45 protein-coding genes (2 of these 45 cut by a window edge) are annotated in these 57,671 nt (G+C 69.1%); 24 read left to right on the top strand and 21 right to left on the bottom strand.

The window, feature by feature from the left end:
• The 3 genes from AB0B28_RS04225 to pknB form a co-directional block, all read left to right on the top strand.
• Positions 1–881 carry the 3' portion of a penicillin-binding transpeptidase domain-containing protein gene (locus AB0B28_RS04225; protein WP_360116231.1) on the top strand. It extends 586 nt beyond the left edge of the window, so 881 of the gene's 1,467 nt are visible here — the last part of the coding sequence; its start codon lies beyond the left edge, outside the window; the stop codon is at positions 879–881.
• A gap of 167 nt (positions 882–1,048) precedes the next feature.
• The gene (locus tag AB0B28_RS04220) at positions 1,049–2,329 is read left to right on the top strand and encodes a serine/threonine-protein kinase (RefSeq protein WP_360116228.1); all 1,281 of its coding nucleotides are present in this window, start codon (positions 1,049–1,051) and stop codon (positions 2,327–2,329) included.
• A 73-nt stretch (positions 2,330–2,402) separates the two neighbouring features.
• Positions 2,403–4,298: a Stk1 family PASTA domain-containing Ser/Thr kinase gene (pknB, locus tag AB0B28_RS04215; protein WP_360116225.1), complete on the top strand. Its 1,896-nt coding sequence runs from the start codon at positions 2,403–2,405 to the stop codon at positions 4,296–4,298.
• A 245-nt stretch (positions 4,299–4,543) separates the two neighbouring features.
• On the opposite strand, the gene AB0B28_RS04210 is transcribed toward pknB, so the two are convergent.
• From AB0B28_RS04210 to AB0B28_RS04185, 6 genes are read right to left on the bottom strand one after another with little or no spacing between them, the layout of a single operon-like run.
• Positions 4,544–6,331 carry an ABC transporter substrate-binding protein gene (locus tag AB0B28_RS04210; RefSeq protein WP_360116222.1) on the bottom strand — a complete coding sequence of 596 codons (1,788 nt, stop codon included), beginning with the start codon at positions 6,329–6,331 and terminating at the stop codon, positions 4,544–4,546.
• The gene (locus AB0B28_RS04205) at positions 6,328–6,516 is read right to left on the bottom strand and encodes a hypothetical protein (protein ID WP_360116219.1); all 189 of its coding nucleotides are present in this window, start codon (positions 6,514–6,516) and stop codon (positions 6,328–6,330) included. Before AB0B28_RS04205 ends, AB0B28_RS04210 begins: the two co-directional genes overlap by 4 nt.
• On the bottom strand, positions 6,504–7,658 hold the full coding sequence (locus AB0B28_RS04200) for an ABC transporter ATP-binding protein (protein WP_360116216.1): 1,155 nt from the start codon (positions 7,656–7,658) through the stop codon (positions 6,504–6,506). The genes AB0B28_RS04205 and AB0B28_RS04200 overlap by 13 nt, the downstream gene beginning before the upstream one ends.
• Positions 7,651–8,706 (bottom strand): ABC transporter ATP-binding protein, encoded by a 1,056-nt coding sequence (locus tag AB0B28_RS04195; RefSeq protein WP_360116213.1) that lies wholly within the window; start codon positions 8,704–8,706, stop codon positions 7,651–7,653. The genes AB0B28_RS04200 and AB0B28_RS04195 overlap by 8 nt, the downstream gene beginning before the upstream one ends.
• 4 nt (positions 8,707–8,710) lie before the next feature.
• Positions 8,711–9,697 (bottom strand): ABC transporter permease, encoded by a 987-nt coding sequence (locus AB0B28_RS04190; RefSeq protein ID WP_360116210.1) that lies wholly within the window; start codon positions 9,695–9,697, stop codon positions 8,711–8,713.
• Positions 9,697–10,815 (bottom strand): ABC transporter permease, encoded by a 1,119-nt coding sequence (locus AB0B28_RS04185; RefSeq protein WP_360116207.1) that lies wholly within the window; start codon positions 10,813–10,815, stop codon positions 9,697–9,699. Before AB0B28_RS04185 ends, AB0B28_RS04190 begins: the two co-directional genes overlap by 1 nt.
• Positions 10,816–11,338: 523 nt before the next feature.
• Between AB0B28_RS04185 and AB0B28_RS04180 the strand changes: the two genes are divergently transcribed.
• The 5 genes from AB0B28_RS04180 (at position 11,339) to AB0B28_RS04160 (ending at position 18,736) form a co-directional block, all read left to right on the top strand.
• Entirely contained in the window at positions 11,339–12,562 is a 1,224-nt protein-coding gene (locus AB0B28_RS04180) for an NADP-dependent isocitrate dehydrogenase (protein ID WP_360116204.1), read from the top strand.
• Positions 12,563–12,787: 225 nt separating this feature from the next.
• Entirely contained in the window at positions 12,788–13,516 is a 729-nt protein-coding gene (locus AB0B28_RS04175) for an NTP transferase domain-containing protein (RefSeq protein WP_360116201.1), read from the top strand.
• The gene (locus tag AB0B28_RS04170) at positions 13,517–14,572 is read left to right on the top strand and encodes an iron-containing alcohol dehydrogenase family protein (protein ID WP_360116198.1); all 1,056 of its coding nucleotides are present in this window, start codon (positions 13,517–13,519) and stop codon (positions 14,570–14,572) included.
• Complete coding sequence (locus tag AB0B28_RS04165; RefSeq protein ID WP_360116195.1) at positions 14,559–16,241, top strand: ABC transporter permease; 1,683 nt, start codon at positions 14,559–14,561, stop codon at positions 16,239–16,241. The genes AB0B28_RS04170 and AB0B28_RS04165 overlap by 14 nt, the downstream gene beginning before the upstream one ends.
• Before the next feature lie 188 nt (positions 16,242–16,429).
• Positions 16,430–18,736, top strand: coding sequence for an acyltransferase family protein (locus tag AB0B28_RS04160; protein ID WP_360116192.1), 2,307 nt, complete (start codon positions 16,430–16,432; stop codon positions 18,734–18,736).
• 28 nt (positions 18,737–18,764) lie between these two features.
• Here the strand turns inward: AB0B28_RS04160 and AB0B28_RS04155 are convergent, their stop codons facing one another.
• The 3 genes from AB0B28_RS04155 to AB0B28_RS04145 all read right to left on the bottom strand — a co-directional run bounded on the left by AB0B28_RS04155 (position 18,765) and on the right by AB0B28_RS04145 (position 24,698).
• Positions 18,765–19,367, bottom strand: a complete 603-nt coding sequence (locus AB0B28_RS04155; protein ID WP_360116189.1) for a hypothetical protein — start codon at positions 19,365–19,367, stop codon at positions 18,765–18,767.
• 104 nt (positions 19,368–19,471) lie between these two features.
• Entirely contained in the window at positions 19,472–21,163 is a 1,692-nt protein-coding gene (locus tag AB0B28_RS04150) for a glycosyltransferase (protein WP_360116186.1), read from the bottom strand.
• Between the two features lie 40 nt (positions 21,164–21,203).
• Positions 21,204–24,698 (bottom strand): CDP-glycerol glycerophosphotransferase family protein, encoded by a 3,495-nt coding sequence (locus AB0B28_RS04145; protein ID WP_360116183.1) that lies wholly within the window; start codon positions 24,696–24,698, stop codon positions 21,204–21,206.
• A gap of 353 nt (positions 24,699–25,051) precedes the next feature.
• Between AB0B28_RS04145 and AB0B28_RS04140 the strand changes: the two genes are divergently transcribed.
• From AB0B28_RS04140 to AB0B28_RS04130, 3 genes are read left to right on the top strand one after another with little or no spacing between them, the layout of a single operon-like run.
• Positions 25,052–27,481 (top strand): glycosyltransferase, encoded by a 2,430-nt coding sequence (locus tag AB0B28_RS04140; protein ID WP_360116180.1) that lies wholly within the window; start codon positions 25,052–25,054, stop codon positions 27,479–27,481.
• 43 nt (positions 27,482–27,524) lie between these two features.
• Positions 27,525–27,920 carry a hypothetical protein gene (locus AB0B28_RS04135; protein WP_360116177.1) on the top strand — a complete coding sequence of 132 codons (396 nt, stop codon included), beginning with the start codon at positions 27,525–27,527 and terminating at the stop codon, positions 27,918–27,920.
• A 28-nt stretch (positions 27,921–27,948) separates the two neighbouring features.
• Positions 27,949–29,877: a glycosyltransferase gene (locus AB0B28_RS04130; RefSeq protein ID WP_360116174.1), complete on the top strand. Its 1,929-nt coding sequence runs from the start codon at positions 27,949–27,951 to the stop codon at positions 29,875–29,877.
• 55 nt (positions 29,878–29,932) lie between these two features.
• Here AB0B28_RS04130 and glnII read toward each other — a convergent pair whose 3' ends face one another.
• Positions 29,933–30,946: a glutamine synthetase gene (gene glnII, locus AB0B28_RS04125; protein ID WP_360116171.1), complete on the bottom strand. Its 1,014-nt coding sequence runs from the start codon at positions 30,944–30,946 to the stop codon at positions 29,933–29,935.
• Positions 30,947–31,231: 285 nt separating this feature from the next.
• Between glnII and AB0B28_RS04120 the strand changes: the two genes are divergently transcribed.
• The 5 genes from AB0B28_RS04120 (at position 31,232) to AB0B28_RS04100 (ending at position 34,314) form a co-directional block, all read left to right on the top strand.
• Positions 31,232–32,245, top strand: a complete 1,014-nt coding sequence (locus tag AB0B28_RS04120; protein WP_360116168.1) for a hypothetical protein — start codon at positions 31,232–31,234, stop codon at positions 32,243–32,245.
• A 215-nt stretch (positions 32,246–32,460) separates the two neighbouring features.
• A complete protein-coding gene (locus AB0B28_RS04115; protein ID WP_360116165.1) occupies positions 32,461–32,832 on the top strand; it encodes a hypothetical protein in 372 nt (123 codons plus the stop codon).
• 79 nt (positions 32,833–32,911) lie between these two features.
• Positions 32,912–33,289: a hypothetical protein gene (locus tag AB0B28_RS04110; protein WP_360116162.1), complete on the top strand. Its 378-nt coding sequence runs from the start codon at positions 32,912–32,914 to the stop codon at positions 33,287–33,289.
• 69 nt (positions 33,290–33,358) lie between these two features.
• Entirely contained in the window at positions 33,359–33,769 is a 411-nt protein-coding gene (locus AB0B28_RS04105; RefSeq protein WP_360116159.1) for a hypothetical protein, read from the top strand.
• 41 nt (positions 33,770–33,810) lie between these two features.
• Positions 33,811–34,314, top strand: coding sequence for a hypothetical protein (locus tag AB0B28_RS04100; RefSeq protein WP_360116157.1), 504 nt, complete (start codon positions 33,811–33,813; stop codon positions 34,312–34,314).
• An 81-nt stretch (positions 34,315–34,395) separates the two neighbouring features.
• Here the strand turns inward: AB0B28_RS04100 and AB0B28_RS04095 are convergent, their stop codons facing one another.
• Positions 34,396–36,642 carry a glycoside hydrolase N-terminal domain-containing protein gene (locus tag AB0B28_RS04095; protein WP_360116154.1) on the bottom strand — a complete coding sequence of 749 codons (2,247 nt, stop codon included), beginning with the start codon at positions 36,640–36,642 and terminating at the stop codon, positions 34,396–34,398.
• Between the two features lie 221 nt (positions 36,643–36,863).
• On the opposite strand from AB0B28_RS04095, the gene AB0B28_RS04090 reads away from it, so the two are divergent.
• Entirely contained in the window at positions 36,864–37,736 is an 873-nt protein-coding gene (locus AB0B28_RS04090) for a hypothetical protein (RefSeq protein ID WP_360116151.1), read from the top strand.
• 407 nt (positions 37,737–38,143) lie between these two features.
• Positions 38,144–39,517: an NCS2 family permease gene (locus AB0B28_RS04085; protein ID WP_360116148.1), complete on the top strand. Its 1,374-nt coding sequence runs from the start codon at positions 38,144–38,146 to the stop codon at positions 39,515–39,517.
• A 103-nt stretch (positions 39,518–39,620) separates the two neighbouring features.
• Here the strand turns inward: AB0B28_RS04085 and AB0B28_RS04080 are convergent, their stop codons facing one another.
• The 3 genes from AB0B28_RS04080 to AB0B28_RS04070 all read right to left on the bottom strand — a co-directional run bounded on the left by AB0B28_RS04080 (position 39,621) and on the right by AB0B28_RS04070 (position 42,948).
• Positions 39,621–40,805 carry an ABC transporter permease gene (locus AB0B28_RS04080; protein ID WP_360116145.1) on the bottom strand — a complete coding sequence of 395 codons (1,185 nt, stop codon included), beginning with the start codon at positions 40,803–40,805 and terminating at the stop codon, positions 39,621–39,623.
• Entirely contained in the window at positions 40,802–41,671 is an 870-nt protein-coding gene (locus tag AB0B28_RS04075; protein WP_360116142.1) for an ATP-binding cassette domain-containing protein, read from the bottom strand. The genes AB0B28_RS04080 and AB0B28_RS04075 overlap by 4 nt, the downstream gene beginning before the upstream one ends.
• A gap of 80 nt (positions 41,672–41,751) precedes the next feature.
• Positions 41,752–42,948 (bottom strand): nitrate/nitrite transporter, encoded by a 1,197-nt coding sequence (locus AB0B28_RS04070; protein ID WP_360116139.1) that lies wholly within the window; start codon positions 42,946–42,948, stop codon positions 41,752–41,754.
• 116 nt (positions 42,949–43,064) lie between these two features.
• Between AB0B28_RS04070 and AB0B28_RS04065 the strand changes: the two genes are divergently transcribed.
• Genes AB0B28_RS04065 through narI form a run of 4 tightly spaced genes read left to right on the top strand, consistent with a single transcriptional unit; the run spans position 43,065 to position 49,904 of the window.
• Positions 43,065–46,775: a nitrate reductase subunit alpha gene (locus AB0B28_RS04065; protein WP_360116136.1), complete on the top strand. Its 3,711-nt coding sequence runs from the start codon at positions 43,065–43,067 to the stop codon at positions 46,773–46,775.
• Positions 46,775–48,526, top strand: coding sequence for a nitrate reductase subunit beta (gene narH, locus AB0B28_RS04060; protein WP_360116133.1), 1,752 nt, complete (start codon positions 46,775–46,777; stop codon positions 48,524–48,526). Before AB0B28_RS04065 ends, narH begins: the two co-directional genes overlap by 1 nt.
• Positions 48,523–49,164, top strand: a complete 642-nt coding sequence (narJ, locus tag AB0B28_RS04055; protein ID WP_360116130.1) for a nitrate reductase molybdenum cofactor assembly chaperone — start codon at positions 48,523–48,525, stop codon at positions 49,162–49,164. The genes narH and narJ overlap by 4 nt, the downstream gene beginning before the upstream one ends.
• A complete protein-coding gene (narI, locus tag AB0B28_RS04050; RefSeq protein WP_360116127.1) occupies positions 49,161–49,904 on the top strand; it encodes a respiratory nitrate reductase subunit gamma in 744 nt (247 codons plus the stop codon). Before narJ ends, narI begins: the two co-directional genes overlap by 4 nt.
• Here narI and AB0B28_RS04045 read toward each other — a convergent pair whose 3' ends face one another.
• On the bottom strand, positions 49,905–50,882 hold the full coding sequence (locus AB0B28_RS04045) for a hypothetical protein (protein ID WP_360116124.1): 978 nt from the start codon (positions 50,880–50,882) through the stop codon (positions 49,905–49,907).
• 316 nt (positions 50,883–51,198) lie between these two features.
• Here AB0B28_RS04045 and AB0B28_RS04040 point away from each other — a divergent pair, with 316 nt between their 5' ends.
• Both AB0B28_RS04040 and AB0B28_RS04035 read left to right on the top strand, forming a co-directional pair.
• Positions 51,199–51,609 carry a nucleotidyltransferase domain-containing protein gene (locus AB0B28_RS04040; protein ID WP_360116121.1) on the top strand — a complete coding sequence of 137 codons (411 nt, stop codon included), beginning with the start codon at positions 51,199–51,201 and terminating at the stop codon, positions 51,607–51,609.
• Positions 51,606–51,776 carry a hypothetical protein gene (locus AB0B28_RS04035; protein WP_360116118.1) on the top strand — a complete coding sequence of 57 codons (171 nt, stop codon included), beginning with the start codon at positions 51,606–51,608 and terminating at the stop codon, positions 51,774–51,776. The genes AB0B28_RS04040 and AB0B28_RS04035 overlap by 4 nt, the downstream gene beginning before the upstream one ends.
• A 36-nt stretch (positions 51,777–51,812) precedes the next feature.
• Here the strand turns inward: AB0B28_RS04035 and AB0B28_RS04030 are convergent, their stop codons facing one another.
• From AB0B28_RS04030 to AB0B28_RS04005, 6 genes are all read right to left on the bottom strand, one after another.
• Entirely contained in the window at positions 51,813–53,435 is a 1,623-nt protein-coding gene (locus AB0B28_RS04030; protein WP_360116115.1) for a PH domain-containing protein, read from the bottom strand.
• Positions 53,432–53,929: a PH domain-containing protein gene (locus AB0B28_RS04025; protein WP_360116112.1), complete on the bottom strand. Its 498-nt coding sequence runs from the start codon at positions 53,927–53,929 to the stop codon at positions 53,432–53,434. Before AB0B28_RS04025 ends, AB0B28_RS04030 begins: the two co-directional genes overlap by 4 nt.
• Before the next feature lie 281 nt (positions 53,930–54,210).
• On the bottom strand, positions 54,211–55,203 hold the full coding sequence (gene mgrA / locus AB0B28_RS04020) for an L-glyceraldehyde 3-phosphate reductase (RefSeq protein ID WP_360116109.1): 993 nt from the start codon (positions 55,201–55,203) through the stop codon (positions 54,211–54,213).
• A gap of 153 nt (positions 55,204–55,356) precedes the next feature.
• Positions 55,357–56,043 (bottom strand): response regulator transcription factor, encoded by a 687-nt coding sequence (locus AB0B28_RS04015; RefSeq protein ID WP_360116106.1) that lies wholly within the window; start codon positions 56,041–56,043, stop codon positions 55,357–55,359.
• A 29-nt stretch (positions 56,044–56,072) separates the two neighbouring features.
• Positions 56,073–57,293 (bottom strand): ATP-binding protein, encoded by a 1,221-nt coding sequence (locus AB0B28_RS04010; protein ID WP_360116103.1) that lies wholly within the window; start codon positions 57,291–57,293, stop codon positions 56,073–56,075.
• A gap of 89 nt (positions 57,294–57,382) precedes the next feature.
• A protein-coding gene (locus tag AB0B28_RS04005; protein WP_360116100.1) for a phosphoglyceromutase crosses the window boundary here: on the bottom strand, positions 57,383–57,671 show its 3' end. The gene runs 464 nt beyond the window's last position; the window shows 289 of its 753 coding nt (coding positions 465–753); its start codon lies beyond the right edge, outside the window; the stop codon is at positions 57,383–57,385.

The following is a 57,671-nucleotide window of genomic DNA, read 5'->3' as shown; positions in this document are numbered from 1 at the left end:
CCGCGGTCAACGAGGACGAGGACCGCCCCGCGGTCGACCGCACCCGCGTCGACGCCTACCCGCCCGGCTCCACGTTCAAGACCATCGTGGCCGCCGCGTACATCGAGGCCGGGCTTGGCGACGCCGACTCGATGGTCCCGGCCGGGAACTCCTACCAGGCGCCGAACACCGACCACACCATCACCAACTCCTCGAACCAATGCCCGAACGAGCGGTACACGCTCGAAGAGGCCTTCGAGATGTCCTGCAACACCACGTTCGCGAAGCTGTGCGTCGAGGAACTCAGCGCCGAGCAGATCCAGGACGCGGCCGAGGCCTTCGGGTTCGGCGAGGAGTTCTCCACCCCGCTGAACACCACCGCCTCGATCACCGGCGACCTCTCCGAGGACGCCTTCCGCGCCCAGGCGTGCATCGGCCAGCAGGACGTGCAGGAGACGGTGCTCCAGAACGCGATGATCGCCGCCGCGATCGCCAACGACGGCGAGGTCATGGCCCCGCAGCTGATCTCCGATCTCACCGACTCCGAGGGCAAGACCGTCCAGAAGGGCGGCGAGGACTCCCTGGGCGACGCGGTCTCCAAGGACACCGCCGAGGAGCTGCGCAAGATCATGGAGGCCGTGGTCGAGAACGGCACCGGCAAGAACGCGCAGATCAGCGGCTACACCGTGGGCGGCAAGACCGGGACGGCCGAGCACTCGGACTCGCGCGACAACGTCGAGCCCGACCACGGCTGGTTCCACGGCTGGGCCATGGACGACGACGGCGAACCGGCCGTCGCCGTCGCGGTGTTCCTCGACTCCTACGGCGACGGGGCCTCCTCGAAGGCCGCCGACATCTCAGGCGACCTCATGCGCACGGTCTTGGAGGGCTCGGGAGACTGACCCCACTAGGACACGATTTCCTCACGATCCTCTGAAACGGCAACCGAAACCCCCGCTCGGACGTGGATCTGCGGAGACGGATCGACAGCGTCGACGCCAGGCGGCCTGACAGTAGACTGAAGCGTCGACCCCGGAGCCGATCCGCCCCAAAGAAATGAGGAGACGCCGTGTTGAGCCCCGAAATGCTCCTCGGGCAACGCTATCGCCTGCGCGAACGCATTGCCGTGGGCGGCATGGGCGAGGTCTGGCGTGCCGAGGACACCGTCCTCGAACGCACCGTGGCCCTCAAGGCCATGCTCCCCTCGCTGTTGAGCGAGCCCGGCTTCGAGAAGCGCTTCGCCGCCGAGGCCAAGACCGTGGCCTCCCTCACCCACCCCCACATCGTCAACGTCCACGACTTCGGCAACGCCGACCTGCCCAGCGGCGACAGCACCGCCTACCTGGTGATGGAGTTCGTGCAGGGCAAGTCCCTGGCCGAGCTCATCACCGAACGCGGACGCATCGACGCCCGCGAGCTCATGCCGATCATCGCCGCCACCGCCGAGGCGCTCCAGCACGCCCACGACCGCGGCGTCATCCACCGCGACATCAAACCCGGGAACATCCTGGTGCGCGAGAGCGACGGCCAGGCCGTGCTCACCGACTTCGGGATCGCCCGCTCGGGCGCCTCGGGCGACCTCACCCAGACCGGCGCGGTCATGGGCACGGCCTCCTACATCGCCCCCGAGCAGGCCGAAGGCACCGGCGTGCTGCCCGCCTCCGACATGTACTCGCTCGGCGTGGTGGCCTTCCACGGCCTCACCGGGCAGCGGCCCTTCCAGGCCGAGAACCCCATCGAGCTGGCGCTCCACCACGTGAGGACCCCCGCGCCGCCGCTGCCGCAGGACATCCCGCCGGGCGTGCGGGCCTTCGTGGAGCGCTCGATGACCAAGGACCCGATGCGGCGCTTCGCCACCGGCGGCGAGATGGCCGGGGCGGCCCGCGTCGCGGTCGACGCGCCGCCCGCGACCTCCGTGATGCCACCGGCCGGGGCCCTGCCCCAGCGGGCGGGCATGGTGGCGATGGGCGGCCCGCCCGCGGGCGTGGCCGATCCCCTGACGGCTCCTCCCGGACCGCCGCAAGGTCCCGGCATCAACCTGGGAGCCCCTCCGGCTCCCGCGCCGTCCAATCCGCAAGGCACGAACAAGACCCTGCTCAAGGTCCTCGCGGGCGTCGGCGCTCTGGTGGTGGCCGGGGCTATGGTGTTGATACTCCTCAACATGTACAACGGCGGCGGCCAGCCGGGGAACGGCGGCCAGACCGACGACCCCGGCACGAGCGAGACCGCCACCGCCGACGAGAACGAAACGCCTGATCAGACCGGCGAATCCGAAGACCCCGACCGCACTGGCGGCGAGATGCCGAGCATGGGCAACCTGACCTGCAAGCTCCAAGACAACTGTGATTGATAGCGGGCTTTCGGGCCTGCCGCAGCGATTAGAATCAAGCCGCGATGAACGGAACACGAGGACGTAAAACGCGATGACGACAGAGCCCCGCCTGCTCGGCGGCAGATACGAGATCGGCGAGGTCGTCGGCTACGGCGGGATGGCGGAAGTCCACCGCGGTCGCGACCTCAGGCTCGGCCGCGACGTCGCGGTGAAGCTGCTGCGAGCCGACCTGTCTCGTGACGAGTCGTTCCTCATCCGCTTCCAGCGCGAGGCCCAGAACTCCGCCTCGCTCAACCACCCCAACATCGTGGCCGTGTTCGACACCGGCGAAGACGGCGGCATCCCGTACATGGTGATGGAGTACGTCAACGGCCGCACTTTGAAAGAGGTCCTGCTCGCCGAGGGCCGCTTCGACCCCTCGGTGGCCTGCGAAGTCGTGGCCGACATGTGCTCGGCCCTGGACTTCAGCCACAAGCACCACATCATCCACCGAGACGTCAAGCCCGGCAACGTGATGCTCTCGGACACCAACCAGGTCAAGGTCATGGACTTCGGGATCGCCCGGGCCCTGGCCTCCAACCAGGCCACCATGACCCAGACCAGCGCGGTCATCGGCACCGCGCAGTACCTCTCGCCCGAGCAGGCCCGCGGCGAGACCGTGGACGCCCGGTCCGATGTGTACGCGGTCGGCTGCGTGCTCTACGAACTGCTCGTGGGGCACCCGCCGTTCACCGGCGACAACCCGGTTTCCGTGGCGTATCAGCATGTGCGCGAGGAGGCCCGGCCGCCTTCGGAGCTCAACCCGGCCGTCCCGGCCTCTGTGGACGCCGTGATCATGAAGGCCCTCGCCAAGAACCCCGACAACCGCTACCCCTCGGCGGGCGCGATGCGGGAGGACCTCCTGCGCGCCGCGAGGGGCCAGTCGGTCTCGGCCCCCGCGGTCATGAGCGCCGAGGCGCGCACCCAGCTGATCAACGCCGACACGACCGCCCCGATCAAGCCGATCGCGACCCAGACGAGCAAGCGCAAGCCTTGGCTCATCGCGCTCGGGGTGGTCCTCGCGCTGGTCGCGGTCACGGCGGCCTCGTGGGGGATCATGCGGATGATCAACGCGCCCGACTTGGTCACGGTGCCGGAGGTGATCGGCAAGACCGAGGAGGAGGCCACGACGCTGTTGGAGGCCGAGAACCTCGAGGTGATCCCCGAATACGTCCAGACCGACGACCCGAACGACGAGACGATCGGCACGGTCACGGACCAGAACCCGCAGCAGGGCCAGGAGATCGAGCAGGGCACCGAGGTCACGATCACCGTGGTGACCGCACCCGACCAGGTCACGGTCGAAGACGTCGAAGGCGATCCCGTCGATGAGGCGAAAGCGACACTCGAAGATCAGAACCTCAATGTGAAGATCGTTGAGGAGTCCAGCACCGAAGCGGCCGGGATCGTTCTGAGGCAGGACCCCGAGGGCGGCGAAGTGGTCGATGCCAAGCATGAGGTCACGCTCTACGTCTCCGCCGGTGGTCAAGTGAGCGTCCCCAACGTGTTCGGCATGGCCACCGACACCGCGATCCAGACCCTCGAGAACTCCGGCTTCAACGTCGACGTGCAATACGGCGGCGGCGGCACTACGGTCGGCGTGGTCTACGAGCAGGACCCGGGCGGAACGTCGGTCGTCTCGGAAGGCAGCACGGTCAAGATCACGGTCAAGGGCATCGTGGTCCAGTGGGACGCCGAGACGACCCCGCAGGACCTCGCGAACACCCTCACCGCCGCGGGCCTCAACGTCACCTACGACGGCGAGCCCGACGCCGTGGCCATCCTCTCGGTCGCGGGCGACAACGGCGAACTCACCAGCGGCACCGCGGTGGCGCCCGGCTCGTCCATCACCATCACCCAGGCCGAAGACGACGGCGGAGGCGGCGGCGACGACACCACGCCGACCGACACCTGCCCGCCGCTCGACCCGAACTGCGAAGAAGGTTAACCAAACCCCCTGAGGGCCCCACCGCACCGCGGAGGGGCCCTCGGTCATACCCGGGTCGCACCCGGATGATCCGGGCACGCAGAAGGGCCCCGGTCGGGGTTTCCGGCCGGGGCCCTTCTTCTCTCGTAAGCCGCGCTGACCCGCCTCGGTCGTGCGCGGCAGCGGGGGAATCGGGATTCCTCCGCCGAGTTCTTGCGGCCCCCTGGAGCGAGCAGCGTCTCCAGGGGGCGCGATCACGGTTGGCCCTAGACGGGCTCGATGCCGCCTTCGAGGATGCGGACCATGATCGGGTTGTCGAAGAAGATGTCGTTGAGCTCGTAGGAGCCCGGGTCGACCGTCTTGACGCGCTTGCCCTCGATGCCGTAGCTGACACGCTGGTTCAGGAACAGCGGCAGACGCGGCAGGGTCTCGTTGAACACGATCCCCAGCGTCTTGTTCGCCGCGGCCTGCTCCTCCTCGGTGCCCTGCTGGGACGCGAGGTAGAGGTCGTCGATGTTCACGGTGCCCTGGGTCTCGGTCTCGACGGCGTCGATCGGCAGGCCCATGCCCATGTTGTCGGCGGTCAGCGAGTTGTCGGTGAACCAGGTCATCTGCCACGAGCCGTAGACGTAAGGCACGAACGGGTTGGCCCACTGGCGCACGGCGATGTCGAAGTCGCCCGAGCCCCAGATGCCCCACGGGTTGTCCTCGGGGACGTTCGCGTAGGACACGGCCAGGCCGAACTCCTTGAGCTGGTTCGCGGCCTGCTCGCCCGAGAGGGTGAAGTCGGTCCAGCCCTCGACGCCGATGATGGTGTACTCGGCGAGGTCCCCGTCCGGCTTGTGCCAGCCGTCGGACTCCTTCTCCCAGCCCGCCTCGGTCAGCAGCGCCTCGGCCTTGGCGTGGTCGGTGGAGTAGTACTCCAGCGTCACGTCGTCGAACAGGCCCTCGGCGTGCGGGTCCGGCAGACCGGTGTAGGTCGAGGGGATGTAGTAGCCGCCCGCGCCCTTCGCGATCTCGCCGATGGACTCGGTGTCGAAGATGTACTGGAACGCCTTGCGCACCCGCACGTCGGCGAACTCGGGGAACCGGGCCTGGTTCAGCATCAGGCCGATGCCGTCGTAACCGGGGGTCGACAGCTCCACGAGGCCCTCGACGCCGGCGATGCTCGACCGGTCGGTCGCGCCCAGCACCTGGGTCGAGTAGTCGACCTCGTTGGCCAGCAGGAACTGCACAGAAGCGGCGTTGTCGCCCTTCTGGACCTCGATGGTGCCGAACTTGACCTTGTCGGCGAACAGGCCGTCCTCGTGGATCGAGAACGTCACCACGGTCTCGCCGATCTTGTCGAACTTGTAGGCGCCGCAGGTGATGAACCCGCCCTCGGCGTCCAGGAAGTCCTCGGCCGCGATCTTCTCCGACAGCGCCGACTGCTCGGCGTCGCCCTGGACCACGCCGGCCAGCACCAGCTGCTCGGCCTCGTCCATCCACTCGCCGTAGCGGGCGTGCGGCATGACCTGGGCCTTGACGGCACCGTGCTCGACGCCGGGGAACACCGACGAGTAGGTGACGGTGACGGTGGTGTCGTCGTCGGCGGTCGCCGAGACGAGCTGGTCCCAGCCCACGGTGCCCTGAGCGGCGTTGAGCTTCTGGAGGTAGATGGTGCCGACGACGTCCTTCGCGGTGAGGTCGTTGCCGTCGGTCCACTTGATACCCGAACGCAGCTTGATCGTCAGCGTGGTCTCGGCCAGCTCGATCGACTCGGCCAGCTGCGGGATCCATTCCTGGGTCTCCCAGTTCAGGATGCCCGGACGCGGGATGAACAGCTCCGCGACAGGCGCCGAGGTCAGCAGCGCGGCGTTGTTGATGGCCGCGTTGTAGTGCTGCGTGGTGATGTCGAACGGGTACACGTAGATGAATTTGCCGCCTGCGGCTTCATCGTCCGAACCGCCGGCCTGGCAGGCGCCGAGCACACTGGTCGTGGCCACGGCGCCGGCTCCGATGCCGACCGCCTGCATGAGCTTGCGTCGGCTCAGCTCGAATTGCTGAGAGGTCATCGCCGCTTCCTTTCAATAAAAATGGCAGTGATCGAGATGAGGATCAGGAAACCGCCGAGCGCCGCCGTCCAGATGGTGATGGCGAACTCCGGGCTTCCCTTGGGTAGGGACAGCAGGAGGAGCGAGGCGGCCAGGGTCAGGAGGACCCCCGCCGCCAGCCCCGTTCGGGCGATCAGGCCGACCATGCAGCTCCCCGAGGGGTTGGTGGATCGTCCGTCGGCTGCGGCGATACGCGCCGCGAGCCGGGTACGGCGTCGAAGGTCAGTGTCTGGTCGAGAGCCCCAGGACCTCCGGCGACCGGTCGGCCCCGCCCCAGGTCGCGAGCGACCACGTGGCAGGACACGCGCCGGCCCTTGCGGACCGGAGTTCCGTTGGCCGAGACGTCGGCGGTTTGCAGCGTCGGCGCGGCCGAGTCGCACAGCCCGGGCTCGAAGGCCGGGCAGCGCGGGTGGAAGGCGCACCCGGTGGGCAGGTCCGTGAGGCTGGGGATCTCGGCCGACCGCAGCTGCTGGGCAGAACGGTTGGCCTTGGCCAGGTCCGGATCCGGCTCGCACACCGCGCCGATGAGGGCCTTGGTGTACGGGTGCTGCGGGTTCCCGATGACCTCGGGGGTGGGGCCGTGCTCGACGACCTTCCCCAGGTACATCACCGCGATCTCCCCGTCCCACGCGAAGTACTTCGCGACGGCGAGGTCGTGGGTGATGAACAGGAACCCGACGTTGAGGTCGTCGCGGAGGCGACCGAGGGTGTTGAGCAGGCTCACCCGGATCGACACGTCCAGCATGGAGGTCGACTCGTCGCAGATGAGCAGCTCGGGGTTGAGCGCCAGCGAGCGGGCCACGTTGACCCTCTGGCGCTGGCCGCCGGAGAGCTGGTGCGGGTAGGAGTCCAGGTAGGACTCCGGCGGGGTGAGCTCGACGAGCTGGAGCAGCTCGGCGGACTTCGCGCGCGCCTCCTCGCGGTTCTTGACGATCCCGGCCCGCTTGAGCCCGGCCGAGAGGGTCGAGAAGACCGTGCGGGTGGGGTTGAGGGCCGCGTACGGGTCCTGGTGGATGTACTGGACGGCCCTTCGGTAGGCCAGGCGGTCGGCGGAGTTCATCGCGTTGATGTCCTTGCCGCGGAACTCGACGCTGCCCGAGGTGGGGCGGGTCAGGCCGGCCGCGGCGCGCGCGGTGGTGGTCTTGCCGCAGCCGGACTCGCCGACCAGGCACAGGACCTTGCCGGGCTTGACTTCCAGGTCCACGCCGCCGACGGCGGGGACGGGGCCCCGTTTGGTGTCGAAGACCTGCTCCAGGCCCGAGAGCTTCAGCAGCGGGGCGTCAGACATTGCTGGTCTCCTTCTGCACGTTGCGCTTGAACTCGTTGCGGCACTGGTCGTGGTGGATGCAGGCGGCCGCGTGGGACATGCCCGTGGGGCGCTCGGTGAGGATTTCGAGCGGGATGCGGTCGCCGCGGCAGCCTTCGGTGGCCAGGACGCAGCGGGGGTGGAACGCGCACCCGGCGGGCATGGCCTTGAGGCTCGGCGGGAAGCCCGGGATGGACTCCAGCGCGGGGCGGTCGCCCTTGACGGGCATGACCGCGTTGATGAGCCCGGCGGTGTAGGGGTGCCTCGGGGAATAGAAGATGTCGCGCGAGGAACCGGTCTCGATGATGCGCCCGGCGTACATGGTGGCCACGCGGTCGGCGAGCTCGGCGGCGAGGCCGAGGTCGTGGGTGATGAACACCATCGTGAAGCCGAACTTCTTGCGCAGTTCATGGAGCTGCTGCACGATCGAGCGCTGCGTGAGCAGGTCGAGGGCCGTGGTCGGCTCGTCGAGGACCAGCACCTGCGGGTCCAGGGCGATCGCCAGGGCGATGAGCGCGCGCTGCTTCATGCCGCCCGACAGCTCGTGCGGGTAGGACTGGAGCACGCGGTCGGGGTCGAGCCGCACGGTCTCCAACAGCTCCCCGGCCCGCTTCTCGACGGCGGCCTTGGTCCAGCGCTTGTCGCCGGCGTGGTCGCGCAGGGTGTCGGCGAAGTGGTCGATGATGCGCACGACCGGGTTGAACGCGTTCATCGCGCCCTGGAAGACCATGGCGGCCTCGTTCCAGCGGAACCGGCGCAGCTGCTCCTTCTTCATCTTGAGCAGGTCGGCCCGGGAGCCGTCCTTGAGCCGGTAGGTCAGGGAACCGGAGGTGATCTCGCCGAGGTTCGGCAGCAGGCGGAGTAGGCCCAGACCGAGGGTGGTCTTGCCGCAGCCGGACTCGCCGACCAGGGCCAGCGACTGGCCCTCGTACAGGTCGAGGTCGATGCCGCTGACGGCGTTCACCGACTCCTTCCTGCCGGTGCGGTAGCTGATCGCGAGGTCGCGGACGCTGAGAATCGGATCGGTCATGTTCTCACCTTTCCCGGAGGCGCGGGTTGAGTGCCTGGTCGAGGCCGCGGCCCATCGTCACCAGGCCGACCGTGAAGAGCACGATCATGATCAGCGGGGTGAGCACGTACGGCATCGTGATGGGGTTGAGGTAGAAGTTCTGGCTCCACGAGTTGTGGATCATCAGACCCCAGTTCGGCGTGCCGGAGGGCATGAGGCCCAGGACGAAGAGGCCGACGATAGCGTAGATCGCCTGGTTCACCGAGATCACGAAGTTGACGAAGATGAACCCGGCCATGTTCGGCAGGATCTCGCGGAACACGATCCGCGGCGTCCCGAGGTTCTGGAGCCGCGCGGCCTCGACGAACTCGCGTTCCTTCAGCGACATGACCTGCGCTCGGATGGAGCGGAACAGGAAGGCCCACATGGTCGAGCCGACCACGATCGCCACGCCCCAGGGCGGGATGTTCTCGAAGAACGCGACCACCGCGAGCATGAGCAGGAACTGCGGGATGGTGACGGTGACGTCGGTGAGCTGGAGCAGGATCGAGTCGATCCGGCCGCGGAAGTAACCGGCGATCGAGCCGAGGGTCACGGCCACGGTGATGGCCATGAGCGCGGCCAGCGTGCCGACCCAGATCGGTTCGGCCCCCGAGTTCACCAGGATCGTGAAGGTGTCCTTGCCCTGGTACTCGGTGCCGAGCCAGTGCTCGGAAGAGGGCTCGGTCCAGATCTTGGAGGTGTCGACCGGGTTGTCCTGGTCGATCACGAGCGGGCCGATGAAGGAGAACCCGACGATCAGGAGCACCAGCAAGGTGCCGGCGAAGCCCGAGGGGGAGCGGGTCAGCCCGGTCCAGATCTGGCCCAGCACGGTCTCGCGGAACTGCTTGCGCTCCTTGCGGACCGCGGCCTCGACCTCGCGGCGCTCGGCCTCGGTGGCCTGCGCCTCGTGCTTCTCCAGGGCGGTGAGGCCCTCGGTCTCCAGCGGGGCGTTCTGCCCAGGTGCGTTCATCAGGCGTCCTGCCCTTCGGTCTTGATGCGGGGGTCGATCTTGACCAGGACCAGGTCCACGATGAGGCTGGCGATGACCACCGAGGTGGCGAGGATGATGACCGCGGCCTGCACGACGGGGTAGTCGCGGTCGGAGATCGCGCTGATGAGCATCTGGCCGACGCCGGGGTAGTCGAGGATCTGCTCGATCACGATCGAGCCGCCGACCAGGGTGCCCATCTGGAGGGCGACCTGGGGGATGACCGGGAGCATCGCGTTGCGGCCGACGTAGCTGCGGGAGATGCGGCCGGGCTTGAGGCCGCGGGCGCGGGCCACGGTCACGTAGTCCTCGGTGAGGACCTCGGTGGTGGCGGCCTTCATGTTGAGCAGGAAGGAACCGGTGGCCGTGAACGCGAAGGCGATGATCGGCAGGGTGGCGTGGAACAGCGTGTCCCCGAAGAACACGAAGTTGAATCCTGGCTCTACGCCTGCGGTGATGCGTCCTCGCATGTCCAGGAACGGCAGGATGCCCAGCACGGTGTAGCCGATGACGACCACGGCGGCGATGAGGATGTAGTTCGGGACGCCGGTGAGGAACGAGGCGACCGAGGTCGCGGCGTGGTCGAAGGCCGAGCCGCGACGGTAGGCGGCGGCCATGCCGACCGAGAGGCCGATGATCGTGGCCAGCACGATCCCGGCGCCGACGGCGAACAGCGTCCAGGGCAGGTAGGTCATGACGTGCTCGAACACGGACTTGCTGGGGTTGGTCAGCGAGTTGCCCATGTCGAGGGTGACCAGGCCCTTGAGGAAGTCGAGGTACTGGGACCCGATGTTCGCGTTCGGGTCGTAGTTGACGATGTTCGCGGCGGTCGCGAGCGCCTGCTGGTGCGACATGCCGGCGGAGTTGAGGCGACCGGCCATGATCTCGATGGGGTCGCCGGGCATGAAGTGCATGAGCAGGAACGTGATCGTGGAAACCAGCCAGATCACGAACACGGACTGGAGCACGCGGCGGAAGGCGTAGGAGGCCCAGATGCGCTGGGCGAGGCCGGGGGCGGGCTGCCGAGCCGGACTGGTCGCGGCGGGCGGCGTACCGTCCGCCGCATTCGGTCGCGGCGGGGGTGCGGTAGGTGCGGTCACCTCGGGGCACTCCTTCGTGCGTTGGTCTGAGGCACGGTTCGCGGTGTCGCCGTGCGCTTGCCGTCCACGGCCTGCAAGCCGTGCTGCGTTCCCGCGCGACCTGGGGTCGCGGCCGGGGGACGAGTCCGAAACAAATTGGAAAGATTGTTTCTAGTTAACGAACTTACCTGCCGTGACCCGAGGCACGCCAGCCTTGAGACGGAATCGTTACGTTGAACTTCAGGTGGTGTTTCCCCAGGTCTCATCCCGGTCACGTTGTTCGAAAGTAGCCGGTCGGCCACGCGGTGAAACCGCCATCGGGACCGGCCGGTCCGATACCGGGCCGCCACGAGCGGCGATAGGGCCGTTCGGTGGAGTCCTCGCTCCCCCTCCGAGTGTGGCCCTTTCGCGGCGTCTGTGACCATCGACTCCCCGGGCCGGTCGACGGACCCCGGTGCCAAGCCAGTACGCTCGTACTGTTAGGAGCGGTCCGCTCCCGAGACGCGAATGCGCGGCGAGCGCGCAAGGAGAGGTGTCGAAACCAATGGCCAAGATCAAGGTCGCGAACCCCGTCGTCGAGATCGACGGCGACGAGATGACCCGCATCATCTGGAGCAAGATCAAGGACGAGCTGATCCACCCCTACCTGGACGTGGACCTGCACTACTACGACCTCTCCATCGAGCACCGCGACGCCACCGACGACCAGGTCACCGTGGACGCCGCGAACGCGATCGCCGAGCACCACGTGGGCGTCAAGTGCGCCACCATCACCCCCGACGAGGCCCGCGTCGAGGAGTTCGGCCTCAAGAAGATGTGGCGCTCCCCGAACGGGACCATCCGCAACATCCTCGGCGGCGTGGTCTTCCGCGAGCCGATCATCATGAGCAACGTCCCGCGCCTGGTACCGGGCTGGACCAAGCCCATCGTCATCGGCCGCCACGCCTTCGGTGACCAGTACCGCGCCACCGACTTCAAGGTCGACCGCCCCGGCACCCTGACCGTGACGTTCACCCCCGAGGACGGCACCGAGCCGATCGAGTTCGAGGTCGTCAAGTACCCCGAGGCCGGCGGCGTCGCGCTCAGCATGTACAACTTCCGCAAGTCCATCGAGGACTTCGCGCGGGCCAGCTTCCGCTACGGCCTCCAGCGCAACTACCCGGTGTACATGTCCACCAAGAACACCATCCTCAAGGCCTACGACGGCATGTTCAAGGACGTGTTCCAGGAGATCTTCGACAACGAGTTCAAGGCCGAGTTCGAGGCCAAGGGCCTGACCTACGAGCACCGCCTCATCGACGACATGGTCGCCGCGGCGCTGAAGTGGGACGGCGGCTACGTCTGGGCCTGCAAGAACTACGACGGCGACGTCCAGTCCGACATCGTGGCCCAGGGCTTCGGCTCGCTCGGCCTCATGACCTCGGTCCTGATGACCCCCGACGGCCAGACCGTGGAGGCCGAGGCCGCGCACGGCACCGTGACCCGCCACTACCGCGCCCACCAGCGGGGCGAGAAGACCTCGACCAACCCGATCGCCTCGATCTTCGCCTGGACCCGGGGCCTGGCCCACCGCGGCAAGCTCGACGGCACCCCCGAGGTCACCGGCTTCGCGAACGAGCTGGAGAAGGTCGTCATCGACACCGTCGAAGGCGGCAAGATGACCAAGGACCTCGCCCTCCTGGTCGGCGGCGAGCAGGCCTGGCAGACCACCGACGAGTTCCTCGACACCCTGTCGGAGAACCTCGCCAAGTCGGTTGCCTCGAAGTAAGCCCACGAAAGTGACGATCCGGCCGTAACCGGACAGTCGGAGGCTCGTTTAAGGGAGTGCGGTCAGGTCTCGTGTACTGACCGTCCCTTCCCAGTTGGAGGCCCCAGTCGACGTGTGCAAGCGCACCCTCGGCAGGGGCCTCCCCCCTTTCGCGGCTTGTAAACTGGGCGGGCCCGCGGCGCACGCGTCCGGGCACCGCAGCCGCAGAGCGAAAGGCAGACACACGTGAGAGGCGTCATCCTCGCCGCCGGCCAAGGGCAGCGCCTGCGCCCCGACACCGACACCCTGCCCAAGACGCTCCTGCCCGTCACCGAGCGCGAGACGATCCTCGACACGATCGTCCGGGGCCTGGCCGAGGTCGGCGTCACCGACCTGGCCGTCACGGTCGGGCACGCCGCCGCTTCGATCCGGGAGCACGCCCCGGTCCTGGAGGAGCGCTACGGCGTCACCGTCGGACTCATCGACAACGACAAGCCGCACTGGAACAACGCCTACTCGCTGTGGACGGCCCGCGGGCACTGGTCCGAGGGCGCGGTCCTGGTCAACGGCGACACCGTGCACCCGGTCAGCGTCGAACGCTCGCTCCTGGCTCAGGCCGAGACCGACCCGCGGCTGCTCCTAGCCCTCGACGACCACAAGACGCTCACCGACGAGGCCATGAAGGTCCGCATCGGCCCCGGCGGCGTCGAGCGCATCCACAAGGCCCAGCGAATCGAGGACTGCGCCGGCGAGTACATCGGCGTGAGCCTCATCCCCGCCGGAATCGCCGAGGACCTCGTCAAGGCCCTCGAAGCGACCTTCGAGCGCGACCCGAACCTCTACTACGAGGACGCCTACCAGCTGCTCGCCGAGGCCGGCCGCGTCGCCACCGTCTCGACCGGGCCCGTCGCCTGGACCGAGGTCGACGACCACGCCGACTGGGCCGCGGCGCGCGAGATCGCCAAGGGCCTCTAGGTGCCCACCTTCGCGCGCACGGTCCTGGCCCCGATCACCGTCGAGGTGGCCGCCGGGGCCCTCGGGCGCCTCCCCGAACTGCTCGTCGACTCCCGGATCTCCTCGGGCGGCCGCGTGGCCGTGGCCCTGGGGCCGGGCCTGGGCGAGACCATCGCCGCCGAACTCGACCACCTCCCCGGCGCCACGGTGCACACCGTCAGGCCCGGCACGCTCGCCAGCGCCCGCGACCTCGCCTCGCGGCTTCGCGACGACCACCGCGTCGACGCTTTGGTCGGCATCGGCGGCGGGAAGCTGCTCGACACCGCGAAGTGGGCGGCCACCGACCTGGGGCTCCCGATGGTCGCGGTCGCCACGAGCCTGGCTCACGACGGCCTCGCGTCCCCTACGGCTTCCCTTGAGCGCGAAGGGGTCTCGGTCTCCTACGGGGTCCACCCGCCGCTCGCGGTGCTGGCCGACCTCGACTTCATCCGGGGGGCCCCGGCCGCGCAGCTGCGCTCGGGTGTGGGCGACGCTTTGACGAACCTCTCGGCGGTGGCCGACTGGCGGCTCTCGCACGAGGTCAACGGCGAACCGGTCGACGGCCTGGCCGCGGCGATCAGCCGCACCGGGGCCGAAGCGGTCCTGCGCCACCCGGGCACGATCGGTGACGACGACTTCCTCGCGACCCTCGCCGACGCGCTGATCCAAGGCGGCCTCGCGTCGAGCATGGCCGGTTCGTCCCGGCCGTGCTCGGGCGGCTGCCACGAGATCTCGCACGCGCTCGACGTGCTCCACCCGGGGCTGGCCTCCCATGGGGAGCAGGGCGCGCTGGGAGCGCTGGTGTGCACGTGGCTGCGGGGCGATGAGGCCCTGTTCGGGGAGCTGTCGGCGGCGATGGCGCGGCACGGCCTGCCGCGCACCGCCGAAGCGCTCGGGCTGAGCCTGGCGGAGCTGGCCGCAGCGGTGGCCTACGCTCCGAGGACCCGCCCAGGCCGTTATACGATTCTCGAACATCGTGAACTGGACTCGGTGGCGCTTGAGCGGCACCTGACGGAGATGATGCATGAGCTCGATTAGCCCGCACCCCGACGGCGTCTCCGGCCCAGCCGGGAACAACGAGGGGAGCCCGGACACCTCCGACTCGACCCCGCCGAACCCGGCCACCCCGCCGGGCTACCCGCAGGGCGCGATGAGCTCGGGTTCGGCGGCGTTCGCGAGTCCATCCCCGTCCTCGGCCCCGCAGGGCTACGGCCCGCCGTCCTATCCGGCGCCGCAGGGCCAGCAGCCGAACGCCTACGGCGGTCCCGCGCAGCAGCAGGGCCAGCCCTACGGCGCCCAGCAGCCGTATCCGCCGCAGGGACAGCAGCCGTACGGCGGGCCTCAGGGACCCCAGCAGCCTTACGGCGCACCGCAGCCTCCTTACGGGCAGCCGCCGCAGGCCCCGCGCCCGGCGGGCGCGCCGTCGCCGCAGTCGGCGCCTCCTGTCCCCTCGGCCCCGCAGCCCAATCCGACGCCTCCGGGCCACCCGGGCCAGCCCTACGGCCAGCCCCCGCAGGCTCCGGGCCAGCCGCCGCAAGCGGCTCCTCCCGTCCCCTCGGCGCCGCCGTCCAACCCCACGCCTCCGGGCTACCCGGCCGGGCCGCCTCAGGCGGTCGGCCAGCCGGTCGGGGCCCCGGGCCAGCCGCTCCAGGCCGCCGGGCAGCCGCCGCACGCTCCCGGCCAGGTCCCGCAGGCCCCGTACGCGACCCGCGTCGAACCGGGCCGCGACATGCCGATGGCCGGCGCGTCCCCGATCCGCCGCAACCTCGACGACACGGCCGAACTGCCCGCGTTCCTCGACTCCGCGCGCAGCGACGAGGGGCCGATCAAGGAGAAGCCCGAGCCGGGCCGCGAGGCCGAGGTCAAGCCGCTGACGCGGAAGTTCCCGCTGACGACCGGTTTCACCGCGCTGCTGCGCCACCGGTACTCGCTGTCGGTGCTGGTGCGCCGCGACCTGGCCGTCAAGTACCAGGCCACGGTCATGGGCTACCTGTGGTCGCTCATCGAGCCGCTCAGCCTCGCGTTGATCTACTGGTTCGTGTTCGGGGTGCTGTTCCAGCGCGACACGGGGATGCCCGAAGGGGCCGAGAACGTCGGGTACGCCCTGTTCATCGTCTCGGGCATCTTCGCGTACCAGTGGTTCAGCTCGGCGGTCAACGAGGGCGCGAAGTCCCTCGGCGGGCAGTCGAGCCTCATCACCGTGATGAAGGTCCCACGCGAGGTCTTCCCGGTCTCGAAGGTGTTCGCGCGCTTCGCCGAGTACGTGGTGGGCTTCCCGATCCTCATCATCGTCGCGCTCATCTTCGGCGGCACGTTCGGGATCAACCTGCTGTGGCTGATCCCGGCGATCCTGGTCCAGGCGATGCTGCTGACGGGCCTGGTGTTCATCCTCTCGGCCGCGAACGTCCTGTTCAAGGACGTGCAGCGGTTCCTGGGGCTGTTCATGCGGCTGCTGTTCTACGCATCGGCGATCATCTACCCGATCACCAAGGTCGAGGAGGCGCTCCAGAACCACCCGGTGCTGTTCGACCTCTACTCGACCAACCCGCTCATCGGCATCTTCAACATGCACCGCGCGGTGTTCATCCCCGAGTTCGCGCCCACCTGGTACCAGCTCGGCTGCGCCGTCGGCATCTCGGCGTTCCTGCTGTTCTTCGGCCGCTGGATCTTCTACCGCCTCGAACCGCGCGTCCTCAAAGCGCTCTGACGAACGCGGCCCCGGCCCCCGGCCGGGGCCGCCCTCGCGCTCGGGCCCCTATCGTGGACGGTCCCGCGCGCGAATGCTCGGTACGATGAATGACGCGGCCCGCCCGCACCACCACCGCGGCCCTCCGGCCGCTAACGCGCGCTTACCATGAGGCCCGACCCTCACCCTTAGACGGAGACTGTTGCACGATGACCTCGCCCCAGCCACCCAACCCCCCCAACCCGGCGACGGCGGCGATCAACGAGGAAACCCTGCACCTGCCCACCACGGTCCCCGGCTCGGCCGCCCGCACGGTCCTCCCCCCGCGCACCGCCCCCAGCCCTTACCCGGCCCGCCCCGCCTTCCAGCCCCCGCCGCCCCCGCCCCCTACGGCCCCCACCGCCTCGGCCCCCCGCCCCCACCCCACCCCCGCCCCGCTCCGCCGCCCCACCACCTGGGAAGGCCTCGGCTTCCGCCCCGACATCCAGGGCCTGCGCGCCATCGCGGTCGTCCTGGTCCTCCTCTCCCACGCGGGCTTCACCTTCGCCTCAGGCGGCTACGTCGGCGTCGACGTCTTCTTCGTCCTCTCGGGCTTCCTGATCACGTCGCTCCTCGTCAAAGAGGTCTTCGACACCGGGAAGATCTCCCTCATGGGCTTCTACGCCCGCCGCGCCCGCCGCATCCTCCCCGCGGCCACGGTGGTCACGATCGCGACGGTCGTCGGCGCGTGGCTGTGGCTCCCGGTGACCCGCATCGAATCGGCGATGCAGGACGCGTTCACCGTCATCGTCTACATCGTCAACTACCGGTTCATCGCCGAAGAGACCGAATACCTCAACGCCGACCAGATGCCCTCGCCGTTCCAGCAGTACTGGTCGCTGGCGGTCGAAGAGCAGTTCTACGTGGTGTGGCCGCTGCTGCTCATCGGCCTGCTCATCCTCGCCAAGCGCAAGCCTCGCTCGCTGGTCAACGCCGCGGTCGGCGCCTGCGCCGCGATCTTCGCGATCTCGCTGTTCCTCTCGGTGCTCGTCACCCAGCAGTCCCAGCCCACCGCCTACTACGCGGCCCACACCCGCGTCTGGGAGCTGGCCGCCGGAGCGCTCCTGGCCTTGACCCTGCCGACCTGGAAGAAGACCCCGAAGGCCCTCGCCTGGGTGCTCGGCATCGTCGGCCTCGCCGGAATCCTCGCCGCCGGATACCTCTTCGACGAGTCCACGCCCTTCCCCGGCTACACGGCGATGCTCCCGGTCCTGGGCACGATGCTCGTCATCATCGCCGGCTCCGGCCCGGGCACCAACCCCGTGTCCTCACTGCTGCACACCAAGCAGTTCCAGTTCGTCGGCAAGATCTCCTACAGCCTCTACCTCTGGCACTGGCCGATCCTCATCCTCATCCCCCTCGCCATCGGCGCCGAGCCCTCCCTCGTACTCAACACCTGCCTCATCATCGGCACCTTCGCCGTGGCCCAGATGTCCTTCCTCTACATCGAAGAACCCATCCGCCGCGCCAAGTCCATCAAGAACACCCACATAGCAGGCCTCGCCACAGGCGTCCTCAGCTCAGTCCTGGCCATCGCCGTCATCCTCACCTTCACCCTGGGCTTCCCCAAGATCACCGAAGAAGACCAGAAACCGGTCGACCTCGACGCGATCGAAGAGGTCGAGGACCTGTCCGAGATCGAGGCCAGGCTCGCGGCGGCGATCGAGACCCAGAAGGTGCCCGAGAACCTGGTGCCCTCGGTCGAATCCGCTCGCGAAGACCTGCCGGTCATCTACGACGGCGGGGACGACTCCTGCCATCTGGACGTCGAGCGGACCCAGTGGCCCGAAGGATGCGAGTTCGGCGACACCTCTTCGGACATCGTCATCTACCTCGTCGGTGATTCACATGCGGCCCAGTGGTTTCCCGCGCTGGAACCCATTGCCGACCGTCAGGGCTGGAAGCTCGTCACCAGGACCAAGAGCTCCTGCACCCCGGTGTCGGTGGCCATCGACAGCACGCAGGCCGCCACCGAGTACACCGAGTGCGCGCAGGCGCGCGCGAACGTCTTCGACGAGATCGACGAGGTCCAGCCCGACCTCGTCGTCTTCGGCAGTTCCGAGACCACCAGCCTCACCGGCGTCGACCGCAACGAGACCGGTCCGCCCTGGCTCCAGGGGTGGCAGGACACGATCGAGCGGGTGGGCGGTGCCGCCGGCGCGATGGTGGCCTTCGCCGACACGCCTTGGGCCGATGAGGAAGTGCCCACCTGCGTCGACTTGAACCGTGACGACGTGTCCGCCTGCCACATCGACGAGGGCGACGGCATCCGGCGCTCCGACCGGCGCGCGGACACGATCGAACTCCAGAACGAGCTCGGTGTCACGGTCATCGACCCCGCGGGCTGGCTGTGCTACGAAGGCGTGTGCCCGGTGGTGGTGGACGACATCCTCGTCTACCGGGACACCAACCACCTGACGACCCCGTACGTCAGATCCCTCACGGACCTGGTCGCCGCGGAACTGCCGCAGCTCTAGCGCCGCCGCTTCGGCGGCGCCAGGCCGGTCACTGCTGGATCGCGAGCGTCTGCTGGAACTCGGCGCAGGCCGGGCGCACGAAGTCGCGCCGGTTCGTCCACTGGCACGTGATCTGGACCAGGTGGTTCTCGACGAACACGAAGTAGTTCTGCTGGTAGGTCTTCGATTCGCCGTTCTCGATGATCGTGAAGCGCCACACGGCGGAGTTCCCCGCCACCAGCGCCGGGTCGTGGCTGTCCTCATCGGCGGTGTTCACCACCAGCGCGTCGTACTCGCGGACCACGGCGAGCTGCGCGTCGTACTCGCTGTAGTCCCCGTCGGCGGGCAGCAGGTACTGCGTCACGAAGATCCGGTTCTCGGCCCCGATGTCCGGCAGGTCGATGTCATAGCTGCTGGTCTCGTAGGTCTCATACGGCAACAGCGAAGTGAACGGCACCTCGGCGTTCTCGACCACCTCGGCCGGAGGCGTGAAGGAGACGCTCAACAGCGCGGCCGGATCGTACTGAGGACCGGCCGGGGACTCGGTGGCCGTGCCGGGAGTCTCCTCGTCGCCGCTCGGCTGCTCGCCTTGGCAGGCCGAGAATGCCATCAAGGCGGCGACGGCACAGAGCAGGGACGTCGTCTTCTTCACCGGGGCTCCTCGAAAGGTCGAGACGGAATCGTATCGTGGGGGCGACAGAGCAGATGGTAACAGGATACGTCCATATCAGATGCCCTCGCCGACCCGTGCCGAGGTCAACGCCGACCCCGCAGCGAGCGCGAGATCCAGCTCCGCAGACCCCTGCGCCGGGGACTCGGCGACGTGAGTGCCGCCGCCTTGAGCTGCCAGGTCCCGGCCGCCCGCTCCCAACGGCCCGCGGACACTTCCCAGTCCGCCGCGGAGCGACGCGCCTCCTCTGCCAGAGTCTCGAGTTCCCCGATCCTCGCGCGCTGGCGGCTGCGCTCTCTGCGCAGCCGCTCGTTCTCGGAGGCGAGGGACATCGAGCGCGGAGAGGCCGCCAAAGCGGCCAGATCGTCGCCGAACCAGTCGTCGCCGTTCTCCCAGAGGACCCCCCAGACGGCGTGCACCACCGAGTCGAGATCCGCGCCGTCCTCGGCGAAGCGCATCGCCCGCGCCAACGCGGCGGTGCGGTCGAGGACTGCCACGGCCAGCCCCTCGTGATCGGAGAGCGCGAGGTTGACGCGGCCCGCGCGCCGGTCGTCGGCGAGCGCGATCAAGCCGCGCAGCGCGTCGCGGTCGCAGACGACACCGGGGGGCAGGCTGAGACCGAACGGGGCGGGAGCGGGGGTGTCCGGGGCCTCCTGGACGTACCGGACTCGGGCGTCGGCCGCGAAGGCCCTGCTGATGAGACGAAGCTCCAACCGGTCGTCGTCGAGCGGAGCCCGTGTCGACACCGCGAGGCTCTCCCACGGGCCGACGAGGCTGACCCGCACGTCCGTCAGCGTGCCGCCCAGCACTGAACGGACCGTGTCGCGGACCTGCTCGTATCGAGCCTCGCCGACCGTGACCGTGACCTCGACGAGCGGGACCTCCCAGGAGCCGCCGGGCTGGTCGCGCAGCTTGCGCATCAGTGGGATTCGGTCGGCGAAGGCGGGTTCGCGATAACGTCGGCCCTCGTCCGCCCGCGAGTGCATCTGCGGGACGCCCAGGTGCCAGCACTCGGCATGGCGCTCAGGGATGAACACCGCACCGCCTTGGGCGAGGCGGTAGGCGAGTTCGGTGTCCTCACCGAGCGCCATCGTCCGGTCGAGACCGCCGACTGCCGTGTACATGGCGCGGTTGAAGGAGACCGAGGCCCCGTTGGCGACGACGTACGCGCGGCTGTCGAGCGCCTTGAGCTGGTCGTACTTGTCGATGAGCTTCGCGCGCCATTCCCGATCGACGTCGATGCCCTCGAAGAGGTCCCACCCGTTGCCGTCGGCGACGGCCTTGAGCACGGCGGCGGGTTCGAGGTCGGGAACTCGGTCGACGACGGCGACCTTGCCGATCACCACGGCGTACTCGACTTGATGGTGCCACCGCATGTGGGCTTCCACGTGCAGGCGATCGGGAATGACGTCGGAATCGATGCGCAGCACGAACGAGTGGGCGGCTGCTCGAACACCCGTGTCGACGGCGGCGGCGATCCCGAAGTCGGGTCCGGGGTTGGCGACCACGCGTGTGGACTCGGGGGCGGTCTCAGGCAGCTGCAACGGCGGCGCCGAGCCGTCGTCGACGACGATGACTTCGACGAGCTCGGCCGGGTAGCTCTGCGCCGCCAGACCGGCCAGGCACAGGTCGAGCGTCCTCTGGTTTCCAAAGGCGGGCACCACGACAGAGACGCCCAGCTCGGGTGTCCACTGACCGAGCTCGACCGGTTCCAGGGCACCGTAGTCGTTGCGGCACAGTGGGTCGGGGTGAACCGAGGGCGTGGTGTCGGAGTTCATGTCGATTTCCTCGCAGAAGTGGCTGGGGGATGTCCTGGGGTCAGGGGCGGCCGAAGACCTCGTCGACTACGCGCGCAGTCGCCCCGCCGTCGTCCCAGGTGCAGAATCGGGACCGGAACCGCTCGTACCGCTCACGATGCGCCGCGGACACTTCGTCGATCGTCTGGACGGCCTTGAACAGGTCGTCGGCGCTGCGGATCAGAGGCCCGGGGGCCTCGTCCTCGAAGTCGAAGTAGAAACCGTTGCTCTCATCGCGGTAGTGGTCGAGGTCGTAGGTGTAGAACAGCATCGGACGCCCGGTGTTCGCGAAGTCGAACATCAGCGACGAGTAGTCGGTGACCAGGATGTCGGTGGCCACCAGTAGGTCCTGGACATCCGGGTAGTCGGAGGCGTCGACGACGAACTCGCGGAGCTCGGCCGGGAGCTGGTCGACGAGCATCGGATGCTTGCGGAATACGATCGCGTAATCCTCGCCGAGCTCGGTCGCCATGGCCTCGAGATCGAGGCCGATCTCGAGGTGGAACGGCCGCCGGGGGCCGGAGCGGTTGTCACGCCAGGTCGGGGCGTAGAGCACCACCTTGCGGTCCGCGGGAATGCCCAAGCGCCGGCGGACCTCCGCGTTGATCGACTCGCTCGCGCCGCCGAAGAAGCGGTCGTTGCGCGGCAGCCCGGTCTCCAGCAGGGCCCCTTCGAAGGCGAAGGCCGAGCGCATGATCGGCGAGGTGTACGAGCTGGCCGAGACCACGTAGTCCCACTCGGCGGCCATGGCGGGAATGCGCAGGTGGTAGGCGGGGTCAGAGTATTTCGCGAGGTCGACGTCGAGCCCGATGCGCTTGAGCGGCGTGCCGTGCCAGGTCTGGACCACCACCTGCCCTTCGGCGCGCTTGAACCAGGACGGGCGGAAGGTGCTCGCGACGATGTACTTGCACTGGGCCATCGCCTCGAAGTACTCCCGACTGCCTTCGGCTATGCGCCGGGCGCCCTCGGGAATCGGGACCTGCTGGTCCGTGGAGACCACGAGGTGCTCCAGGTGCGACCCGCGGGAGACCAGCTCTTCGAAGATGGCCCGCGGGCTGTCGGCGAACTGCCTGCCCAGATAAGCCTCGTAGAGCACCGCGTCCCGCAGACCGGTCTTCGCGCTCGGGTAGTGAACGGTCTGGAGGCGGTGCTGGTTCGACTTGCCGACCTCGTCTCCGCGCAGCTCCGATCCGACGTTGATCACGGCCTGGTGGAGGTTCCGGTCGGCGATCGCGAATTCACGACTGTTGTGCAGATGGCGGTCCGGCAGTGACCCGCCGGGGTCGCCCGCCACGCCGACTTCGAGGTCCTCTCCGGTGTTCGAGCGAGTTTTGAGCAGCCAGGTTCCCGACCGGAGCGGCCTGGTGTCCACCGAGTCGCTGATCGCGCCGAGGTCGAGCACCGCTCGCACCCCGCCGCGTCGGGAAGCGGCGGGGAACGCGTACGCCTCCGAGCGGGAGGACGATTGGACGACCACACTCTCGACACCGCTTGGAAGGGGGTGGTCGAGATCCAGCGTCAGACGTGCGCCTTCGGACCATTTCCACGACTTCAGCACCGGCTTCGCGGGCCGGTCGTGGACCCGAAGGACTCCGGAGCGGGTGCGGCGGGCGAACCATTCGCGGTCACCGGCCGACCGCCGTTCGAAGGTGAATCCGGGAGCCGCGCTCACCTGGAACTTCGACCGGCTGCCGGAGTCGACGGTCCGAACCTGCCAGACGTGCTCCTCTGCGGGATCGGCCGCGTTCGAGGCCTCGCGAAGCGAGGCGACCGGCAGCCGCGCCACCCCTTGCCGGCGGCGCAGCGGAAGGGGCCGGATCGGCGCGGTGACGGCCGCGTCCCCAAGCGACAGACAGGCCTCGCCGGTGAACCCGGGGGCGAGTCGGAACCGCAGGTCGAGCCATTCGCCGTCGACCGAGGCGCTCGTGCACACGGCGGGCTCCTCGCGAACCCTCACGGCCAGTGTCCGGTTGTCGATCCAGCTCGCCCGGACCCAACGGCCCGCCTCGATCTCGGCCATGACCGGCCGCTGCGCTGGGCCGGGAATCGCCGGTGAGAGCGGGCCCGTGACGGTGCGGCCCAGACACGTGGAGGCCGCGTTGACCTTCCACGTGACGTTCTTGCGGCTGTTCTCGGCGAGCCGCTCGATCGGGATTGCGGCGGTGAAGGCCGTGTGCTCGGCCCCGTCGACGCCGACGCCCGCGCGAGCTGCCACCGCCGGATCGATGCGCCGCCTGACCTCGGCGGGGATCCTGGTGTCGCCGTTCTCCAGCCACACCTCGATGAGATCCTCGGAGCGGTCCACCCCGGTGAGTCGCCCCACGTAGGCGGATCCGTCGATGAGGACCTCGCCGCCGAAGATCCGCACGTCGCCGACGGCGGCGACGAGTTGGAGCTTCTCGGTGTAGTCCAGCAGCGCAGGAGGCAGACCCACCTCGCGTCCCAACGCGGACGCGAAGTCGACCAGGACGTGGTCGCCGACGACCTCCACCGGAAGCCTGGACAGTCCGCCGCTGCGCCACAGCGCAAGGTAGGTGAGGAGCGCTTCGGTGTCCCCGTCGAGCAGCAACTTGTACTTGACCCGGTCGAACAGCTCCACTGCACGGAACGCCGCTTCGGGGTCTGGTTCGAAGAACTCGCGTACGGTCTCCCGCACGCAGGACCGGTAGTCCTCATCGAGCCGGTCGTACAGATCGACGTAGTACCGCAGGTCGAATCGCAGGATCAGATCGCCGTACGCGGCGTGCAGCTCCTGCGCGCCGTGCCGCTCGAACAGGTCGAGGTTCCGTCTGACGGCCGCGATCCGATCGGTGAACTTGCGGACGTCCGAGGCCAGGTTCTGGGTGATCGAGGTGCCGGTTTCGCGCAGGCGCCAGTAGAACACCGGTTCGGGCACCAGGTCGACGTGCTCCGCGCGGAGATGGGCGTCCAGGAGTGTCGCGATGTCCTCGTAGTAGCTGCTCTCGGGAAACTCGATGCCGTTCTCTCGCCAGAACGACGTGCGCCACACCTTGTTCGGCACCACGGTGTCGTGCAGGAGCTCCGGTTCGAGCGTGATGTGGGTGCGTCTGGCCCCGCTTGCGACCGTCGCGGCGTACTTGGGCACCGCCCAGTGCCGCGAGCCGTCGTAGCGTTCGAGCCCGCCCACCGCGAAGTCCGAGCCGGTGGCCTCCAACGTCTCCACCATGCGCAGGTAGGCGTCGGGAAGAACGATGTCGTCGCTGTCGAGGAAGGTCAGGTAGGCGCCCTTCGCGAGCGCGGCGCCTCGGTTCCGGGCCCCGCCCTGCCCGACGTTGTCCTGCCTGACGAGGCTGAACCGGCCGTCCCGCTCCACCCAAGCGGCCGCGACGGCCGCACTCGAGTCGGTCGAGCCATCGTCGATCATGACGACCTCGAGATCGGCGAGCGTCTGCTCGGCCACCGAACGCAGGCACTCGTCGAGGTACTCCTCCACGTTGTAGACGGGGACGACGACGCTCAGCAGCGGCGTCGCCGCGGCGGGTTCAACGGAAGTCATTGGGGCCTTCACGGGTTCAGGTGCTCGGGAGAGGGAGCGTGGGCCGCGGCGTTGAGACGGAGTGGTGGATCCGTGCCGTGCACCGGGCGGTCGGGGCCGCCGACCCGCACCGGACGACTGCGGTCGGTGAGCACGACAGTCCCGCTCACCTCAGCGTTCCCTGGAGTTCATGCTACTGGACGATCGCCTTCACGCAGGTGCACCGGTGATCCAGTCGTCTGGGGCACTGGGGCGCGAACGCTGCATGATCGGCTTGGTTCGAGTTGCTAGCATTCATGCACCGTCTGCCACCTCGAGTCGCCGCCGTCTCGTCCGGGCGGTCCCTCCGCTCTCCGAAACCGGATTTGACCACCATGGATTCCGTCCCCGCCGAACTGAAGACGCAATTCCTCGAAGACCACGTCGCCATCTCCATGCGGCGCAATCCGCGTTCGATGGGGGAGACGGCCATCCGCCTGGGTTCGTCCGACATGCGGGATCTGCTCGCAGCGCGGGCGGTGTCGGCGCAAACCGACTTCGCCGGGCTTCTCGCTGCTCTCGACGCGGGGGTGCTCGGCACGACCGGGCACGTCGTCGACCACTGGTACCTGGCAGAGCTCGCCCGGGTGATCGCGATCCAGCGGTTCGAACCCGGGGACCCGGCGCTCGCCCTGCGCCTTTACGAGTTCCTGCTCTCCCGGCCCGGTGTCGAACTCGACTCGCGCCACAGAGCGCTCTACCTGCATTTGCGTGCGGAGTTGACGCCGGGCCGAGGCGGCCTGCCGCGATCCCACCCGCCCGCGCACGCTTCGGTCACCGCGATGCTCGAATGCAACCGCCTGCACCGGCCGGGACCGCCCCGGCGATCCTGGCTCCGGGCACTGGGCCGCCTGCTCAACGCCGATTGCGCTCTCAGCCCCGGCGACGGGCCGGCATTGGACCGGTTGGAGGCCGTCACTGACAGGGTCTCGAACTCCGCCCACCTCGTGAGCATCGTCCTGCCCGTCGACGGCGAGAACCCGATGCGGGGCCTGCGTTCGGTGGCGCGTCAGAACCACTCCGAGATCGAATTGCTCGTGGTCACCTCCGGCCCGCTCGGTCCCGAGGCCGCCGCAGTCGTCGACGGCATCGAAGGCGCACGCGTCATCCAGGTCGACGGAGCGAACACCGGGACCCTGGTCAACCACGGCATCCGCGCCGCCTCCGCCGAGTACCTGCTCGTGCTGGCCCCCGGCGACTGGTGCGTGCCGCAGCTCGTCGAGGTGCAACTTCGCCGCGTGCGCAAACGCAGGAGCGCCGTCGTCGCCTGCCGGACCGCACGGCTGAGGGCGGACGCGAACCTGCGCCTCGGCCCCTTCGGCGTCGCCGGACCCGAGATCCTCTCCAAGAGCCTGTTCCTCAAGCGCGAGGTGGTCGACCGCCTCGGTTACTTCGACACCGTCGGGCCCGAGGCGATCGAGGAGTACGCCAAGCGGATTCGCGAGGCGTTCGGGAAGGGCTCGGTCAGCACCGCGCGCGGCCCCCTCTTGGCACTCACGCCCGACGAACGCGAGCTCGTGCCCCACCTGGAGATCGAAGAGGGCGCGGAGTCGCCCTGGTTCACCGCCTACAGCTCCGGATTCACCCGCTGGCACCGCCGCTGCACCGAAGCCGGAACGGTCCCGTACCTGCCATTCGAACCAGCCGACCGCCCCTTTGCGCTGCCGTTGTCGCAGCGTCCGGGCGCCGGTGCCGGGCATCGCTACGATCTGGTGTTCGCCAGTGACTGGCGCCCCTACGGCGGGCCCGCCAAGTCCATGCTGGAGGAGATCGCGGCCGCTCGGCGCATCGGACTCAGGGTCGGGGTCATGAACCTCGAATCAGTGCGGATGATGGCACCGCTGACCAGGGCCGTGTGCGGCCCGGTGCAGCGGCTCGTCGACGCCGGCGAAGTCGACCTGCTCGTCCCCTCCGACCCGGTGGACGTCGACACCCTGGTCATCCGCTACCCCCTTGTGCTTCAGTTCGACCGCACCGCGAAGTTCGCCTGCAAGGTCGGGCGGGTGCTGATCCACGCGAATCAGCCTCCTTGCGAGGCCGACGGCAGCGACCTGCGCTACTTCGTCCATGACTGCGAGGCCAACGCCAGGCACTGGTTCGGGGTCGAACCCAGTTGGGTCCCGCAGGGGCCGCAGGCCCGCCAGGCGCTGCTGGAGGCACCGGTCCCTCCGCGCAGCCTCGAGGACTTCGACCTGCCGGGCATCCTCGAACCGACCGACTGGCTGATCCGTCGCGACGACTTCCGCTCCGATCGGCCCGTCCTCGGCCGCCACTCCCGCGACCACATCACCAAGTGGCCTTCGGACGCGGACACGCTCCTCCAGATATACCCCGACGACCCCGCCTACGATTTCCGCAACATGGGCGGCGCCTCGACTCCCGCCGAAGTACTCGGCGGACGGCTGCCGTACAACTGGATCGCCTACGGCTACGACGAGACGGACGTCAAGGATTTCCTGTTCCAGCTCGACTTCTGGGTGTATTTCCCCAACGAGATCCGCATCGAGGCGTTCGGCCGCGCGATCCTGGAGGCGATGGCCTCGGGCTGCGTGGTCATCCTCCCTGAGGTGTTCCGCTCCACCTTCGGCGAGGGCGCCCTGTACTGCAGGCCCGACGAGGTCCGCAACCTCATCGACAAGTACCGGTCCGATCTCGGTGTCTTCCTCACCCAAAGCCGTAGGGGCCAAGACCACGTCCGTGAGCACTTCAGCTACGAGTGGTACCAACGGCTGATCGGCTCGCGCCTGCTGAAGAGCCGAGCATGATCTGCCGACCCCGACCGAACCCGAGAAAGTCTGAGAGACCCTGATGGTGCGACGCCTCAAGCAGTTCCTGACCCGTAGGCAGGCCAAGGCCCTCGTCCTCGTCGCGATGGTGGAGGTCGCCGCGCTCGTCGGCGGGATCCTCGGTAGCGAGATCGCGCTCTGGGGAGGCCTGGCCTTCGCCAACCTGCTGGTCTTGGCGGTCCTGTTCCGCGTGCTCAATCGAGTCAACCGGCACGACGCGTCGGCGCGCGAGCAGTGGCGCGGTGTTCAGGACACTGCCGGCGCGGCCGCGGCTGCGGAGCCGGAGCAGGTCGAGGTGCTGCTGCGTCGTGTCCTCGCCACCGTCGAGCATGAGCGGCGCCTGACCTCTCGCCGGTTCGAGCAGCTCGTTGGGGCGCGCCCGGCCGACGAGGACGATCTCGACTCGGACCTGGCCTGATCGACCGTTGCCCGAACGGAGGACGACGATGCGCGTGACCTTCCTGATGACCGAGTTGAACGGCCTAGGAGGCACTGCCAGAGCGACGCTCGCTCTGGTGGAGGGCCTGCTCCGCCGCGGTGACGACGTCGAGATCATCTCGGTGTTCAGCAGCCCGACGCAGTCCGACCTGCATTTTCCGAAGTCGGTGCGGTTGCGGACCCTCGTCGACGCCGCGATGACGGGGGCGAAGGCGGGGAGCGCGGAGCGGTTCGGACCGGACTGGGACCGCGCGGCCCAGGTCTATCCGCGAAACGAAGAGCTCTATAAGCGCTTCAACCTCTATGTCGAGGGTGAGATCGCGAAGGCGCTGCGCGACATCGAGACCGATGTGATCGTCTCGACCCGCACCGGTCTGGCGTCCTGCCTCGCGGCGTTCGCGCCCGAACGCGTCGCGACGGTCGTTCAGATCCATGAGGATCCCGCCAGCCACAACCCGAAGCTGCGCGATCAGATGCGAGGCGCCTACCGAGCGGTCGATGCCGTCCAGGTCCTCACCGACCACGCCCGCAGCGGCCTGATCGAGGCCGAGCCCTCCCTGGCGGACAAGATCCATGTCCTGCCCAACGCGATCGAGAACACCCTTGCCGAACCGTCCCCCGACGGCGGGAGGCTCGTCGTCGCCGTGGGCAGGCTCGCTCCCATCAAGCAGTTCGACCTCCTCATCGAGGCGTTCGCGATGCTCGCCGGGGACTTCCCCGAGTGGCGCTTGCGGATCTTCGGGCGAGGGCCGGAAGGGAATCGGCTGCGAGAGCTGGTGGACCGGCACGGCCTCGGCGAACGGATCGCCGTTCCCGGCCGTACCGTCCCCTCCTTCGCCGAATGGGCCAAGGCCGATGTGGGCGTCTCGTCGTCGCGTGTCGAGTCCTTCGGGATCAGCATCGTCGAGGCGATGCGGATGGGCGTCCCCATGGTCGTGACCGACGTGCCCTCGGGACCGGGTGAGATCATCACCTCCGGAGTGGACGGTCTCCTGGTGCGTCCCGACGCGGGCTCGATCGCCGATGGGATGCGGACGCTGATGTCCGATGGGGCGCTGCGAGCGTCGATCGGTACCCAGGCGGCGGTCACCGCCGAGCGGTACCGCTGTGACGAGGTGGCGCGTCGCTTGGCCGAACTCCTCGATTCGCTTGTGGCCGAACGGGGAGGCCCCAGATTCAGTGCACCGGGCCGCCACGCCGGGGACGAACTGATGATCACCGTCGAGCGAACGGACACCGAGTCGGCCGCGATCACCGTTCACGGCGCGGACCGCCCTCCGCTGGTACTGCGGTCGAAGTCCACGGGGGAGGAGTTCGAGCCGGAACCGGAATCCGGGGGCGGGGGATTCGACCGCTATCTCGTGGACCGGACGATGCTGGCCCGTGAGGCGAGGATGGAGGATTGGGAGGTCCTGAGTCCATCCGAGTACGCGATCGACCACATCTCGGGCGCAGGTCTCTTGGGTGCCGCGCCTGTCTCCGCCTCCGACCTGCTGCCGCAGAAGGTGGACGGCCGTCTGGAGCTGCGTTCGCGGCGCCGCAGGCGATACGCGGAGGTCACGTCCCTGACCCGGATCGGTCGGGAAGCCCTCCAACTGGAGGTGGTCGTCATCGGTGAATCCATGGGCCGGGCTCGGCTCTGCTTCATCGAGCAGGGTGGTCGGCACGTGTACGCCAGGTTCCGCGGGAAGCGCCTTGGCGAAGGTCGGTTCCGGTTCACCCTCAAGGCGAAACGGCTTCTGCGGATCTCGGCCACGCCGTTGGTCACGTCGGTGCGCCTGGTCGGCGACGAGCCGGCGGTGACGGTCGGCTCGCTCGCCGACGACATGTACGGCCGCCGCGTTCTGGGCCGGACCACGCTCGAAGCCGGAGGCGCGAAGGTGCTGTGCGAATGGAGTTACGAGCGTTCGGGTTCGATGGCGTTCGCCGTCGAGTGACAGTCGAGGGCCGGGACCGCTTTCGCGGTTCCGGCCCCTTTCTTGTTTGCTCGGGTTAGACGAGGCCCTTGTTTTCGAGGGCTTCGCAGACGGTGTCGACGATGAGGCCGGTTACGAGGTAGGGGTCCATGTTGGCGTTGGGGCGGCGGTCTTCGAGGTAGCCCTTTTTGTCCTTTTCGACCTGCCAGGGGATGCGGATCGAGGCGCCGCGGTTGGAGACGCCGTAGGAGAACTGGGTGTAGTGGGCGGTTTCGTGGGCGCCGGTGAGGCGGTCGGCGATGCCGTCGCCGTAGTTGGCGACGTGCTCTTCGGCCTTCTCGCCGAGGGCTTCGCAGGCGGCGATGATGGGCTCGTAGTCCTCGCGCATGGCCTTGGTGGAGAAGTTGGTGTGGCAGCCGGCGCCGTTCCAGTCGCCCTTGGCGGGCTTGGGGTCGATCGTGGCCGAGACGTCGAACTCCTCGGCGGTGCGGTAGAGCAGCCAGCGCGCGAGCCACAGCGAGTCGGAGACCTCGAGGGCCGAGGCGGGGCCGACCTGGAACTCCCACTGGCCGGGCATGACCTCGGCGTTGATGCCGGAGATCGGCAGGCCCGCGGCCAGGCAGTTGTCGAGGTGCTTCTCGACGATCTCGCGGCCGAAGATCTCGTCGGCGCCGACGCCGCAGTAGTAGCCGCCCTGGGGCGCGGGGAAGCCGTTCTCGGGGAAGCCGAGCGGGCGGGCGCCCACCATGAAGGTGTACTCCTGCTCGATGCCGAACCAGGACTCCTGGGCCGCGTACCGCTCGGAGACCTCGGCGGTCTTGGCGCGGGTGTTGGAGGGGTGGGGGGTGAAGTCGGTGTCGAGGACCTCGCACAGCACCAGGATGGAGTCGCCGCCGCGGATGGGGTCGGGCACGACCTTGACCGGGCGCAGCACGCAGTCGGAGGCGTGGCCCTCGGCCTGGTTCGTGCTGGAGCCGTCGAAGCCCCAGATCGGGGGCTCCTCGCCGGCCGCGAGGATCTTGGTCTTGGAACGCAGCTTGGCCGTCGGCTCGGTGCCGTCGATCCAGATGTACTCGGCCTTGATTGCCATCAGGTGGGAGCCCTTCTTGCGGTGACGCGGTCGGCCGGGGTCGGTGCCCTCCGGGCCGGTAGCTGTGCCGCCACGTTCCCAAGAGGCAATTTCCCGTTCGTTGATCACGTGTAAACAGTCTGTTAAGCGCCGCTTCGCATGTGCAAGCAGAGGCCGTGAGTCCTCCTCGCCCTATTTTCGGCGAAAAATCTGATTCACCCCGTATCCCCTCTCGCTTCGGTTTCGTTCTTCTAGTTGCGAGCGGCGAGACCGCTCGCGATCAGGAACAGGTCGACGGGGGAGACGATGGGACGCATCGCAGTGGGCAGCGAGGACACTCGCCGCTTCAGCGTGCTCCGGTTCCTCCTCGGCGTCGCGCTCACCGCTTTCGGCTCCCTGCTCTTGGGAGCCTTCGCGATGGCGACGTCCGCTTGGGCCGCAGACGAATCCACCGCATCGCAGGGCCTTGCCGCGATGACCGACCCCCTCTCCGCAGAGGTTTCCGACATGTCGCGCCTGGCCGCGCGACTGGTCCCGCAGAACCAGCAGGGACATCGGACGCCGGCGGCGCAGGGGGAGGTCTCGGGGCTGGTGTCGGGCCTGGCAGAGCCGGTGGGGACGCTGATGCACCAGACGGGCGCCGACATGCGGGCGGCGCTGCCGAGCGACGCCGCGCCCGGCTTCCTCGATTTGGACGACGAGTCCGTTGGAGACCGCACCGCCGAAGTTGTGGCACCGCTGGTGGGAACCCTCGTGAAGGGAACGTCGTCCCTCGTGGACGGCCCCGCCCCCGTGGTGTCCGGTGTCTATGAGACTGTCACGCCCAGGGCCGCACAGGTCGACGATGTGGCGCGACTGGTGACCGATGGCCTGCGCTTCGGCGACGTGACGACGCCCGGGAGCGTCCGCGCCGCTGTCGCAGGACAACCAGTCACCTCGCTTTCGGCGATGCAGGCTTCCGACGAGGTGGCGGCGACGCTCCAAGGAGCGTCCAGCGGCCGGCCGGCCGCCGCCCTCGAATGCTCCGCGGCCGATCTCGGCCAGCGGAGGACGGACTCGACCGAATCAGAGGCCGTGCGCGGGGAACCGCGGACCCCGGCCCAGCCGTGGGCCTTCGACGGCCCCGCAGTGCCTGACCTGAAGATCATCCCCGGTGGAGCCACTGGCTCGACCGCCGGTATAAGCGTCGACAGTGGTCACAACGCTGTCTACGTCTCCCCGACCGCCGCGGAGGAAGAGGTGTCACTCTCTCGCACGGTGATCGAGGAATTGGGGCGGCCTTTGGACATAGCCGCCGAACAGTCCGTCGCCCCAGACTAGGCCTCCGCGCGTCGACGCGCAGGGTACTCGAAGACCGCCTTCGAATTCCCCACCGGTTCCAGCATTGAGGATTCATGCCCGTCAAGCTCGATCCCCACGCTGTCCGGCGCGCCGACGCGCGGCCAGGCCGTCAACTCGCCTCGCAACGAGGACGTCAGTCACACCATAGTCGCCCGAACCGACGGGCGCACAAATTAGAAGGAAGCCGCAACGCTATGAACAAGGTTCTCACCGCCACCGCTGTCGCCGCCGGAGCGCTCGCCGCCCTCGGCTCCGCCGGGACGGCCATGGCCGCCAACAGCTCCGGTGTGGACGCCGGGCCCGTCAGCCTGGTGAACATCGACGCTTCGAGCGCGGCGCACTGGCAGATCTGCGGCCAGAACATCCTGACCACGTCGTTCAACCAGGTCTGCGACAACCGCGACCACATCGGCCCCGGCCCGCAGTCGGGCATCAACGCCGGCGACGTGTCGGTCGCCAACGTGGACGCCTCCAGCGCGGCGCACTGGCAGATCTGCGGCCAGAACGTGGGCGTCTCGCCCTCGCTCGCCCAGCAGTGCCTGAACTACGACCACGTCAACCACTAAGACCTCCGCGGGCTGAGTCCTCTCAGGACTCATGACCCACGGGAAACCAAGAAACCGAAAGAGAACGGGGAATCTCAAGATGCGCAAGACTCTCACCGTCGTGGCCGCCGCTGCCGGCGCCGTTGCCGCCCTCGGAGCCGCCGGCACCGCCATGGCCCAGAGCTCGGGCGTGTGGGCCGGGCCGGTCAGCCTGGTGAACGTCGACGCTTCGAGCGCGGCGCACTGGCAGATCTGCGGCCAGAACGTGCTGGCCCAGTCCTTCGGCCAGGTGTGCGACAACCGCGACCACATCGGTTCGGGCCCGCAGTCCGGCATCGCCGCCGGCGACGTGTCGCTCGCGAACCTGGACGTCTCGGACGCCGCGCACTGGCAGATCTGCGGCCAGAACGTCGGCGTCGCGCCGTCGCTCGACCAGCAGTGCCTGAACTACGACCACATCACCAAAGCGGCCGAGTAATCGACCTGGGGCGGGCTCCCTCTGGGAGCCCGTCCCGCTCCGCTTTCACCACGAACGAAAGGCAACGCAATGAACAAGGTTCTCTCCGCCACCGCGATCGCCGCGGGCGCGCTCGCCGCCCTCGGCTCTGCCGGGACGGCCATGGCCGCCAACAGCTCCGGTGTGGACGCCGGGCCGGTCAGCCTGGTGAACATCGACGCTTCGAGCGCGGCGCACTGGCAGATCTGCGGCCAGAACATCCTGACCACGTCGTTCAACCAGGTCTGCGACAACCGCGACCACATCGGCCCCGGCCCGCAGTCCGGCATCAACGCCGGCGACGTGTCGCTGGCCAACCTGGACGCTTCGAGCGCCGCGCACTGGCAGATCTGCGGCCAGAACGTCGGCGTCGCGCCCTCGCTCAACCAGCACTGCCTCAACGCCGACCACATCGGCGACAACGGCGGCCACGGCAAGGGCCCGAGCCAGGGCGACTGGTAGACCGCTAGAAACCCGCCGGTTCGGGCGAACGGAGGTAGAAGATGCGAAACACCACTTTGGCCGCGGTGTCGGCCGCGGCCGCCGCCGTGGCGGCGCTGTCGGGAGGGGCCGCTCAGGCCTCGACTCCCGACTGGCTGACGGTCGTCTCCGTGGAGTCGGAGCACGACTCGATGCTGCCGGCAGTGTGCGAGGCCGACGAACTCGGCCAGCTCACTTCGGTGCCGTGCGCGACGCTCCTCGGGTCACCTTCCGAGGACGCGGTCGAGGCGACCGGCGAGCCGCTGCCGGAGGCCCCAGGGGACTTCGGCGGGATGCCGTCGCTGGTGAACCTGGACGCGCGGAACTTCGCCAAGTGGCAGGTCTGCGGGATCTCGGTCGCTTCGGCGTCCGAGGCCGCCGAGTGCGACAACTCGATCCAGCCTCCGGCCGAACCGGTGGGTCCCGGGAGCGGGATCTCGCTCGTGAACGCGGACGTCACCGGCGCCTTCCAGTGGTCGGTGTGCGGGATCGCCGTCGCCCAGGCGGGCACGGCGACCACCTGCTGAACCCGGCGCCCAGGCGCCGCTCATACCCAAGCGGCCGGAGTCCGATGGACTCCGGCCGCTCCCTTGCGTCCGCGAATGTTCCTACCCCTTCGAGGACCACGGGACGCCCGCGGCGAGCTCGACCCACTTCCCCAGGATCTTCACCCGCACGTCCACGACCGAGGTCAGCTCGACCCCGGCGACCCTCCATTCGGTCCACGCCAGACGGTCGACGGTGACGCCGCCGCGGGCCCGCAGGCCGCGGACCTCGCCTTCGGGCCAAGCCTGCGGCAGCGCCGGGAGCAGCTCGATCACCGGGTCGCCGTCCTCGGTGCGGTGCGACTGGACGAGCATCTCGGCGATCGCGGCGGTGGTGCCGAAGTTGCCGTCGATCTGGAACGGCGGATGCGCGCACAACAGCGAGGCGTAGACCCCGCCGTCCGCGTACTCGACGCCGTCGCCCCTGTGCCCCACCGGGGTCAGGAACTCGCCGAGCAACCGGTGCGCGCGGTCGCCCTCGCCCAGGCGCGCCCACAGCGCGGTCTTCCACGCGAGCGACCAGCCGGTCCCCGCGTCCCCGCGTGCCTCCAGGCTCTTGCGGGCGGCGTCGAGCAGCTCGGGCGAATCGGCGAACGAGTCGCCCGGGTACACCCCGTACAGGTGCGAGACGTGCCGGTGGTGCGGTTCGGCTTCCTCGCGTTCAGCGGCCCATTCGAGGACCCGCCCGTCGGCGCCGATCCTGGGCCCGGCCAGGCGCGGCAAGGCCTCCTTGATGCCCTTGACCAGTTGCAGGTCGTCGCCGTGCAGGACCTCGGCGACCACGTCGGCCGCTTCGAGGATGAACCCGAACAGCTCCCGCACCAGCGCGGTGTCCATCCCGGTGGTCTCGTCCACCGCCGAGTTCCCCGCGGGCGTGGTGAACTCGTTCTCGGGGCTGGTCGCCGGGCTCGTCACCAGGGTCCCGTCCGAGCCCTCGGTGAGCCGGTCGTACGCGAACCGGGCCGCTCCCAAGGCGATCGGCAGCTGATCGGCCAGGAACTCCTCGTCGCGCCCGAACCGCCAGTGCTCGGCGAGGTGCATCGCGAGCCACAGCCCGCCCATGGGCCAAGCGGCCCAACAGGAACGGCCCTGGACCGGGGTGGTGAGCCGCCAGTAGTCGGTGTTGTGGTGCACGCACCACCCGCCCGCGTCGTACAGGCGCGAGGCGGTCTCGGCCCCGGTGCGTGAGAGGTCTCGGGTGAGGTCGAACAGCGGCTCGTGCAGCTCGGGCAGGCCGCAGGTCTCGGCGGGCCAGTAGTTCATCTCGACGTTGATGTTGGTGGTGTAATCGCAGTTCCACGGCGGCGTGACCTCGCGGTTCCAGATGCCCTGGAGGTTCGCCGCCTGCGTGCCCGGTCGCGAGGACGCGGCGAGGAGGTAGCGCCCGTACTGGAACGCGAGCACCGCCAGGCCCTCGTCGGATTCGCCCGAGGCGCGGCGGCGCAGCCGCTCGGCCGTCGACAGGTTATCCACAGGGGACTGTGGACGAAGGTCGAGGTTCACGCGGTCCATGACCTCGCGATGCGCGGCCACGTGTGCGTCCCGGATCGAGTCCCAGCCGCTCGCGGCGGCCCGGCGGGCCTCGCCCCGGGCCTCTTCCAGAGCGTCCAGTTCGTCGGGGTCCGAGCGCAGCGCCACGTAGACCTCGATATTGCGGCAACCGGTGAACCGGTGACCGCCGCTCTGCGGGGCCAGGTCCCCGTCGCAGCGCAGCTGCGCGTTGAGCCCGAGGCCCCGCACACCCTCTACTGAGGAGTAATCGGGGACGCCGCCCGCGACGCTGACCGGGGCGTGCCCGGTGAAGCTCAGGTCGTCGTAGTCGGCCACGGTGGTGCCTCGCTCGTGCGGCCACTCGAAGCGAAGATCCAGGTCGAACGGCTCGTCCGCGCTCCACCGCAACGCGATCACCCCCGAGGCGGCGAACGCCTCCTGGCGCACCCGCCCGCGCACCACGGTCGCGATCCCATCGCGCAGGTCCAGCTCCCGGCGCTCACTCGAGTCGTCCTCGGAGTGCGTCGCCACGAGCGACCCGGCGGGCTGGTAGGCCTCGCAGTCCTGCCCCTGGAGGCGCTGGAGCAACTCGTCGGCCCGGGCGTACTCGCCCCGGCGCACCAGCTCGGCCGCCTCGGCCGCGATCCCTTCGGCCCCTTCGGGAACCGTCCAGGACCCGTTCCCCGACCAGAAGCCGTCCTCGTTGAGGTCGATCCTGCCGTCCCACAGCATCGCCCCGATCCGGCCCTCGCCGATCGGAAGACCCTCATGCCAGGCCCCGGGCGCGGCGTCATATCTGAGTTTGAGCTCTCGCGGCATGAAAGCAGCATTCCATCCGAACCACTCCGCCCCGCAACCGGCGGGGGCATCGCGGCCTTCGGCCGATTTAGCGACGATTTAGCAGGTCAGCCGTTCGTACGAATTCACGATCATCCGAATGCGACGCAACTTCGCGTGCCTTGGCGACGTGGATCCATCGCCCCGGCCCCATCGAGAGCCGCCGCCGGATCCGGCGCGCTCGCCCAGTACGGAGACCTGCCTTGAAACCGACCAGACGACACAAGACACTCGGCGCGTTCGCCGCCGCGTGCTTCGCGGGCGCGGCGGCGCTCGCGTTCACCGTGCCCGCGCTCGCGGACTCGGACACCACGATCCACATCAACCAGGGCAACGTGCCCACGACCGCCGCGGACTTCAAGAACAGCTGCGACCAGATCCCGGCCGGTACCGCGAAGTGGCTCGACGGCTGGGTGTTCGTGCTGCCCGGCGCGGTCGGCGCCGACGGCAACTTCAAGCGCGTCGACGCGGTCTTCGAGGACGCCGAGGGCAACGAACTGCGCTTCGACACCGGGAGCGACGGCGGGATCGTCTCGGGTTCGGGCAACAACAAGGCCTACATCATCACGCCCGCCGGGCTCACCCTCGTCGACGCCACGGCCCAGGTGAAGCTCAAGGACAACGGGAAAGACAAGGGTAAGGGCAACAAGGACAAGTTCAACCTGACCCACGCCTGCCCTGCCACGGAGAACCCGCCCGCCGAGGAGACCCCGAGCGACGACCCTTCGAGCCCTGGTGAGGACCCCTCCAGCCCGGTGGACGAACCGAGCTCGCCCGGTGAGGACCCCTCCAGCCCGGTCGACGAGCCCAGCTCGCCGACCGACGAGGAGTCCAGCCCCGGCGAGGAGACCACTTCCCCAGGCGACGACCCGTCCTCCACCGAAGGGGAATCCGAGTCCGCTTCGGCCCCTGGGTCTTCGAACCCCGCCGAGGAGCCGACCTCGAAGGCCGGTTCGGCCCTGCCGGTGACCGGTTCGCCGCTCGCGTTGGTGCTGGCCGTGTCCGGGGCGCTCCTGGCCGCCGGTGTGGTGCTCCTGCTGTTCATGCGCCGCGGGCGAGAGACCGCCGAACACTGAGGACTGCACGAGACTTCGTCCGTTATCCAACTGTTATGCAACCGGCGGTGACGCAGCGGCGTTTAGCAGGTGTCTCAAGGCAGGAGGCCCGAGTGCGAACGCCGGGTCTGGGACCAGGTCTACCGCCCGCTGCTTGACGGTGCGGTCCTTGTCGAGCCCCCGGAATCCTGCCACCGGGGGCTCGACCCTAATCGACGCCCCGGAGCCGTCCCCCCCTTGGCTCCGGGGCGTCGCTGTTTTCCGCGTCATATCGCGCGTGTAAAACTCACATTCGCGCTGCCCGGATGCTTTGTTTTCCACGGCGGACCCGGTACATTACCCGCAGGTTCAGCGCCTATCCCTTTACCCTGGTCCCCGAGGTGCCAGCTGCCCGGCACCCCATCGCGCCAGCACAGGAGTGCCCGCACATGGCTACCGACGCCACAAGAGAAGACAAGCAGGAGGCGACCGTGCCCGGTCGCCTCGACAAGTACTTCGGCATGACCGAGAACAAGACCAACTGGAAGCGCGAGGTCCTGGCCGGGACCACGACCTTCCTGGCGATGGCCTACATCCTCGCCGTCAACCCCGGCATCCTCAGCTTCGCCCTGTCCGGGGCGGGCTTCGACGCCCCGAACCCCGGCTCGGTCTTCACCGCCACCGCGCTCGCCTCGGCGCTCGGCTGTCTGATCATGGGCCTGTGGGCCCGGTACCCCATCGCCACCGCCCCCGGCATGGGCCTCAACGCGTTCTTCGCGTTCACCGTGGTCATGACGCTCGGCATCCCGTGGCAGACCGCCCTGACCGGCACGCTCGTCTCGGGCGTGCTGTTCTTCATCCTCGCCGTCACCGGCGCGCGCGAGGCGATCATCAACGCGATCCCGGCGCAGCTCAAGCTGGCCGTGGGCGCGGGGATCGGCCTGTTCATCGCGTTCATCGGCCTCAAGGGCGGCGGCCTGGTCGTCGGCTCCGAGGCCACGCTGGTGACCATCGGCGACTTCTCAGACGGGACCGTGCTGCTCACCGTGTTCGGCCTGGCCGTCACCGCCGTGTTCATGGTGCTCGGCTGGAAGGGCGGCGTGTTCTACGGGATGCTCGCCACGCTCGGGCTGGGCCTGGTCACCGGGGTCATCGACCTCGAACTGGCCGAGGGCTTCACCCCGAACCTGGACGCGTTCGGCGCGGCCTTCACCGGCTTCGAGGACGCGTTCACCGCGCACATGATCGCGGTCATCCTGACCATGCTGTTCGTGGACTTCTTCGACACCGCCGGGACGCTGTTCGCCGTCGCCGGCCAGGCCGGGCTGGTCAAGGACGGCAAGCTCCCGCGCGCCGGGCGCGCCCTGGCCACCGACTCGATCGCGACCTCGGCGGGCGCGGTGCTCGGCACCTCGACCACCACGGCGTACATCGAGTCCACCGCGGGCGTCTCGGTCGGCGGCCGGACCGGCCTGACGGCCGTGACCACCGGTTTCTGGTTCATCGTGTCGCTGGTGGCGTTCCCGGTGTTCGGCCTCGTGGCCAACAACCCGGCCGTGACCGCGCCCGCGCTCATCATCGTGGGCGTGCTCATGGCCAAGGCCCTCGGTGAGATCGAATGGCCCAAGCTCGAATACGCGATCCCGGCGTTCCTCATCGTGATCGCGATGCCGCTGACCTACTCGATCTCCAACGGCATCGCCCTCGGCCTGGTGTTCTTCCCGGTCATGATGACCGCGAAGGGCCGTTTCAAGGAGGTCCACCCGATCGCGTGGGTGCTGATGATCGCCTCGATCGGCTACTTCCTGTTCCTCACGGAATAGCGCGGCTCGACCGAATCGTATATCATATAGGATATACGATATAGGGAACGGGGCCGGGTGCACATCGCACCCGGCCCCGTTCGGTTTCCCTGCCCCACAAGCCTTACGCGGTGCGGCGGAGCGCTTCGGTGATCTTCATGCGCGAGCCGGTGTACAGGACGCTGCGCTTGTACAGCTGCGAACCGAGCGCCAGCGCCCCGGCCGCGGCGAGGGCCAGGAGCGCGCCGGAGAGGCCGATCTGCCAGGCCGGGACGTCGGCGATCGCCATGCGGGTGGGCATCGCGATCCCCGAGAACGGCGGCACGATCGACAGGATCTCCGCGAACGTGCTCGTGGGCGCGTTGAGCAGGAAGATCGCGCCGACGTAGCTGAGGGTCAGCGACATGATGAGCGGGGTGAGGACCGACCCGGACTCCTCCTGGCGCGACACCAGCGAGCCGATGCCCCCGGCGAGGGTGCCGAACAGCGCGAACGCGATGAGCCACCAGCCGATGGTCGAGACCGCGGCCGAGGCGGTGCCCGGCGGCAGGTCCGAGAGCATCCCGGTCGCCGAGGCCACCCCGAGCCCGACCGCGACCATCGCGACCAGGTTGACCAGGGAGATCACGCCCAGGCCGATGACCTTGCCGCCCAGGAGCTGCCAGGGCTTGAGGCTGGTCAGGAGGATCTCCACGATGCGGCTGGACTTCTCCTCGACGACGCCCATGGCGATGTACTGCACCGGGGTCATGAGCATCATGAACATGATGATGGAGATGATCAGGCCGGTGAAGTAGTCGAGCGGGCCGCCGATGCCGCCGTCTTCGAGGTTCACCGCTTCCAGGGGCTGCACGGTGAGCGCGCCGGCGATCTCGGCGTCGCTGAGCCCGGCGTCGGCGAGGTTGGTCTGGACGCTGGCGGCCTGCCAGGCGGCGTCGAGCTGCGTCTGGAGCTCGGTGCCGACCCCGTCGACGCTGTAGAGCGATCCGTCGGCGACGGCCGCGTCGACCTTCTCGTCCTGGACGGCCGCTTCGGCGTCGGCGGCCGAGTCGTACACGGTGATGTCGAAGCCGCCCATGGCGTCGAGCTGGGCCTGCATCGCGGTCGCGTTGGCCCCGGCGAGGCCGACCTTGTCGTCGGAGTCGTCGCCGCCGATCAGGCTCGGCAGCGCGGCGAGCACGCCCACGATGGCCACGGTGATGACCAGGCTGATGAGGTTGGACTTGGACAGGCCGCGGACGCGGATCTCGCGTCCGGCCACGAGCATGAGCCCGCGCATCCGCGAGGTCTCTGAGGACTGATTGCTCATCGGGTCACGGCCTCTCGGAAGATCTCGGCGATGGTGGGCTGGTCGTAGGCGAAGTGGGTGACGCGCCCGGCGGCAGCGGCGACGCGCAGCGCCTCCTGGTCGTCCCCGCCCAGCACCAGGTAGTCGGCGCCGTCGCGGGTGACGGTCCCGGGCAGGTCGGCGGTGAGGTCTTGAGCGGTCTCGACGCGGATGCGGAGCTGCTTGACCTCCTTGGCCTTGAGCTCCTCGACGCCGCCGGAGGCGATGATCTTGCCGCCTCCGATGATGACGACCGAGTCGCAGAGCCGCTCGATGAGTTCGAGCTGGTGGCTGGAGAAGATCACCGGGGCGCCCGCGGCGGCGCGGTCGCGCAGCGCGGTGCCCATGACGTCGACGGCGATCGGGTCGAGGCCGGAGAACGGCTCGTCGAGGATGAGCACCTCGGGGTCGTGCACGAGCGAGACGGCGAGCTGGACGCGCTGCTGGTTGCCCAGGGAGAGGTCCTGCACGAAGTCGCCGGCGCGGCCGGTGAGGTTGAGCTGCTCCAGCAGTTCGGCGGTGGAGCGGCGGGCCTCGGCCTTGCTCATGCCGTGGAGCTCCCCGAAGTACGCGATCTGTTCGCCGGTCTTCATCTTCGGGTAGAGCCCGCGTTCTGAGGGCATGTAGCCGAAGCGGCGGCGCTGTTCGACGCCGAGCGGGGTGCCGTCGTACACGATCGTTCCGGAGTCGGAGGCGAGCACGCCCATCGCGATGCGCATGGTGGTGGTCTTCCCGGCGCCGTTCGCGCCGACGAAGCCGACCACTTCTCCGGAAGCGGCAGAGAGCGACACCCCGTCGAGGGCAACGGTGTCGCCGAACCGCTTGTGCAGGTCCTTGATTTCGAGCATGCCTTCACCCTAGAGCCGCCGGCAAGCCCGTTCCTCCGCCTGGCGGGTGATTCCCTTCCAGGGCGCGTCCTACGTGAGTACTAGTCAGCCGCGGCCCGGCGGGTGCGGAAGTTCGCGAACGTGAACACTCCGACCAGCAGCGCGGTGAGCGCGAGTAGCAAGAGGCCGATCGTGTAGGCCCCGGTGGCCTGGTAGACGATCCCCATCAGCAGCGGTGGGAAGTACCCGCCCAGGCCTCCGGCCGCGCCCACGATCCCGGTCACCCCGCCGACGCGGGCCGGGTCGACCAGCTCGGCCACCAGCGCGAACACTCCGCCGGTGCCCAGTCCCAGGAACAGGGCCATGAGCACGAACTCGGTCCCGGCCGGGATCTCCAGGGGCGGTTCGAACGCGAGCAGCACGGCCATCACCGCGGCCCCGAAGAACGAGACGAGGCAGATCTTCAGCGGCCCGACCTTGTCCGAGAGGATGCCGCCCGCGGGCCGGGCGATCACCGCGGCGAGGCTGAACCCGGCGGTGCGCAGGCCCGCCTCGGTCTGCGCGAGGTCGTAGGCGCTGACCAGCATCGTCGGCAGGTACGTCGAGAAGGCCACGAAACCGCCGAACGCCACCGCGTACAGCAGCGACATCTGCCATGTGACCTTGAGCTTCGCGACCGCGCGCAGCCGCGGCAGCGCCGGATCGGGGTTGGGCCGCCACTGCGGGGCGTTGCGCGCGAACGTCCAGCACACCAGGCCCATCGCCACCAGGGCGGCGCACATGAGCAGGTGCGTCCACACCAGGCCCACGCCGTCGACCAGGCGCGGGGTCAGGAACGCCGAGAGCGCGGTGCCGCCCATGCCCGCGCCGAACACGCCGGTCGCGAAGCCGCGCTTGGAGGGCGGGTACCAGGCGTTCACGAACGGGATGCCGACCGCGAACGAGGTCCCGGCCAGGCCCAGCAGGAACCCCGAGATCAACAGGGCCGCATAGGAATTGCCCGAGAGGCCCACCATCAGCACCGGGAGCACCGACACGAAGCACGCGGCGGTGAGCATGACGCGCCCGCCGTACCGGTCGGTGAGGATGCCCGCCGGGATGCGCCCGACCGCGCCCACCAGCACCGGGAACGCCACCAGCAGCGAGGTCTGGGTCGGGTTGAGCCCGAGGTCTTCGGAGTAGGTCTTCGAGAGCGGCCCGATGAGGTTCCACGCCCAGAACGTCAGCGCGAACGCGGCGGTCGCGAGCGCCAGGTTCTTCCCGGCCCCGCGCCGCACGGCGGACTGATCGATGCTCATGGCCTCTCCTCGCTGCTCTGGGCCCGCGGACAGTATGCCGATGAGACTGCGCAAAAGGGACCGAAGCGCTTAATCTGGGCTGCGGGCGGAGGGCCCGAGCACCGGAGGGAGCGAGCGTGACGCGGACTGACGAGGACACCGGCGCCACCCCCGCCGACCTGCTGCTGCGCACCGGCGTGTACCTCACCCGGGCCGAGTCCACCCCCGACCTGCGGGCCGTGTTCAAGCAGGGCGGGCGCGAAGGCGACGTGTTCTACCGCGACCGCTGGAGCCACGACAAGGTCGTGCGCTCCACCCACGGCGTCAATTGCACCGGCTCGTGCTCGTGGAACGTGTACGTCAAGGACGGCATCATCACCTGGGAGACCCAGGCGACCGACTACCCCTCGGTGGGCCCCGACCGCCCCGAGTACGAGCCGCGCGGCTGCCCCCGCGGCGCCGCGTTCTCCTGGTACACCTATTCGCCGACGCGCGTGCGCTACCCGTACGGGCGCGGCGTGCTCGTGGAGATGTTCCGCGAAGCCAAAACGCGCCTTGGGGACCCGGTCGCCGCGTGGGCGTCGATCACCACCGATCCGGAGCAGCGCCGCCGCTACCAGTCCGCGCGCGGCAAGGGCGGCCTGGTGCGCATCACCTGGGACGAGGCCCTGGAGATCGCCGCGGCCGCGCACGTCCACACCATCGGCGCGTACGGCCCCGACCGCATCGCCGGGTTCAGCCCCATCCCGGCCATGTCGCAGGTCTCCCACGGCGTCGGCGCCCGCTTCGTGAACCTCCTCGGCGGCTCCATGCTCTCCTTCTACGACTGGTACGCCGACCTGCCGGTGGCCAGCCCGCAGGTCTTCGGCGACCAGACCGACGTGCCCGAGTCCGGCGACTGGTGGGACGCGGCCTACCTGGTGCTGTGGGGCTCGAACGTCCCGGTCACGCGCACCCCCGACGCGCACTGGATGGCCGAGGCCCGCTACCGGGGCCAGAAGGTCGTCACCGTCGCCCCCGACTACAACGACGCCGCCAAGTTCGCCGACGAATGGCTCTCCCCGCACCCGGGCACCGACGGCGCTCTGGCGATGGCGATGGGCCACGTGATCCTCACCGAGCACTTCGTCCACGACCGCACCGAGGCTTTCGAGTCCTATGTGCGCAAATACACCGACCTGCCGTTCCTCGTCGAACTCGACGAGCGGGACGGGCGGCTCGTTCCGGGTAAGTTCCTGCGCCGCGACGCGCTCCCCGGTGAGGAGCCCTACGCGGAGTGGAAACCGGTGTTCATCGACGAGCGCACCGGGGAAGTCGTGGCCCCGGACGGGACCCTCGGGCACCGCTGGGACCCCGACCGGCCCGGCCACTGGAATCTCGACCTCGAAGGGGTCACCCCGAGACTGACGCTCCTCGAACCCGGATGCGACACGGCCACCGTCCACCTGCCGCGCTTCGACCAGCCCGGCTCCGGCGACGATCTCGACTTCCTCGACCCCGCCGAGGTCGAGATCGAACGCGGCGTCCCCGTCCGCCGCGTCGAGGGCCGCCTCGTCACCACCGTGTTCGACCTGCTCATGGCCCAATACGGGGTGGGGCGCGGCGACCTGCCGGGGCGCTGGCCGCTCGGGTACGGCGACGCCTCGCACCCGTGCACGCCCGCGTGGGCCGAAGCGATCACCTCGGTCAAGGCCGACCGCACCGTGCGCATCGCGCGCGAGTTCGCCGCCACCGCAAGGGATTCGGGCGGCCGGGCGATGATCGTGCTCGGCGCGGGCACGAACCAGTGGTTCCACGGCGACACCATGTACCGCGCGTTCTTGACCCTGCTGCTGCTCACCGGCTGCCAGGGCGTCAACGGCGGCGGCTGGGCCCATTACGTGGGCCAGGAGAAGTGCCGCACCCAGACCGGTTGGGCCGCATATGCGTCCGCAATGGACTGGACGAGGCCCGCGCGGTTCATGGCCTCGACCCCGTACTGGTACCTGCACTCAGACCAGTGGCGCTACGACACCTACGACGCCGACGCGCTCACCGCCTCGACCGGTGCGGGCCGCCTGGCCGGGCGCCACACCGCCGACCTCGTGGCCGCCTCGGCGCGCATGGGCTGGATGCCGTCCTACCCCACGTTCGACCGCAACCCGCTGCTGCTCGCGCAGGAGGCCAAGGAGGCCGGGAAGGACCCCGGCGAGTACGTCGTCTCCGAGCTCGCCTCCGGGGAGCTGCGCTTCGCGGCCGAGGACCCGGACGCGCCGGAGAACTGGCCGCGCATCCTCACCGTGTGGCGCGCGAACCTGTTCGGCTCCTCGGCGAAGGGCGACGAGTACTTCCTCAAACACCTGCTCGGGACCCAGAACTCGGTGCAGGGCGAGGAAGCAGGGCCCGAGGACCGGCCCGCCGACGTCACCTGGCACGCCCAGGCCCCGCAGGGGAAGCTCGACCTGCTGCTCTCGCTGGACTTCCGGATGACCAGCACCACGCTGCTGTCCGACCTCGTGCTCCCGGCCGCCACCTGGTACGAGAAGCACGACCTGTCCACAACGGACATGCATCCGTTCGTGCACGCGTTCTCGCCCGCGATCGACCCGCCCTGGCAGGCCCGCACCGACTTCGAGATCTTCCACTCGCTCGCCGAGCGCTTCTCCGCGCTCGCCGAAGACCACCTCGGCGTCGCCACCGACCTCGTGGCCGCGCCCCACCAGCACGACACGCCCGGCGAGCTCGCCCAGCCCGGCGGCATCGCGCCCGACTGGAAAGCCGAAGGCGCGCAACCGATCCCGGGCAAGACCATGCCCGCGATCATCCCCGTCGAACGCGACTATCCGGCCGTGGCCGCCAAACTCGCCGCGCTCGGCCCGCTCGCCGAGACCAAGGGCCTCCCGGTCAAGGGCGTCTCGTTCACGCCCGACGCCGAAGTCCGCTGGCTCGCCGAACGCAACGGCACCGCCCCGTCCGGTCCCGCCGAGGGCCGCCCGCTCCTGGACACCGACGTCAAGGCCTGCGAGATGATCCTCGCGCTCTCGGGCACCAGCAACGGCCGCCTCGCCTCCCAGGGGTTCGCGCGCCTCGCCGAGCGCACCGGCACCGACTTCGACGAGCTCGTGCACGGCACCGCCGAACGCCGCGTAGTCTTCTCCGACACCCAGCACGCGCCCACGCCCGTGGGGGCCAGCCCCGAATGGTCGGGCAAGGAGGCCCACGACCGGCGATACTCGCCGTTCACCATCAACGTCGAGAACGACAAGCCCTGGCACACCCTCACCGGCCGCCAGCACTTCTACGTCGACCACGACTGGATGCACGAGTTCGGCGAAGCGCTCCCGATCTACCGGCCCCCGCTCAACATGGCCGCGCTGTTCGGCGAGCCGGAGATCGGCCCCACGGGGGAGAAGGCCGTGGCCGTCAGATACCTGACCCCGCACTCGAAGTGGTCCATCCACTCCGAGTACCAGGACAACCTGCTCATGCTCACGCTCTCTCGCGGCGGCCCCAACATCTGGATGAGCCCGGCCGACGCCGAGGCCATCGGCGCGGTCGACAACGACTGGGTCGAGGCGGTCAACCGCAACGGCGTGGTCGCCGCCAGGCTCGTGGTCTCCCACCGGATGCCACAAGGGACCGTCTACATGTACCACGCGCAGGAACGCGTGGTCGACGTGCCGAAGACCGAGACCACCGGCAAGCGGGGCGGCATCCACAACTCGCTCACCCGGCTCCTGGTCAAGCCCACCCACCTCGTCGGCGGCTACGCCCAGTTCTCCTACGCGTTCAACTACATCGGCCCCACCGGCAACCAGCGCGACGAGGTCACCGTCGTGCGCAAGCGAACCACGGAGGTCGAGTACTGATGGCGCGGAAGATCGGCAAGGTCATGGCCCAGGTCGCGATGGTCATGAACCTCGACAAGTGCATCGGGTGCCACACCTGCTCGGTCACCTGCAAGCAGGCGTGGACCAACCGCTCCGGCGTCGAGTACGTGTGGTTCAACAACGTCGAGACCCGTCCTGGCCAGGGCTACCCCAGGCGCCACGAGGACCAGGAGCAGTGGCAGGGCGGCTGGAAGCGCACGGCCGCAGGCAGACTCAAGCCCCGCGCCGGAGGGCGCCTCAAGAAGCTCGGCACGATCTTCGCCAACCCCAAGATGCCGTCCATTCAGGACTACTACGAGCCGTGGACCTACGACTACGAGCACCTCGTCTCGGCCCCGCTCGGCGACGACATCCCCGGCGCGCGGCCCTACTCGCTCATCTCCGGCGAGCCCATGCAGATCAAATGGAGCGCCAACTGGGACGACGACCTCGCCGGAGGCGAGCAGCTCGCCTCGGCCGACCCGATCGTGCAACGGATCGGCGACAAGGTCAGGTTCGAGTACGAGCAGGCGTTCATGTTCTACCTGCCGCGCATCTGCGAGCACTGCCTCAACCCCTCGTGCGTGGCCTCGTGCCCCTCCGGCGCGATGTACAAGCGCGCCGAGGACGGCATCGTGCTCGTCGACCAGGACAAATGCCGGGGCTGGCGCATGTGCGTCACCGGCTGCCCCTACAAGAAGGTCTACTTCAACCACAAGACCGGCAAAGCCGAGAAGTGCACGCTGTGCTACCCGAGGGTCGAGGTCGGGATGCCCACGGTGTGCTCCGAGACCTGCGTGGGCCGCCTGCGCTACCTCGGCGTGATCCTCTACGACGTCGACCGCGTCGGCAAGGCGGCCGCCGTCAAGGACGAGAAGGACCTCTACGAGGCCCAGCTCGACGTGTTCCTCGACCCCGACGACCCCGACGTGGAGGCCGCCGCCGTCCGCGACGGCATCCCCGACCGCTGGATCGACGCGGCCCGCCGCTCCCCGATCTACCTGCTCGCCAAGCGGTTCCGCGTCGCGCTCCCGCTGCACCCCGAATACCGCACCATGCCGATGGTCTGGTACATCCCGCCACTGTCCCCAGTGGTCGACGCTCTCAGCGAGACCGGGCACGACGGCGAGGACGCCGACAACCTCTTCGCCGCCATCGACACCCTCCGCATCCCCGTCGAATACCTCGCCGAACTGTTCACCGCGGGCGACCCCGAACCGGTCAAGGCCGTGCTCGCCAAGCTCGCCGCGATGCGCGCCTACATGAGGCGCATCAACCTCGGCTCCGAGCCCGACGAGTCGATCGCCGCCGCGGTCGGCATGACCGGCAAGGACATCGAGCGGATGTACCGCCTCCTGGCGATCGCCAAGTACGACGACCGGTACGTCATCCCCACCGCGTTCGGAGTCGACGACGCCGACCGCGGCGTGATCGACGAGATCGGCTGCTCCCTCGACTTCGAAGGCGGCCCCGGCATGGGCGCAGGCGCCCCCTTCGGGGAGGCCTCCGGCCAGCCCCAGCCCGCCAGCGTCGAGACCTTCCACGCGTTGCGCGACAGGCAGACCAGCGACGGTCGCTCGGGCCCGGCCCGGCGCTTCAACCTCCTCAACTGGGACGGCAACGGCCGCCCGCCCGGGTTGTTCCCGGAACGGGACCAAAAGAACAGCCCGGAACGGGACCAAAAGCACCGTCCGGAACGGGACCGAAGGAACAGCCCCGACCGCCAGGACGAGACCGAGGAGGCCCGATGACCGACCCGAACGCCGTGATCCGCCAGGCCGCGGCCATGCTGCTGGGCTACCCCGACCGCGACTGGTACGCCCGCCTGCCGCTCATCGGCGCCGCCGTCGCCGACCTGCGCCCGGGCCCGGCCCGCCGCTCGCTCGGCGACTTCCTCGAATACACCGCCAGGACAAGCGAACTCGACCTAGGAGCCCACTACGTCCGCACCTTCGACCTCAAGAGGCGCCGCGCGCTCCATCTCACCTACTACACCGACGGCGACACCCGCCGCCGCGGCCACGCGCTGGCCCGCGTCAAGGAGGTCTACGCGTCCTGCGGCTGGACCGCGGATGCGGCCGAGCTGCCCGACCACCTCGCGGTGGTCCTCGAATTCACCGCGCGCGGCGACCGCGAGCAGGGCGAACGCCTCCTCGAAGCGTTCCAGCCGGGGATCGAGCTGCTCCGAGGGGCACTGCGCGAGTGCGCCAGCCCGTACGCCGACGTGCTCGATGCCGTGGCCCAGACCCTGCCGCCCCCCGACCAAGCCCGCCGCGAGGCCGCCCGCCTGGCCGCCTCCGGCCCGCCCGCAGAAGACGTAGGCCGCGACCCGTACGGCGCTTCGCCTGTGCCGCTTGGGATGCCGGTACCGATGGGAGGCGCGAGGTGAGTCCGACCGCGCTCGACTACCTGCTCTGGGGCGCATTGCCCTATGTGGTCATCGCGATCCTGGTCGGTGGCACGGTGTGGCGCTACCGCTACGACCGCTTCGGCTGGACCACCAGGTCCTCGCAGCTGTACGAGTCGCGGCTGCTGCGCATCGCGAGCCCTATGTTCCACTTCGGACTCCTGGTGGTGATCATCGGCCACGTGGTCGGCCTGCTCATCCCCGAGACCTGGACCGACGCGGTGGGCATCACCAACGACATGTACCACGTGACCGCACTGTCCCTGGGGGCCATAGCGGGTGTGACCACGCTCGGCGGCATCGCGCTGCTCATATACCGCCGCCGCACCACCGGCCCGGTCTTCAGCGCCACCACCGTCAACGACAAGGTCATGTACCTGGTCCTGGTGGCCGCGATCCTCGCAGGGCTGACCACGACGCTGCTTTCGGCGGTGTCGGGTCTGACCGGCGGCCACGAGGTCGACTACCGCGAGACCGTCTCGCCGTGGTTCCGCAGCATCTTCGTCCTGCAACCGGACGTGGCCGCGATGTCGGCGGCCTCGGGCGCGTTCAAGCTCCACGTCCTCATCGGACTCGCGCTCTTCGCGCTGTTCCCGTTCACCCGACTGGTCCACGCCTTCAGCGCCCCGGTCTGGTACCTGTTCCGCCCGTACGTGGTCTACCGCAGCCGGGACCGCGAGCCCACGCCGGTGAGCCGGTCAGCCCCCAGGGGCTGGTCCTGATCACTCGCCCAGCAGCGCGCTAATCTGCGACTCGACGCCCGCGGCGATCGCGGCGGTGTTGTGCTTGAGCATCGCGAAGCGCACCTGCACCTGTGAGGTCCAGCCCAGGTTGTCCGGGTCCGAGGCCGTGTTCCTCAGGTCCACAGTGCATTCGAAATGCTCCACGACGCCGAGCTCCACGGTCTTGGTCTGCGAGCACGTGCCCGCGCCCGAGCTCGTCGACCAGTTGGAGATCTCGCCGCTGAACTCGACTACGGGGCTGTACTTCTGCTCGATCCCGATCCTCTCCTCGAAGCTGATCTCGGCCGAGATCACGCACACCAGGCCGTCGCAGACGCCGCTCTCGTCCACCACGGTGTCGTGGGCGGAGAAGTTGGAGAAGAACAGGACCTCGCCGAACTCGGCGGTGACGGCCGCCAGTTCCTCCCCGAACTGGCGGATCTGGTCCGGTCCCGTCGCGGCCGGGTCCACGGTGGCAGTGATCTCGTAGCCGTAGCCGCCCAGGCCCTCGATCCGCACGTCCTCGACCTTGACGATCACGCCGTCCTCGCTGAGGTACACGGTGCCGCCGCCCACCGCGAGCGGATACACCGGCGTCCCGTCCAGGTCCACGAGCGCGGGCGGCGGTTCCTCCAGCACGCCCGAGCCTTGGATCGTCCAGTGCAGCGACTCGGCGTAGACCTTGGGCGTGAGCATCTCGCCGGGGTCGAACCACAGCTGCTCGCCCACGAACGCCCAGGCCGCGCCCGATTCGCCGGTGATCCCGTCGCGGAAGACGGCATGGCAGGCGAACTCGATGTCGAGGAACACGCCCTCGCTCACCTGGGCCACCTGGCACTCCTCGTAGATCGCCTCGTCGACGGTCGCGACCGTCCCCAGCGCGAGCCCGTCGGAGGTTACCCGCCATTCGACCTCGGCGGGCTTGTCCTCGCCGACGAAGCTGAACAGGTTCGCCTGCACCCCGCTGTAGGCCAACATGGGCGAAGCCCCAAGCCCCGCGATCCCCGCCGCCACGAGCGCTTCGTCGAGCGAATCCCGAACCTCGATGGACCCGACCTGGGCACACCCGCCCAAAGCCAACGCCGCAACCGCGGCCACCGCTCCCACCCGAACTCGCACCAGGCAACTCCCACCCTCGAACCGACCCGCCGATCCTCGAACCCCCCATCACTGATCCATCACGAATCCCTCTCGCAACGCCTCAGCCCACCAAGAGTTCACCCCGAGAGCCCGAACGCACGACCGCCGCAAAGTCCGGTGCGTCCTTGTGCTGGTGACGACTAAGGTGGATGTCATGACCACACCGGTGCAAGCGCTCGACCGTCTGCGGCGCGCGGCCGCGAGCGGGGCACTCGAAGCGCTCGCCGACCGATTCGGGCTCGATCTCGTCGTGGTATTCGGTTCGACGGCCAAAGGCGCGCCCCAGCCCAGGGACCTCGACATCGCGGTCTCCTCCCGCGGCGGTCGCAAGCTCGCCTTGCTGGAGGTGTACGAAGCCTTCACCGCGATCACCGGGCCTTGCGACATCGACGTGATGGTGCTCGACCGCGCCGACCCCGTGGCCCGGTACGAAGCCCTGCTCGGCACGATTCCGCTCTATGAGCGAACGCCGGTCCGTTACTTCGAGGTCCGCATGGCCGCCCTCAAGCAATACGCGGAGACAGCCCCGATGCGCGCCCGCAGCCTGGAGCTGATGGCCGAATGACCGCGACGGACCGCACCCGCGCAATAGTCGCCAAGCACCTCCAACTCATGGCCCGCCTCGTCGACCGCCTGGAGGAGATCGCCCCGGACGACCTTGCGGCAGCGATCCCGATGGCGATCACGGGGTACCGGGAGTACATCCGGCACGTCGCCCGATTCGTGGCTTGACCCCCGCCGGGCCGCATTTCCGCCCGGCGGGGGAGCTTATTCTTCGCGGATGAGGAAGGGGCGCAGGAGGTCGGGGACCGACTCGTCGGCGAAGTCGAGGATTTCGTGTTCGTCGGCGTCGATGACGGCGTAGTGGCCTTTGCCGGCGGCGGTGGTGGCGCCGAGGGTCATCAGGCCCATGCGGCGTTGGAAGACCGATTGGCGGATGCGCCAGCCGATGATGCCGGAGCGGTCGAGGTGGACGGTGGCTCTGCGGACGCTGCCGCGGCGGGAGACCAGGTAGCCGCGGTTCTGGCCGTGGGCGAGGGAGGCGTAGGCGTCGAACGCGGTCCAGATCGCGAAGGCCGATCCGAGGACCGCCGCGAGCACGATAGCCGCGCTGAGCAGCGCCGGGAGGGTCCACAATAGATGTGTCACGGTGGCGGCGATCGCCAAGAGCGCCACCGCGATCGCGGCCCAGCGGATGCGGCGGGTCCTGGCGGCCTTCGGGTGCGTCGTCAGCTCCGTCTGGATCGGGCCGATCACCGCTTCGGCCGCGTCCCGCGTGTAGTCGATGGGGGCGGCCGGGACGAGGGTGCTCAGATCACTCGCGTCCTGGTCGGTCTTGAGCCCGATCGCGACCACGTCGAGTCGCCCGGCTTTCGCGGTGCGCACGCCCAGGGGCTCCACGATCTCGATCCCGCGGATGCGCTCCTCTTCGAGGCTGAGCGAGCGGGCGATCATGAGGCCGCGCCGGACCCGAAGGGTCCCACCGCTTTCGCGGTCGAGGCGGTGGTTCCACCAGGCCTCGCCCTGGATGACCAGGCTCCCGATCGCGCCGAAGAGCAGGAACGCGACGAGCCCCAGCCCGAGCACGGGCCACGGGCCGTAGTCCTCGACCAGCCCGCCGACGATCCGCACCGGCAGTCCGCCGTCGCCGAACCAGTCGGACACTTGGAACGCGAATCCGATCACGGCCCCGGCGAGCGCCGGGGTCAGGAACGACAGCGGCGCGTACCGCAGCCACGCGGGTTTCCAGGTCGCGAGGCGGCCCTCGTCGGCGGCCTCCTCGACCTCGCTGCGCTGCATCAGCTCCGCGCGCAGCCGGTCGGCCTCGGCCAGGGCGACCGAGTCGAGGGTCAGCGTCTGCGAGTTGGTAGAGCCCGAACCGCTCCCGGTCTCCCCGGTTCCGACCTTGACCTTCGCGAGCCCGAAGTACCGCTCCAGCGGGTTCGAGCCGAGGTCGACCGAGCGGATGCGTTCGCGCGCGAGGGAACGGCGGCGTTTGAAGAACAGCCCGGTGATCATCTCCAGGCGGGTGTCGGTGACGCGGTACCGGCTGACGCGCAGCCGGATCGCTTCGATGGCGACCACGAAGCCGGTGAGGACGGCAGCGCCGGGGATCACGACCGCGAGCGCGACGAGCCAGGACGATTCGGAGGCGATGCCGATGCTGACGGGGACCCCGACCAGGGCGAACACGCCGACCATGAGCAGTGTGGTGACCTTGAGGCCGTCGCGGTGCAGCCGCAGCCACGGCGTCTCGTCCGACCCGTTCTCGTCGGGCGCGGTGCTCTGCGGCTCGGCGCTGGGAGGCGCGGTGTCGGGCAGGGCCGTATCGTGCTGCGCCGCGGTGTCGGCAGCCTCTTCGGCGCCCAGCTCGCTTCGGTGCTCGCTCATGTCGCGTCCCCGGGGACGGCCTCGGTGAGCTCGGTCAATCGCGCTGCCAGTTCGGTGGCCTGGTCCTGGTCGAGGCCCTTGAGGTCCACCGCTCCTGCCGAGGACGCGGTAGTGACGACCACGGTGGACAACCCGAAGGCGCGTTGCAGCGGCCCCTGTGTGGTGTCCACGGTCTGGATGCGCGACATCGGCGCGATTCGCCATGTGCGCCAGAAGTATCCGGTGAGCGTGTAGACGGCGGTCTCGGTGATCTCCCAGCGGTGCACGCGGTGCCACCACACGGGCAGCGCGAGGCTGGCGACGAGTCCGATCACGGCCAGGACGGCGGCGGGGCCGAGCAGCCAGGGCCGGGCGGGGGCGATGAGGAAGCCGAGCACCGTCAATGGCACGACCGGCACGGCGAACATGATGGCGAGTTGTGAACGCCACCAGGGCAGGACGCGCGGGTCGAACTGGTGCCTGGGCGGGCGGAGTGCGGTCGGGCGAGCGGTCATGTCCGAATCGTAGTGACCGGATTCGATCCGATCCTCCGACCTGAGGAGGAATTCTTCCGCTTCCGCCCGGTACTCAAGTACTGGGCGAGAGGCGAGAGGCGAGAGGCGAGAGGCGAGAGGCGAGAGGCGAGAAGCGAAGAGTGAGGGGCGAGATCGGTGGGGTTGTCGTACCCGTGCGGGATCATTGCGATCGGGGGCGCTCGTGTCGCGACACGCCCGAGCGCGGGGTACGGAGCGACCGGCCGCCGCAGGTGCGGCGACCGGTCACTTCCCTGCCGTCGCTAGCCGATCGCGTGCTCGTCGATCGCGGCCAGCTCCTCGTCGGTGAAGGTGAGGTTCCCCAGCGCGCCGATGTTGTCCTCCAGCTGCGCCACGCTGCTGGCGCCGATGATCACGCTGGTCATGCGCTCGTCGCGCAGGGCCCACGCGAGCGCGGTCTGGGCGAGCGACTGGCCGCGCGCCGAAGCGATGGCGTTCAGCGCCCGCACCCGGTTCATCTTCTCCTCTTCGAGCGCGTCCTCGTTGAGGAAGACGCTGGTGCGCACCCGCGAGTCGTCCGGGATGCCCTTCAGGTACCGGTCGGTCAGGAGGCCTTGGGCGAGCGGGCTGAACACGATGCAGCCCGCGCCGACCTCTTCGAGCACGTCCAGGAGCCCGTCGCGTTCGGTCCAGCGGTTGAACATCGAGTACGACGGCTGGTTGATCAAGAGCGGCGTTCCGAGGTCGCGCAGGATCGCGGCGGCGGCTTTGACCTGCTCGGACTTGTAGTTGGAGATGCCCACGTAGAGCGCCTTGCCCGAGCGCACGATCGCGTCGAGCGCGCCCATGGTCTCTTCGAGCGGGGTCTCGGGGTCGGGCCGGTGGTGGTAGAAGATGTCCACATAGTCCAGTCCCATGCGCTGGAGCGACTGGTCCAGCGAGGAGATCAGGTACTTGCGCGAACCGTGGTCGCCGTAGGGGCCCGGCCACATGCCGTACCCGGCCTTGGAGGAGATCACCAGCTCGTCGCGGTAGGGCCCCAGGTCCTCGGCGAGGACGCGGCCGAAGTTCTCCTCGGCACTGCCCGCGGGCGGGCCGTAGTTGTTGGCAAGGTCGAAGTGGGTCACGCCGAGGTCGAACGCGCGGCGGATGATCGCCCGCTGCGTCTCCAGGGGCCGGGTGTGGCCGAAGTTCTGCCACAGCCCGAGGGAGATCGCGGGCAGCTTCAGCCCGCTGCGCCCCGATCGGCGGTACTGCATGGTCTCGTAGCGGTCGTCCGCGGGAAGGTAGCTCACGAAAGCAGCCTAGCCGCCGCACCCGGCAACCGCCATCCTACAGGATATATCCTATATCATATACGATATCGCGAGTAAGGGCGAAGAATCGTATATGATATAGGATATATCCTATCCGGTTCTACGGGTGAACGGCGGGTGAATCCGCCTCGCTCAGGCGTGCGGGTCGAACTTGTAGCCGAGGCCGCGAACGGTGACGAGGTGGCGCGGTTTGCCCGGTTCGGGTTCGATCTTGGAGCGCAGGCGCTTGACGTGCACGTCGAGGGTCTTGGTGTCGCCCACGTAGTTCGCGCCCCACACCCGGTCGATGAGCTGGCCGCGGGTGAGCACCCGTCCGGCGTTGCGCAGCAGCATCTCCAGGAGCTCGAACTCCTTGAGCGGGAGCTGCACGTCGGTCCCGCCCACGGTCACGGTGTGACGGTCGACGTCCATGCGCACCGGCCCGGCCTCCAGGACCGTGACGATCGGGTCGTCGGGCTCGGCCGAGCGGCGCAGCACCGCCCGGATGCGGGCCACGAGCTCGCGCGAGGAGTACGGCTTGGTGATGTAGTCGTCGGCGCCCAGCTCAAGGCCCACCACTTTGTCTACTTCGGAGTCGCGGGCGGTGACCATGATGATCGGCACGTTCGAGTTCGCGCGCAGTTCCCGGCAGACCTCGGTGCCCGACTTCTCAGGCAGCATCAGGTCGAGCAGGACGACGTCGGCACCGGCGCGCTCGTACTCCTTGATGGCGGCGTCGCCGTCGGCGGCCACGGCCACCTCGAAGCCCTCCTTGCGGAGCATGTAGGAGAGGGCATCGGAGAACGATTCCTCGTCTTCAACTACGAGCACGCGGGTCACGAGCGAACCTTCCTTGCAGGCTTGGCTGACTATGTTCCGATTGCATCCGGCTCCGGCGTCAACGTGTCGGACGGAAGGGAACGTGCAGGCAACATCAAGGTAAACACTGATCCGGCTTCGGGCATACTGGACACTTCGACTCTACCCCCGTGATTGACCGCGACGTGCTTGACGATCGCCAGGCCGAGCCCGGTGCCGCCGGTCGCGCGCGACCTGGCCGCGTCCACGCGGTAGAACCGCTCGAAGATGCGGTCCAGTTCTTCTGCGGGAATGCCGATCCCCTCGTCGCGGACGGCGATGCACACCATCTTGACGCCCGCGAGGTGCCCGCTGGGCGAGCGCACCGAAGTCGACACCTCCACGGCCGTGGCCTCAGGTGAATAGGAGATGGCGTTCCCCACCAGGTTCTTCACGGCGGTGACGAGCTGCGTCTCCGAACCGAGCACCTCGGCGCCCTCCTGGCCGGTGTACTTCAGCTCGATCTGCTTCTCCTCGGCCGCGATCCGGGTCTGGTCGAAGGCCTCGGCCACGATCCGGTCGACCTCGACCGGCTCGGGGTCGGGCAGCTTCTCGGCCCCCTGGAGCCGCGACAGCTCCAACAGGTCTGTGACCAGGTGGTTCATGCGCTTGGACTCGGATTGGATGCGGCTGGCGAAGCGCGCGGACGCGTCCGGGTCCTCGGCGGCGTCCTTGAGCGCCTCGGCCAGGATCTGCATCGCCCCGACCGGGGTCTTGAGCTCGTGGCTGATGTTGGCCACGAAGTCGCGCCGCACCCGCTCGACGCGGTGCAGCTCGGAGATGTCCTGGAACTCGGCCACCGAGATCCCCTCGGGCAAGGGCGTGATCCTGACGCTCACGGCGCTGGGCTCGCCCATGACCTGCTTGGGAACCTCGATCTCGGCGTCCCGGTAGCGCCCGGAGCGCCGCGCCTGCGCCAAGAGCGCCCGCAGGGTCAGCGAGATGATCTCGTGGTCGTCGACCAACCCCAGGTCGCGGGCGGCGCGGTTGGTGTAGAGGACGCGGTTGTGGTCGTCGACCAGGCACATCCCGGTGCGCAGCAGGTCGGCTGCGGCCTCCCAGGGTCGAGAGTCGAGGACGGGGACCGGGCGGGGCTCGGGGCGCGCGGCCCCGCGGCCTCGCACCCGCATGAGGGCGGTGGCGGCCGCGCCGAACGCGGCGCCTGCGGCGAGGCCGGTGAGGATCCGTGCGACGCCGCCGCGGAGAAGGCTGGGCTGTTTGTTGTGGGCCACGAATCAGAGCCTATGCAGAAAACAGCCCGGCGTCGAACGCCGGGCTGCAATCGTGGTCACTCTGCGTTAACCCAGAGTGGACATCGAGGCTATTTCTTCCCTTGAGCGGCCACAGCGGCCGCAGCGGCGGCCGCGGCCTCCGGGTCGAGGTACTCCCCGCCCGCGACCAGCGGCTTGAGGGTCTCCTCGTCCAGCTCGTAGCGAAGCGGCATCCCGGTGGGGATGTTCAGGCCCACGATCTCCTCGTCCGAGACGCCGTCGAGGTGCTTGACCAGGGCCCGCAGCGAGTTGCCGTGGGCGGCGACCAGCACGGTCTTGCCGGTCTTGAGGTCGGGCACGATGCCGTCGTACCAGTACGGGAGCATCCGGTCGAGCACG

This window comes from Glycomyces sp. NPDC046736 (assembly GCF_040645615.1).
In the GTDB taxonomy this organism is placed as follows: domain Bacteria; phylum Actinomycetota; class Actinomycetes; order Mycobacteriales; family Micromonosporaceae; genus Glycomyces.
This window is presented reverse-complemented; position numbering and strand designations above follow the sequence as displayed.

Excerpts from the sequence above, each read along its gene's own strand:
- pknB (WP_360116225.1), top strand. The coding sequence starts at position 2,403 with ATGACGACAGAGCCCCGCCTGCTCGGCGGCAGATACGAGATCGGCGAG.
- AB0B28_RS04210 (WP_360116222.1), bottom strand. The coding sequence starts at position 6,331 with ATGACCTCTCAGCAATTCGAGCTGAGCCGACGCAAGCTCATGCAGGCG.
- AB0B28_RS04205 (WP_360116219.1), bottom strand. The coding sequence starts at position 6,516 with ATGGTCGGCCTGATCGCCCGAACGGGGCTGGCGGCGGGGGTCCTCCTG.
- AB0B28_RS04200 (WP_360116216.1), bottom strand. The coding sequence starts at position 7,658 with ATGTCTGACGCCCCGCTGCTGAAGCTCTCGGGCCTGGAGCAGGTCTTC.
- AB0B28_RS04195 (WP_360116213.1), bottom strand. The coding sequence starts at position 8,706 with ATGACCGATCCGATTCTCAGCGTCCGCGACCTCGCGATCAGCTACCGC.
- AB0B28_RS04190 (WP_360116210.1), bottom strand. The coding sequence starts at position 9,697 with ATGAACGCACCTGGGCAGAACGCCCCGCTGGAGACCGAGGGCCTCACC.
- AB0B28_RS04180 (WP_360116204.1), top strand. The coding sequence starts at position 11,339 with ATGGCCAAGATCAAGGTCGCGAACCCCGTCGTCGAGATCGACGGCGAC.
- AB0B28_RS04165 (WP_360116195.1), top strand. The coding sequence starts at position 14,559 with ATGAGCTCGATTAGCCCGCACCCCGACGGCGTCTCCGGCCCAGCCGGG.
- AB0B28_RS04160 (WP_360116192.1), top strand. The coding sequence starts at position 16,430 with ATGACCTCGCCCCAGCCACCCAACCCCCCCAACCCGGCGACGGCGGCG.
- AB0B28_RS04150 (WP_360116186.1), bottom strand. The coding sequence starts at position 21,163 with ATGAACTCCGACACCACGCCCTCGGTTCACCCCGACCCACTGTGCCGC.
- AB0B28_RS04145 (WP_360116183.1), bottom strand. The coding sequence starts at position 24,698 with ATGACTTCCGTTGAACCCGCCGCGGCGACGCCGCTGCTGAGCGTCGTC.
- AB0B28_RS04140 (WP_360116180.1), top strand. The coding sequence starts at position 25,052 with ATGGATTCCGTCCCCGCCGAACTGAAGACGCAATTCCTCGAAGACCAC.
- AB0B28_RS04135 (WP_360116177.1), top strand. The coding sequence starts at position 27,525 with ATGGTGCGACGCCTCAAGCAGTTCCTGACCCGTAGGCAGGCCAAGGCC.
- AB0B28_RS04130 (WP_360116174.1), top strand. The coding sequence starts at position 27,949 with ATGCGCGTGACCTTCCTGATGACCGAGTTGAACGGCCTAGGAGGCACT.
- glnII (WP_360116171.1), bottom strand. The coding sequence starts at position 30,946 with ATGGCAATCAAGGCCGAGTACATCTGGATCGACGGCACCGAGCCGACG.
- AB0B28_RS04120 (WP_360116168.1), top strand. The coding sequence starts at position 31,232 with ATGGGACGCATCGCAGTGGGCAGCGAGGACACTCGCCGCTTCAGCGTG.
- AB0B28_RS04115 (WP_360116165.1), top strand. The coding sequence starts at position 32,461 with ATGAACAAGGTTCTCACCGCCACCGCTGTCGCCGCCGGAGCGCTCGCC.
- AB0B28_RS04110 (WP_360116162.1), top strand. The coding sequence starts at position 32,912 with ATGCGCAAGACTCTCACCGTCGTGGCCGCCGCTGCCGGCGCCGTTGCC.
- AB0B28_RS04105 (WP_360116159.1), top strand. The coding sequence starts at position 33,359 with ATGAACAAGGTTCTCTCCGCCACCGCGATCGCCGCGGGCGCGCTCGCC.
- AB0B28_RS04100 (WP_360116157.1), top strand. The coding sequence starts at position 33,811 with ATGCGAAACACCACTTTGGCCGCGGTGTCGGCCGCGGCCGCCGCCGTG.
- AB0B28_RS04095 (WP_360116154.1), bottom strand. The coding sequence starts at position 36,642 with ATGCCGCGAGAGCTCAAACTCAGATATGACGCCGCGCCCGGGGCCTGG.
- AB0B28_RS04085 (WP_360116148.1), top strand. The coding sequence starts at position 38,144 with ATGGCTACCGACGCCACAAGAGAAGACAAGCAGGAGGCGACCGTGCCC.
- AB0B28_RS04080 (WP_360116145.1), bottom strand. The coding sequence starts at position 40,805 with ATGAGCAATCAGTCCTCAGAGACCTCGCGGATGCGCGGGCTCATGCTC.
- AB0B28_RS04075 (WP_360116142.1), bottom strand. The coding sequence starts at position 41,671 with ATGCTCGAAATCAAGGACCTGCACAAGCGGTTCGGCGACACCGTTGCC.
- AB0B28_RS04070 (WP_360116139.1), bottom strand. The coding sequence starts at position 42,948 with ATGAGCATCGATCAGTCCGCCGTGCGGCGCGGGGCCGGGAAGAACCTG.
- narH (WP_360116133.1), top strand. The coding sequence starts at position 46,775 with ATGGCGCGGAAGATCGGCAAGGTCATGGCCCAGGTCGCGATGGTCATG.
- narJ (WP_360116130.1), top strand. The coding sequence starts at position 48,523 with ATGACCGACCCGAACGCCGTGATCCGCCAGGCCGCGGCCATGCTGCTG.
- AB0B28_RS04045 (WP_360116124.1), bottom strand. The coding sequence starts at position 50,882 with ATGTTGGCCTACAGCGGGGTGCAGGCGAACCTGTTCAGCTTCGTCGGC.
- AB0B28_RS04040 (WP_360116121.1), top strand. The coding sequence starts at position 51,199 with ATGACCACACCGGTGCAAGCGCTCGACCGTCTGCGGCGCGCGGCCGCG.
- AB0B28_RS04035 (WP_360116118.1), top strand. The coding sequence starts at position 51,606 with ATGACCGCGACGGACCGCACCCGCGCAATAGTCGCCAAGCACCTCCAA.
- AB0B28_RS04030 (WP_360116115.1), bottom strand. The coding sequence starts at position 53,435 with ATGAGCGAGCACCGAAGCGAGCTGGGCGCCGAAGAGGCTGCCGACACC.
- AB0B28_RS04025 (WP_360116112.1), bottom strand. The coding sequence starts at position 53,929 with ATGACCGCTCGCCCGACCGCACTCCGCCCGCCCAGGCACCAGTTCGAC.